Genomic DNA, 56,956 nt, shown 5'->3' with positions numbered 1-56,956 from the left:
TAAATCCAGAAGGACCAAATGGAGAACCTGATCCTTTAAAATCTGCACATGATATTAAGGTTACTTTCAAAAGAATGGCAATGGATGATGAGGAAACTGTTGCTTTGGTAGCTGGTGGACACACATTTGGAAAAGCGCATGGTGCAGCAGATCCAGATAAATATGTAGGTGCAGAACCTCATGGAGCTTCCATAGAAGAAATGAGTACAGGTTGGAAAAACACCTATAAAACGGGCGTTTTAAATGATACAATTACAAGTGGAATCGAAGGTCCTTGGACGCCAAATCCAATACAATGGGATGCTGATTATTTTGATGTATTACTTAATTATGATTGGGAATTGACAAAAAGTCCAGCAGGCGCACATCAATGGACGCCAACAGAAGCGTCAAATGCTCGTATGGCTCCAACAGCTGGTGATGCTAACGAAAAACAAGCATTAATGATGACTACGGCTGATATGGCGTTGAAAATGGATCCTGATTATTTGAAAATTTCAAAACGTTTCCATGAAGATCATGCTGCTTTTGAAGATGCTTTTGCACGCGCATGGTATAAGTTAACACATCGTGATATGGGACCAAAAGATCGTTATTTAGGTCCAGAAGTACCGCAAGAAGAATTAATTTGGCAAGACCCTATTCCAAAAGTAGATTATACATTAAATGGTTCGGATCTTACAGCTTTAAGAAAACTAATTTTAGGTTCAAGCTTAACAACTTCTCAATTGGTTAGAACTGCTTGGTCTTCAGCTTCAACTTTTAGAGGATCTGACATGCGTGGAGGCGCAAATGGAGGACGTTTACGTTTAGAACCACAAAGAAGTTGGGAAGTGAACAATCCTGTAGAATTAGGAAAAATATTAACGGTACTTGAAGGAATTCAAAATGAATTTAGCGGAACTATCTCTATGGCTGATTTAATTGTATTTGCAGGGAATGTTGGAGTAGAAGAAGCTGCTAAAAGTGCGGGTGTATCTGTAGATGTTCCTTTTGCACAAGGTAGAGGTGACGCTTCACAAGAACAAACAGATATAGAATCATTTAATAACTTAAAACCAGCAGCAGACGGATTTAGAAATTATCTAAAGTCTGGATTTAAAACTGCTGCTGAAGATGCATTAGTTGATCGTGCTAACTTATTGACATTATCTATTCCTGAAATGACTGTTTTAGTTGGAGGACTTCGTGTGTTAGGAGCTAATTATAACGGATCAAATCACGGTGTATTTACAGATACTGAAGGAAGTTTAACGAACGATTTCTTTGTCAATATTTTAGATTTTGCATACACTTGGAAAGCAACTTCTGATGACGATCAAGTATTTGAAGGTCGTGATAGACGAACAGGTCAAATAAAATTTGTAGGGACACGTGCAGATCTTATTTTTGGTTCAAATACGGAACTAAGAGCGATTGCAGAAGTATATGCAGCGGAAGATGCTAAAGAAAAGTTTGTACACGATTTTGTAGCAGCTTGGACTAAAGTAATGAATTTAGATAGATTTGATCTCGCTTAAATCATACATTAAATTAGACATATAAAAAAAGTCACTTCATATGAAGTGACTTTTTAGTTTATAAGCTTATAATAAAATTTATTACTTATCAATTGAACCCATAACACGTTGCATAAAACTATTTAAGGCTTGTTTTCTTGGTGTTCCTTCTTTCTCCATCTTATGAACTTCAATAGCTCCATACATATTGGAAATAAGTTCTCCAATAACATCCAATTCCTCATCTTTAAGCGAAGGTACTTCAGTTAACGCTTCTAATGTTTCAATAGTTTCCACAACATAATCCTCATCATTTTCGGCAATAAATTGTGTTAAGTGTTTAATTACTGGTAATTTCATATAAATAATTTTTATTCCCTAGTAAAAGGAAATTTTGTATTCGTATTTATTAATTAAGCTACTTCTTCTACTAACTCTTTTAAAACGTCAAACTTGTTTGTCTGTACTTGACTTACAAATGTTCCATTTTTAAAGGTTGCAAACGTTGGTAAATTGTCAACTGTAGCTAACTGTCTTGATTCAGGAAACTTTTCAGCATCAGCAATTACAAATGTTACGTTTTCTAACTCACGTGCTAATTTCTTCACTTTTGGTTTCATGATACGACAATTACCACACCAAGTTGCAGAGTATTGTACTACAACTGTTTCGTTGCTGTTTACTAACTCTTGTAAATTATCTTGACTTAATTCTTGAACCATGATAACTTAGTTTACGTTTGAAGCTAAGTATTCAGCAGTTCCTTTTGCGTTAGGTTGCATTGCTTCTTTTCCTTCTTCCCAGTTTGCTGGACAAACTTCTCCTTTTTCTTGTACATGCGTGTAAGCATCAACTAAACGGATGTATTCGTTTACGTTTCTTCCTACTGGCATATGGTTAATTCCTTCATGGAAAACAGTACCTTCTTCGTCAATTAAATAGGTAGCTCTGTATGTTACGTTGTCACCTTCTACTTGTACAGTTCCAGTTTCTTCGTCGTATACTTCGTTTGTAATATCTAAAATACCTAAAATACTAGATAAGTTTCTGTTGCTATCAGCTAATAAAGGATATGTTACTCCTTCAATTCCTCCGTTGTCTTTTGCTGTGTTTAACCAAGCAAAGTGTACTTCAGGAGTATCACAAGAAGCTCCAATTACAACTGTATTTCTTTTTTCGAACTCACCTAAAGCAGCTTGAAAAGCGTGTAATTCTGTTGGGCAAACAAAAGTGAAATCTTTTGGGTACCAAAATAATAACACCTTCTTCTTGTTGTTGATTGCTTCTTCTAGGACGTTTAACTTGAAAGTATCGCCCATTTCATTCATTGCGTCTACGTTTAAATCTGGAAATTTTTTCCCTACAAATGCCATAATTATATATTTTAAAAATTGTTGTTTTTCAGCGGCAAATATAGCTAAGTATATACAGGTTTTATGTAAAGAAAATTTTAATTCTTTATTGAACAATAGATATCACTTATACTATGAAAATTAAAATATAAATTTGTCTTATAGTATGTTTTAAATACGTCATCTGACGTATTTTTTAACTAGCTAGTTTCTAGGAGATTTGTGTTGAATAAAACATATGTTGATGTATTACAGTTTTGGAATTCTACCGAAAACCATCTACCTTATCCTAGTATTGAAACTATTTAACCGAACCAGATTTTTATGCGTATGAAATTATTTCAGCAGTTAACATATAAAATTTTGATTATTATTTGTTTGATGTATTGCGGAGTTACTCTTTCCTACGCGCAAGCCAATCAACAAGTAATTGATAGTATTTCCAATGTTTGTAAAACAATGGAGAACGATTCTGTACGGATACAATACTTACACAGAGTGTTTTTTAAATATGCGTATTCAAAACCTGAAATTTCTCGAAAACTCTCAGAAATTGCTTTACAAAAAAGCAAAATAATACAAAATACATTTTTAACCACGCGTTCCTTGCTTCGAAAAGGAGTGTATTATGATATTGTTGGGAAAAAAGATAGTTCGTTGATTTTGTATGATAAAGCATTCGAAATTGCTAAAAAACAAAATGATAAAGATGCAATGGCTTCTGTGTTTAATAATAAAGGTTTGATCTATTGGGGAAAAGAAAAATATAAGGAGGCTATGGATTATTACCTAAGTTCCTATAAAATATTTGAAGAACTTGGGCTAAAAAAAGGACAAGCCAATAGCTTAAATAATATAGGCTTATTACTGTCAAGATTAGATCGACATCAAGAATCGAATGCATATCACAAACGAAGTTTAGCAATTCGTAAAGAAATTGACGACACCTATGGTATTGGCGCGTCATATACGAATATGGTCATGAACTTTTCATCGCTAAAACATTTGGATTCCTGTATATATTATGGACAAAAATCTGTAGTTACTAAAACAAAAATCAATGATGTAAAAGGGCTGGCAACAAGTTATAATAGTTTAGGAAAAACCTATCAACAACTCAAACAACGAGATTCGGCTATTTACTATTTGCAAAAGGCAGATGAAATTTATGCACGCTTTAATGCTCGAAAACACCGCGCAAAAAACATTCAATTATTAGGAATTGCACATTATGATGAAGGAAATTATAAAGCCGCTATTGATGCATATACAATTGCTCTGGATAATTTAAACGATTCTCAGATAATGATAAAAAGTGATGCTGTACGCAGAATGGCAAATGCATATCGTGAATTGGGCAATCATAAAAATGCTTCTGAGTATTACCAGGAAACCATTACTTTATTAGATACAATTCAAAAAGAAAAAGAAAAAATAGCAACCACTGAAATCTTTGAGAAATATCAATCTTCTGAAAAAGAAAAAGAAATTCTTTTACAACGTGCTCAAATTGCAGAACGAAATTCCAAAATAGTAAATAAGAACATTACAATTTATGGGATGTTGGCAGGCATTTTGGTATTGCTGGTAATTGGTTACTTATTATATAATCAACAAAAATTAAAAAACAGACAATTGCAAAAAGAGCATGAATTGAAAGATGCATTAATTAAAGTTGAAACACAAAACAAATTACATGAACAACGTTTGAAAATTTCACGTGACTTACATGATAATATAGGCTCGCAATTAACGTTTATAATTTCTTCTATAGATAATTTAAAGTATGGTTTAAAAGAGACGAATCCTGAGTTTACCGAGCGTTTATCAAATATCAATTTCTTTACCCGAAACACCATCAATCAATTACGTGATACAATTTGGGCAATGAATATGGAAAGAATCAGTTTTGAAGATTTGAAAACACGCATGATAAATCATATTGGTCAAGCCAAAATATTAACGGGTGCTTCTATTGAATTTGCGAATCAAGTTTCTGAAACCACTACATTCTCATCATTGGTCGGAATTAATATTTTCAGAATCATGCAAGAAGCAATAAATAATGCGATCAAACATTCAAAATCAGAAAGCATTACAATTAATTTCATAGAAACCAACGATCAATATACATTGCATGTTGAAGATAATGGAGTGGGCTTTGATAATACTCCTGAAACGGAAGGAAATGGCTTAGAAAACATGCAACTTAGAGCTGAAGAGATATATGGTAAATTCCATATTGTTGCTGCTTCAAACACTGGAACCAAAATAACGCTGACTTTAGATAAAGCAGTTGCGGATAATATCTAAAAAATAGCTATGAATTATAAAATTGCCATTGCGGAAGACAATACATTTTTGGCGAATGCTTTAATAGAAAAACTTTCTTTTTTTAAAGAAACACTTCACTATGCATTTCGTGCGCGTGATGGTAAAGAATTAATTGATAAATTGAAAAATGTTGTTGAAGTCGATTTGATTTTGATGGATATAAAAATGCCAAACATGAATGGTATTGAAGCAACAAAGCATATAAAGAAACAGTATCCAAACATGAAAATTGTCATGATTACAGTGTTTGATGATGATGAAAATATATTTCAATCAATTCAATCTGGAGCAAATGGATATCTGTTAAAAGAAGCAACAGCAGATGAGTTGCACAAAGGAATTATTGATGTTATGGACGGTGGAGCTACTATGACACCAAGTATTGCTATGAAAACCTTGAAAATATTGCAAAACGCCGAGATTACGAAATATGAAGAGAATTCAGATATCAAACTTAGTAAGCGTGAAAAAGAAGTTTTAGAACAATTAAGTAAAGGGTATGGATATCAATTAATAGCCGAAAAGCTATTTGTATCACCAGCTACCATTCGAAAACACATAGAAAACATTTATAGAAAACTTCAAGTACACAATAAAATAGAAGCTGTCGAAAAAGCTAGAAGACATCGTTTATTGTAAGATAATTATCCTTTAAAAAGTATTGAAACGTTATTCTAAATTTTTACAATGAGTAAAGTCGAAGTGTGATTCAGAATCTCATCATAGTAATCTTTAAAATAAAGATGTTGCATTGAACATATTCGAGATGTATTCAAAAACAATAATATTTTCCTGTAAAATTTATGCTGTTTTTGTTTTCAGTTGTTTAATTTTAATCTTGAATGCAGCAAAAAGCAAAGTCATAAAAGGACTCAAAATGCTAAAGAATACATAAGGTATATAAGAAGTAACACCAGCTTGTCCAAATAATACTTTTGAATGATACGCTCCGCAAGTATTCCAAGGAATTAATACCGAAGTAACAGTTCCTGAATCTTCAAGAGTTCTACTTAAGTTTTCTGGCGCTAAACCTTTATCTTCATAAGCTTTTTTAAACATTTTTCCAGGAACTACTAAAGCTAAATATTGATCTGAAGCAGTTAGGTTTAAAGCTAAACAACTTGCTACGGTACTTGCAAATAATCCAAATACGCTTGTAGCCATTTTAAGTAACGCTTGTGTTATTCTTGATAAGGCTCCAATTCCATCCATAACACCACCAAAAACCATGGCGCAAATAATTAGCCAAATTGTACCTAGCATTCCTTTCATTCCACCAGCTGTAAATAAATCATTCAGTTCAGCACTTGTTGTTTCTACAGCGGTATCAACTGTCAAAGCATTCATGATACCTTTGTATGCAGATTGGAACGTTAATGTTTCTGCTCCGGCTATATTTGCTACAATATCTGGTTGTGCAATTAATGCTGAAACTCCTCCTAATAAGGCTCCTGTTAATAAAGCAATTAATGGAGGTGTTTTTCTAACAATCATAATAATGACAAGAACTGGTACGATAAATAACCATGGACTTATGGTAAAAGCGCCATCTATGGCAGCTAATTTATCGTCAATTTGTGGAGTCCCAGTAGTATCTAAATTTAATCCTATAATAGCAAAAATAATCAGTGTGATTACAATTGTCGGTATTGTTGTTAATGACATGTATCTGATGTGACTGAATAGTTCACCACCAGCCATTGCAGGTGCTAAGTTTGTTGTATCACTCAATGGAGACATTTTATCTCCAAAATAGGCTCCGGATAATACGGCTCCTGCCGTCATTCCTGTCGAAATTCCTAAAGTTTCTCCAATTCCAACCAATGCAATACCTACAGTTGCAGATGTAGTCCAGCTACTTCCTGTAGCAATAGAAATAATTGCACAAATCACGACACATGCAGCCAAAAATATAGTAGGATTTAGTATTTGTAAACCATAGTAAATCATTGTAGGGATAATTCCGCTAATCAACCAAGTTCCCGCTAAAGAACCAACCATTAATAAAATTAACAAAGCACCTGTTGTAGACTTAACGTTTTCAGCAACTTCTTCCAGCATTCGTTTGTAGGATACTTTGTTCCAAAATCCAACAATTGCAGCTACAGCAGCTCCTAGTAAAAGCACAAATTGATTGCTACCACTTAAAGCGTCATCTCCGTATACATAAATATTATAAGCAAGCATTCCTACTAATGCAACAACAGGAATCAATGCTTCCCAAATGCTTAATTCTTTATTATTTATGATTTTTTGGTCATTAATCTGAGTTTCAGAAATATTGTCGTTTTCTTGCATAATGATTTGGTTAGTTTCCTAGCGTAATGTTACGATTTTGTAAACTACTATGCAAATCAATTTGGTTGCGTACCTTTGCAAACTTATAATTTATAGTAATTCATGGATTCATTAACGCAAATAGTATTAGGAGCCGCTTGTGGAGAAGCAGCAATGGGGAGAAAGATTGGGAACAAAGCGTTATTGTTTGGTGCAATCGGTGGAACAATTCCTGATTTAGATGTTTTTATAGGTAATTGGATTTACGACAATCAAATAGATGCCATGTTGTTTCATAGAGGGTTTATGCATTCCATAGTCTTTGCAATTTTGGCCGCTTTTTTATTCGGTTGGCTTATGCATAAAGGATACGAAAAAGGTAAAGAAAGTAATAGTATCGAATTTGTATTTTCATTTTTTGGGAAGTTTATTATTAGTAAATTTCTTTTCAATTGGTATTCAAAATATAAAAATGAAGAAAACAGCACCAGAAAAGATTGGACGTGGCTGTTTTTCTTATCTATTTTTACACATCCACTTTTAGATTGCTTTACTGGATATGGAACGCAATTATTTTTACCATTTTCAAATTACCGTGTAGCATTTAGCAATATTTCAGTAGCAGATCCTTCGTATACATTGCCATTTTTATTGTGTTTAATTATCATGATGTTTTTTAATAGAAAAAATCCAATACGAAAACTATGGTTAAAACTTGGCTTAGGAATTAGTTCTGTATACATGTTATTTACGATTGGAAACAAATTCTATATCAATTCAGTATTTGAAAAAACATTAGCAGAGAAAGGAATCAAATACAATAGATATAATACAGAAGCTTCTATTTTAAATAATATATTATGGTTTGGAATTGCCGAAACCGACACAGATTATCATGTTGGCTTTTATTCACTATTTGATACAAAATCTAGCTTTACCGATTGGGAAACGATTCCTAAAAATCATGGAGTTATCTCAAATACGAACCCAGATTTAGCGCAACTCACTTGGTTCAGTAATAATTATTACAATTTAAAAGAGAACGAAGATGGTACGTATATATATAGCGATTTGCGATATCCTTCCATAGATACAGGAAATGGAAAATCGGCTGTTTTTTCATTTATAGTATATAAAGATGGGAACCGACTCAATATGAAGTCTTTTACTCCTGAATTTGATGAAAATGTAACTATTTGGGATATTCTAGGTATTTTTTGGGAGCGTATAAAGGGTAAATGATAGTGTTTCTATTTCTCAAAATCGATTCCATTATTATATAAATAACTAACACATTTACTACAAACTTGTTTTCCAACTTTAGCACATTGTTTTCGGGCACTGTTTTCTGGTTGACAAGAAAAAATAGTTATTGAATCTTCTTCAATATCCATTTTTCCACAAATAGATTTTTGTTGAGAACGACATTCATCTTCTTGAGTTTTTAAGGCTAAAAATAAATGCATTTCTCCTGAGTCTTCATGTGCTCGTAAAATATAAACGTTTTGGCTCATTATTTAGGGTGTCTTATGTAAATCATTGAATTTAGAATTCAATGATAATGATAACTCATTTATGAATTTTACGGAAAACCGTAATGTGCTTATATTTCATAAAAACCAAGTGTAACCACTTAAGTTATTTCTTTTTTACTGTGTAAGTATTTATATAAAAAAAGGGAATGCCGTTTTATATTCCCTTTTTTCTTGTAGTAACTAAAATTGCCTGATTACACCAAAATAGGCTTTAATATATTAAGTTCAAACATGCATTCACGCATGATCGTGTAGGTTCTTTGAATATCATTATCTAAACCTACAGAGAAGCGAATCAAGCCATCTGTTAAGCCCATTGCGGCTTGTTCATCTTCTGGTATTTCTGAAGATGTTGAAGTGCCAGGTGCGCTAAATAAAGTTTTATAAAATCCTAAACTTACAGCCAAGTATCCTAAATTTCTTTTTTGCATTAACTCCATCAATTGATTAGCTTTATCTATACTACCAACATCAATGGTAAGCATGCCTCCAAAACCATATTCATCATTCATCATACTTTTAAATAATTCATGCGAAGGATGCGAAGCCAATCCAGGGTAAACAGTTTTTAAACCATCTTCTTCAAACTTCTGTGCTAAATAAGTAGCATTATGACTGTGTTGCTTCATACGAATATGAAGTGTGCGTAAATTTTTCAATACAGAAGCTGCTCGTAAACTATCCATTGTAGAACCCAATAACATACTTGCACCATCATTTACATTACGCAACTGATCAATAAATTCTTGTGTTCCGCAAACTACACCACCAACAGTATCACTGGATCCATTAATGAATTTTGTTAAACTATGAATCACAATATCGGCGCCTAATTTTGCAGGTGCAATTGATAATGGAGAAAATGTATTATCTACTACTAATTGTAAATTGTATTTCTTGGCAATTCTGGCTAGACCAGCAATATCAGCAACTTCCAATAACGGATTACTGACAGATTCACAGTACAGAACTTTTGTGTTTGATGTAATTGCTGCTTCAACAATATCTAGCTTAGTAATATCTACAAATGAAGTTTCAATATTGAATCGTGGTGTGAAGTTTTTCAAAAAAGCATACGTTCCACCGTAAATCGTTCTGCTCGATACTATATGATCACCACTTTTGCACAATTGTAATAATACAGGAGTAATGGCGCCCATTCCGGAAGCGGAAACATTTGCAGTTTCTGTTCCTTCCATAGCGGCTAAAGCTTCACCTAAATATAAATTACTTGGAGATGTATGTCGCGAATATAAATAACAACCATCGGCATTACCTTCAAAGGTGTCAAACATTGTCTTTGCAGATAGAAATGTATAAGTTGATGAGTCTGAAATTGAAGGGTTTACACCTCCAAATTCGCCAAAATATTGTAAATCTTGAATGGTATTAGCTGGATTAAATTTCATTTTTTTTAAATTAAATATGTATCAAAAATCAATATTAATAGAATTAAAATCAAGTAAATATTATTTATATAGAAAATAAAACTATTAATAAAGTGTAATGATGGAATATTTTTTAAATTTGATTCGTAAATCATAGAATCATAGAAATTTTTCCATGTTAAAACTAGATCAAACAGACCGAACCTTGTTAATGCTATTGCAAAAGGATAGTAAACAGACGACTAAAGAATTGTCGAATAAGTTAAATTTATCTGTAACAGCTGTATATGAACGCGTTAAAAAACTTGAAAAAGAAGGTGTTGTAAAGAATTATGTCGCAATTGTGGATAAAAAACGAATTGCAAAAAGCTTTATGGCGCAATGTCATGTTCGACTCACGCAACATTCGAAAGATTTTGTAATGAAATTTGAACGCGAAATTATCAAACTTGAAGAAGTGTTAGAATGTTATCATGTGAGTGGCGATTATGATTACATTTTAAAAATACTAGTAAAAGATATGGAGGCGTACCGCGATTTTATGGTGACAAAATTAACGGCAATTCCCAATATAGGAAACACGCATAGTATTTTTGTCATTGGAGAAGTAAAGCATACAACGGCAATTTCTGTGTAGAAATACATATCTTTAAGTGCTAAAATACTATTGAATGGACTTTCAACATACAAACTATAAACTAACAGAATTCTTCTTGATATTCATTCTCATGCCTGTGAGTTTAGTATTTGATTATCCAGCATGGTTAAAACTTGGATTAGGACTTTTAGGTTTTATATATATCGTTTGGATGTTGCTCAGAGTAGAAAAACAACGTTTTAAACTCAACAAATATCTCAATTGGAAAGCATTTTGGAAACGAACATTAGTTCTACTGGCTTGTATTTGTGTATTGACAGTTGTATATGTTTATTTTACAGATGCTTCAAAGCTTTTTATAGTTCCGAAAACCAAATTACTTCTTTGGTTGTTTATCCTGTTCTTTTACAGTGTATTTTCGGTATATCCGCAGGAATTAATCTATCGTACGTTTTTCTTTGTACGCTATGAATCGTTATTTCGAAACAAAAATCTATTAATATTTATCAATGCTATAGTATTCTGTTTGGCACATTTCTTCTTTAAAAATACATTGGTATTGGTGTTGACTTTCCTTGGCGGGATTCTATTTGCGCTTACATTTTTGAAAACTAAATCTACTATATTAGTAACAATAGAACATGCTATCTACGGAAGTTGGTTGTTTACCGTTGGAATGGGGTCAATGTTGGGCTTTCCTAGTTAATTTTTAGTATACTGGTTTGATGATTTGTTAATTTCGGAGAAACTTTTTCATATGAATAAAAAAAAGATATCATGTCTTGGGTATTAGTAGTTTCCTCAATAACCTTTAAATAAGTGAATAAACAAAGTTTAGCCGTTTTTTAAATCTAAACTGTATGTCTTTTGAAACAAACATTAAAGTAAACCACCTAACGAACAACTAAAAATAAGCAATAGGAGTAAATTATTCTAGGAGCAGCGTGAGTCTATAAATGTAAGAGTCATGTGTGTGCAATAAGTCTTCATATGATAAATTTATGATGTTTTGTTCTCTTTGTAATATTTCTAACAAACATACTTTGTAGTTGTGTTTTTATAACTTCCTTTTGTTTATAGTGCTTTTTTTAACAGAATCTTTAAGCTAGCATTAATTTTTTTGTTAAAACGATGTAAAAACCTTAAAAAAAGTATGTTTAACTTTTTTCAGTCACTAAAAATTATAGATAATATTGTGCATAACCAAAAATTAAATAACATGAAAAAAAATGTAACACTAATTTACGTATTTCTACTAGTATTCATTTCATCTTGTTCAACGGATGATAGTATTACAACAACTGAGCCTAGCAACTTGTTAGAAAAAAAATCTGATCAAGCGGAAGTTATACCTGATGAGTATATCGTAGTATACAAAAAAAATACGGATTCTGATGATATGAATTATTCTCCAACTAAAAGAGGAGAAACTACTGAGTTAAAAAAAATTCAGGATTACTATAGAGCAAAATCTTTAGCTACTCTTAAGTTAATTGATAAAGGGGAAGATAATTTAGGGTATGTTTACACTGGTGCAATCCAAGGTTTTCATGCTAAAAACTTATCAGGTGAAGATGTGAAAATCTTATTAAATGATGAAAGCATCGATTTTATCGAGCCTAACCGTAAAGTCATAAGTGATTTGCCTAAACCAATAAACCCTCAAGGTTTAAAACTGCCATCTAACTTAAATACAGAAGAGTCTGGCGACAGTGCTCTGCCTAGTGGAGATTTTTTACCATGGGGTGTGCATTACACAGGTAGAGGAAACAATGCAGGTACGAATAGATATGTGTTTGTAATAGATACAGGGATTGACCAACATCCAGACCTAACAATTGATACTGGATTGTCGGCAAGTTTTTATCCTGGAGAAAACTGGGTTGATAGAAATGGTCATGGTACGCATGTTGCAGGAACAATTGGAGCTAAAGCTAATGGTTCAGGAGTTATAGGTGTGGCATACGGATCAACATTAGTAGCTGTAAAAGTACTTGGAGGAACACAAGGAACTGGTTCTGACGCTGGGATTATTGCTGGTGTTGATTATACATATAATAACTCTATAGCAGGAGATGTATTTAATTATTCTGTAGGCTATCTTACAAGACGAACTAGCAACGCAATAGATAATGCATTTACAACATTAGATAATAAAATTTATGGAGCCTTGGCAGCTGGTAATAGTAATGACAATACATTATATTACTCTCCTCAACGTTTGCAAACTAGTCGTACTTGGATGGTGGGTAACTTAACTCGTAACATCACTCCAAATGGTACTTCATGTTTTGGAGCATCAGTAGATAGATGGGCACCAGGAACAAATGTATGGTCAACTTGGTTAAACGGTCAGTATAACAGAATATCGGGAACTTCTATGGCATCTCCACATGTAGCTGGAATACTAGCAGTTCGAGGAAACAATTCAGTTGGTACAAACGGAAATACAAGCAAAGGTGGTTTTACGGCTCCAAATGCTAAAAGATAAATGTATTAGCTTTTATCACTCTGTTTGATACAACTTAAAAAAGCATTACAGTTGTAAATAGATAAAATCTCAGGTAAGACAATTTCTTATCTGAGATTTTTTTATAAATTTTCATCTTATAAATAATTTTCTCTGAGTATGTATTTAGTCTAGGGGTTGATAAGATTAATAGGTCGTTTTTTATTTTGAAAAGGTGATGTCTTATCTCGTAATTGTTATTATTAGAAAAGTCCTGATTTTAGATGTGTAATCAAGGATAAAGCGTTTTTAAATGGTGTAGCTGGTACCAAATACCAAAAGCAATAGACGTTTAACAATCTATAAGCAAAGCCTTGCTGAACCCTAAAATAGTTGTACTTTTGTATTCTTGAAAAACAAAATCGTTCAAAAAATACAAGAAATATGAATTCATACGATGTAGCCGTTATTGGCTCTGGTCCTGGTGGATATGTTGCTGCAATACGTTGTGCGCAACTAGGAATGAAAACTGCAATCATTGAAAAATATAACACTTTAGGTGGAACTTGCTTAAATGTAGGTTGTATTCCATCTAAAGCATTGTTAGATTCTTCTCATCATTACGAAGAAGCAATCAAACATTTTGATACACACGGAATTGAAATTTCAGGAGAAGTAAAAGTGAATCTTGAAAAAATGATCGCTCGTAAAGCTGCTGTTGTAGATCAAACTACGGGAGGAATTGATTTCTTGATGAAGAAAAATAAAATTGATGTATACGAAGGTGTTGGTAGTTTTAAAGATGCTACACATATAAACATCGCTAAGAATGATGGAACTTTTGAAGAAATTGATGCAAAAAACACTATCATTGCCACTGGAAGTAAACCATCGAACTTACCATTTATCACACTTGATAAAGAACGAATTATCACCTCTACGGAAGCATTAAAACTAAAAGAAGTACCAAAACACTTAATCGTAATTGGTGGAGGAGTTATTGGACTTGAATTAGGGCAAGTATACAAGCGTTTAGGAGCAGAAGTTACAGTTGTTGAATATGCTGATAGAATTATTGGAGGAATGGATGCTGGACTTTCTAAGGAGTTAACTAAAGTACTTAAAAAGCAAAAATTCAAAATCAACACATCACATGGAGTAAAATCTGTAGAACGTGTTGGAGATGAAGTAATCGTAAAAGCTGACAATAAAAAAGGAGAAGAAGTAGAGTTTAAAGGAGATTACTGCTTAGTTTCTGTAGGTCGTCGTCCATATACAGACGGATTAAACGCAGAAGCTGCTGGTGTTAAAATTGATGAAAGAGGTAGAGTGGAAGTGAACGGACATTTACAAACATCTGCAGCTAATATTTATGCTATTGGAGATGTTGTAAAAGGAGCAATGTTAGCGCACAAAGCATCTGAAGAAGGTTCTATGGTCGCTGAAATCATTGCAGGACAAAAACCACATATTGATTACAACTTAATTCCAGGTGTTGTATACACGTGGCCAGAAGTTGCAGCTGTTGGAAAAACGGAGCAAGAATTAAAAGAAGCAGGAGTTGCTTACAAATCAGGTCAATTTCCAATGCGTGCATTAGGAAGAAGTAGAGCAAGTATGGATTTAGATGGTTTCATCAAAATCTTAGCAGATGAAACTACAGATGAAATCTTAGGAGTTCACATGATTGGAGCTAGAGCAGCTGATTTAATCGCAGAAGCGGTTGTTGCAATGGAATACAGAGCATCTGCGGAAGATGTTGCACGTATGTCACATGCACATCCAACATTTGCAGAAGCTATCAAAGAAGCAGCCTTAGCAGCTACAGAAGACAGAGCATTACACGTATAAAAACGTTTTACATACAAAACTTAAAAACTCCAGAGGAATCTGGAGTTTTTTTATGTCCAAACTGTAAGTTCTTACTTTTTTTATCGACTTCTGAATTATTAATCTTTATAAAAACCTAAAAAGTAATAACAATACTATGAATTCTGTTTGGTATTTTAATGATGTAAATCTCTTCAATATCTTATGTCCGCATAAATTTAAGAAGTTCAAAAAGAGCCACGAATTTGACGCGTATAAAAAACAAGATTATATCTATTTTGAAGAAGATTCAGCCAATAAACTCTACCTTATTGAGAAAGGAAAAGTTAAGCTTGGTTATTACACAGAAGATGGAGAAGAAGTAGTAAAATCGATTTTATCTAAAGGTGAACTATTTGGAGAGAAAGCTATCTTAGGAGAAGAAAAACGAAATGAATTTGCACAGTCTGTTGACAACTCAACGTCTATTTGTCCTATTGGAGTTGATACCATGCACGATTTAATGAGAGATAATCAAACGTTTACTTTAAAAATATATAAGTTCATCGGTTTCAGAATAAAAAAGTTAGAGCGTAGATTGCAATTATTATTGTTTAAAGATACCAAAACACGCCTGTTAGAATTCTTAAAAGAGCTATGTGATGAATATGGATATGAATGCCCAAAAACGGGTGATCATGTAGTGAAACATCCCTACACTCAAAAAGATATTGCAAGTTTAATAGGAACTTCACGTCCAACATTAAACATCATAATGAACGAATTAAAGGAAGCAAATATTATAGATTTTAATCGAAAAGAAATTCGTTTCATTCATTAAAAAAGTATATATTTAAATCATACAAAACACACACTATTTTTATAGTGAAAAAGCATCCAAAACGAACATGACAGCATGACAGTTTTGGATGCTTTTTGTTTATTTATTTTTACGTTTAAGTAAACGGGATTAATAATTTGATTTTAAGTGGATTGTGGTTGAAAAAACACCTTTTAAATAATGTTGTTGAAATTGATTTTTTTTTGAAAAAAAGTGAATTTTTTTAAGAAGTGTTAGCTAGCTAACATTTTACATGATTTTGCTGCAATACATTTGTATCATAATCATAAAAAAATATTCGCAATGATAAAAAAAATGTTTTTGGGATTAGCGTTAGGATTTTTCGCAGTCTCATGTAGTAGTGATGATGATGCCACAGTTGCATTGTCAAGTTTAGATGTAAACCTAAGTGGTTTAGAAAACTTAGGAGCAGACTTCGTATATGAAGGATGGATTATTGTAGATGGAAGTCCAGTTTCAACAGGAACATTTACAGTAAATGATGCAGGAGCTTTATCAAGAACTTCTTTTACCGTGGATGCAGCTCAGTTAGCTTCAGCAACAACTTTTGTACTTTCAATAGAACCAACAGTTGATCCAGATCCAGCACCAGCGCCAACAAAATTATTAGCAGGAGATTTCTCAGGAACAACAGCAACTGTAGGATTAGATCCTGTAACAAGTAGTGGAGATTTTAACAATGCTTCAGGAGTATTCTTTTTAAGAACTCCAACAGATGAAATGCCAGGATCTATGAATAACGGAAATGACCAATATGGAGTTTGGTTTGGAACTCCAGGAATGCCCCCAACATCTGGATTGAACTTGCCTCCTTTAGCTGACGGATGGAAATACGAAGGTTGGGTTGTAGTAGATGGAGTAGGTCCATTAACAACTGGAACTTTCACAGGATTCACTTCTGTAGATGAATCTAATGATTTCAGCGGAACAGAAAACAATGTTGGACCTCCAATTCCAGGAGAAGACTTTTTCCTTAACGCACCAACTGGTTTTACATTCCCACTAGATGTACGCGGACGTACCGTAGTAATCTCTGTAGAGCCTAGCCCAGATAATAGTCCAGCGCCATTCCTATTAAAGCCCCTAGTAGGAACAGCAGGAACTGCAACAGCGCCAGCTACAAACAACTTTAATCTGAACGCTTCGTCATTCCCTACTGGAACAATAGTGCGATAATCTTTATGATTATTATCGTTAGATTTGAAACACGTTATCAATTTTGATAGCGTGTTTCTTTTTTACTTTGGATCCGCTAAGCACAAACGATTTTTGCATTATTTGGAGTTGATTGTTAGGACTCATGCGCCACTTTGAGCTATTTTTTTTGAGAAAAATTATATTGACAAGTGTTGAGTAATCTTTTGGTAATTTTTAATAAAGAGTTATCTTTTAAATGCTTTTGGGTTTAAACTTCGATTCTGATTTCAATTTCGACTTCATAACAATTCCGTATCTTTCACCTTTATAAAAAGCCATATGAATATCACAAAAAAGCAATGGAGTAATATCTTATTTTTCATTGTAATCGCTTTAATTATTTTTACGCCAGTAGGTACATTTGTTAAAGTAAAATTGAATCAAGCTAAGATGTTATTTTTTAGCCCAGCGAGTATTGAGGAATCTAAAAGAGTTGTTTTAAGCGATTTTAATTGGAATCTTATTGATAATGAAGGGAAAGCTGTAAACTTTCAAGAAATGGAAGGAGAAGTGATTTTAGTTAACTTCTGGGCGACTTGGTGTCCACCATGTGTAGCAGAAATGCCTAGTTTACATGCTTTGCATGAAGATTATAAAGATAAAATCAGATTTGTATTTGTTGCAAATGATGCTGCTGAAAGAGTGAATGCATACTTGAAAAAGAATGCTTATAACCTACCTGTGTACTATACTAAAGATAATGAGCCTGAAGAACTGACTTCATCAAGTATTCCAACAACATATTTAATTGACGATCAAGGTAAAATAGTAATGAAAGAAGTTGGAGCTGAAAATTGGAATAGTACAAATGTACGCAATCAAATAGATGAATTGTTAGCTTTTTCAGTTGCTGAATAATTTTACTTTCGCTTAAAATATTTCATAGGAACCCAAAGCATTCCAAAGCATTCTCCTTTTTCTTTTCCTAAATGTTTGTGATGAATTTTGTGCGCTCTACGAATTCCTTTTGCATACCAATTATCCGCATTTCTAAACATTTTAAAACGTTGATGTATAAAGATATCATGAACAATAAAATAAGCAAGTCCATATGCGAAAATTCCAATTCCAATTGGTAATCCTGCCCAGAAAATATCGAATTTCCATAATAAAAAACAACTAATACTTACAATGGCATAGAATATAAAGAAAGCATCATTGCGTTCAAACCAAGAATCATGATCTTTATGGTGATGATCTTTATGGAGTGACCACAAAAACCCGTGCATTACATACTTATGTGTTGCCCAAGCCATAAATTCCATCATGCAAAAAGTTGCTAAAAATACTGTGATCCAAAGTAGGGTTGTCATTGTTTCCTATTTTTATATAAGATTGAGTTGGTAATTTACATATGATTTTGCTAATAACGCCATTTTCTGATAATTTGGAATGCGAATTCGTGCATTTTTTATCTTCATTGATGGTGTTCTTTTTAGCTTTTTCAATAGTTTGAAATAATATTTATATGCAGTAAATACACCAAATTTAGCTTCCATTGGTAATTTTGCAATTCCTTCTAAGCCTAATTTAAAATCGTGCTCAATTTCTGCAATAATTTTTTGTTTAGATTCTTCATCTAAGTTTTTCAAATCAGCATCAGGGAAGTAAGTACGATCTAAATCTTCAAAATCAGCTTTTAAGTCACGTAAAAAGTTTACTTTCTGAAAAGCAGAACCTAATGACATTGCTGAAGATTTTAATGCTTCATACTTTTCCACATCACCTTTTACAAATACTTTTAAGCACATTAAACCAACAACATCTGCCGAACCATAAATGTATTCATTATATTCTTCTTGTGTTAAATAGACTTTCTTATCTAAATCTTGTCGCATACTTTTCATAAAAGCATCAATCAAATGTTTTGGAATGTCATATTTTAAAACCGTATGTTGAAAAGAATTCAAAATAGGATTCAAACTGATTTTGTTTTTTAACGCACAATCTAAGTCTTCTTGAAATTTATCTAACAGATATTCTTTGTCATAATCATGAAAAGAATCTACGATTTCATCAGCAAAACGCACAAAACCGTAAATATTATAGATGTCTTGACGAATAGATGGTGATAACATTTTTGTTGCAAGTGCAAACGAGGTACTGTACGACTTCGTGACGTGTGTGCTACACTGGTATGAAACAGAATCAAATAGTGCTTTCATGAGTATTTGGTTGATGTTTTGTGATTAATTCGGCTACCAACTTCCCAGAAATCAATGCTGGAGGAACTCCAGGACCAGGAACGGTTAATTGTCCAGTAAAATATAAGTTGGATACTTTTTTACTTTTCAATTTAGGTCGTAAAAATGCAGTTTGAAACAATGTGTTTGCCATTCCGTATGCATTTCCTTTATATGAATTGTATTCTTTTACAAAATCATTTACACAAAAGGATTCTTTAAATATAATATGATTTGAGATATTTTGTTGGGTAATTTCCTGAAATCTACTCATAATAATATCAAAATATTGTTTGCGTAGTTCAGGCGTATCTTCCAATCCTGGTGCAATCGGAATTAAAAAGAAACCAGCTTCTTTTCCTTTAGGAGCCATAGTTGGATCAGTCATCGAAGGAAAGTTTGCATAAAATAAAGGTTCTTTTGGCCAAGCAGCTTTGTCATAAATTACATGTGCATGCGCATCAAAATCTACATCAAAAAATAAAGTATGATGCGAAACATTTTGTATTTTTTTATCAAATCCTACGTAAAATAATAAGGAGGAAGGTGCAAATGTTTTCTTTTCCCAATAATTTTCTGAGTATTGACGGTATTCTGGGGCTAATAGTGTTTCAGAATGATGGTAATCTGCACCAGATAATACAATATCAGCTTTAAATTCACCATTTTGAGTAACTACTTTAGTAGCTTTTGTGTTTTCAACTTTGATTTCTTGTACATTTTGCTCCGTTTTTATAGTAACTCCAAGCTGAGTAGCTAATTTACCCATTGCTTGAATAACACTATACATTCCGCCACTTGGATGCCAAGTTCCCAAACCGAAATCTGCATAATTCATAAAACTATAAAAAGAAGGTGTGTCACTTGGTTTTGCACCTAAAAACAATACAGGAAATTCTAATATTTTGATCAATCGGTCATTTTTGAATTCTTTTCGAACATCACGTTTAATATTACTAAAAAACTGACCTAATTTTTTAACTGTTTTAGCATTAACTAATTCTAAAGGAGAAACGCCAGGTTTGTATACCAAATCTTTAATGGCAACATTATAATTGTCTTCCGCATTAGAAATAAACTTTCTGAGCTTTGTACTACTTCCTTTTTCTTCTTGTTCAAAAGCGGCACAAATTTTCTCTAGCGTATCTTCAATACGAATTGTATCATCTTTTCCAAAATATACTTGGTATGCAGGATTTAGTTTCTCTAATTGATAAAAATCAGAAGGTTTTGTGTCAAAATCATTAAAGAAACGTTCAAAAACATCGGGCATCCAATACCAAGACGGCCCAATATCAAAGGTAAATCCTTCTTTCTTTAATTGTCGAGCACGTCCGCCAACAGTCGTGTTTTTTTCTAGAATAGTGACATCGTAACCAGCTTTCGCTAAATAGCAAGAAGCCGATAGAGAGGAAAATCCAGAACCTATAATTATTATCTTTGATTTCATTGTTTAACAAATGTAGTAAAAAGTTAAACAAAATGGAATATAATTTTAGATTTCTTTAACTAAATTTTCAATGGATTTGAAAATTTTCAGGTGTTTGAAGTTTTTATTGTTCTTCACATTTCTTGCTTGATAACCTAGAAGCCACAGATGATGTGTTTCTAAACCTATTTTGTCATTAAACTCCTCAATATAACTTTCGATTTTATCATCAGATGGTGTTACTGTAAAGTAAGAAATAAAATGTAATTCAGGGAAGAAGTTATGAATATTTGTCAAACTATCAATAGGAATTGTTTGTCCAAGATATATGGTATGATATCCTTTTAGCTGTAATTCGTAGTTTAAATAGAGTAATCCAATTTCGTGAATTTCATTTTCAGGTAAGAATAAAACAAAGGTTTTTGTCTTATTAGATTTCTCTAAAGTTTGTATTCTTTCTGTATTCAGAATTATTTTTTGTTTCACCAAACTAGAGATGAAATGTTCATGCGCAGGATTGATAGTGTTGGTATGCCATAAAACTCCAAGCTCATTTAGTAACGGAATAAAAGTGTCAAAAAAGATTTCTCTAAATGATTGTTCGGCTAAAAGTTTGTTATATGTATTATAAAAAAGACTGTAATCAAAATTAAGCATAGAAAGTTTAAAAGAATTCAATGCTTGATTGTGTAAATTTTTTTCTGTAGCAATTTCTCTGACTAGAATATGAATTTTATCTTCTGGTATCTGAGCAATTTTAGAAATCTTATAACCATTCTTGTATAGTAACGTTATATTGAGTAATTTTTGCAAACTTTTAATATCGTATGTTCTGATATTTGTATCAGTTCTGTCAGGGGCTAATAAGCTATATCGTTTCTCCCAAATACGAATAGTATGCGCTTTGACTCCCGAGAGATTCTCTAAGTCTTTTATACTAAACTTGGTTTTTACACACTCCATCTGTTCAATCTTTTTTTTTGCAACTTGAACAAAAATAATGTTTTTTATTGGTTTTTCAACCTTAGATTTCATTTCTCTGCTAATAAGAATCATTCTTAATAATGTTTTTGGATATAAAAAAAGCTGCCAATATTGACAGCTTTTAGTTAAAAAAAATGGTTAACAGTCTTTCCCTTGTGTCTGACACCAAACCTGAATACTATACTGTACAGTACAATTTCCAAGAGGTCTAGGTAATGTATGGCAAACTTCAGGCTGCACTGTTAATGCAATTGTGCAATTGCCAATTGGTCTAGCACAGGTAACAGTAAATTTTTCATTAGCTGCTCCTCCAGTTATAGAGTTTTGATTCAAAGCAGATACAACTTGTTTCTTTAGTTGTAATCCATTTAACTTTCTTTTTTTCATGGTTTATATATTTAATATTTATATAAATTTATGAAGAGCAGAAACGCTATAAAAACAAAATAGATCGCCATTTATAAATGACGATCTATTTATTAAGAAATACCTTTTTCTATTTATCAGCTTGACAGCCAACTACTGTTAAATTACAGTTGATAATTCTATAAGTGTGTACAGGTGAGTCGCATCCAGTATTACAAATGTTAAGAACTGAAACTAGGCCTTTCGGAGCTTTACCTTCTTTTAATGCTGAAATTGATTCTTGTTTAATCGTAAGTTTTTAAAGTTAGATTGTTTTATGCTTAGGTATAATAAAAAAAGAAATGTATAGTGAAAACCTTAGTCGTTATTTATAAATTTTAACAATGAATTTAAGTGAAAACCGTCTGAAACTTACGTGCGTATTTCTAATTTTAGAAATCATTACACTTGTCGGCACACCAAGAAAAACAACTGTCATTTATCGTTGGAATGTCTATAGTTGGAATTTCAATTGGTTCACAATCTCTTGTAAAATTCGGATCACAGCAAACTCTTCCTGTGTCCGAAGCGCCTCCTATAATTTCTACATTATGAGTTTTAAAATTAGAAATAAGATTTTTGTTAAGTTTCAATGAATTTAGATTTTTTTTCTTCATGATGTAAGTTTAAATGGTTGTTAATTAATAATTTAAATTAATTAATTGTTAGAATAAATGTATACGGGAATACCTTAAACTTAGTACGTTCAGTTGTTAATTTAGATATAGTTTTAGATAAAAATCTACGATTTAGAAATAAATAAAGAAAATAAGAATTCTAGACTACGCATTAATATAAAGAATAGGAATGCACCTATGAGTCCGCTAAAGAAAAAAACAATAATTTCTAGGAAGAAGTCACTTCTATATCGTTGAATAGAATGTGCTGCATATGTATCGATACTATAAAAAGTAATTGCCCAACTAATTCCAAACAAAAGTGAAATAGCAGCAGCTTTTAAAAAAGTTAGTAGATGTTTTATATAGAATCGCATTGTTGTAAAAGTAGAAAAATGAAATCTCTTTTTTGTTTTAAAACGAAAAAAATCATGATCTAAAAAATGAAAGTCTTCAAAATAACCTGTAAAACCTTTCGTCTGTAGAGTTTCTGTTATCTTTGTTATCAAACTTTAACGAATAGAAACTAAATGGGGAAATTTGAAAAAATACTTGGAGGTCTATCTATACTACTAATGTTACTTATACTGGTTTTTCCAGTACCATTTGGATTAGAGTTATTTACACTTTCAATGCTACTATTGTCATTATGCTATTTCTTTGGTGGATTTCTACTTTTCAACTCTATAGGACTAAAAAATATTGGAAATAGAAAGGCGTATGAAGGAGTAAAGTCAATGAGAATTATTGGAAGCGTTTTAACAGGATTTGTGCTTTCAGTATTAGTAATTGGAATACTTTTTGTGTATATGTTATGGCCATTTGGATATGCAAATTTGCAAACAGGCTTAATAATGACGGGTATTGTTTTGATAGTGTCAATCATGAAAAACGGAAGTACTACAAATGATGCTTCATTTTATAAAAGAATGATTCTACGTGTTTGTATTATTGGAGCTGTTGGTATGATACTAAGAATAATACCAGCAGAAACATTTTTTGAAGCAAGATGTTCTAACTGCCCAGAATCATATATAGAAGCACAAAAAGCATCTATAAAAGACCCTACTAATAAGGAGTTAGCAGATAAAGCAGATAAAGAACGTATGAAGATGATTAAAGGGAAAGAGGAAAGTCAAAATGATTAAATATAAATACTTGTAAAGTATACAATTAGCTAAACAATTTATACAAAATAAAAGTCATTTTATAAATTAATACAACTTGTAAAACAATTATATAACTGAAAAGTTAGATATTAGCCATTCGTAATTAAACAAAAAACATCATGAAGCATATTAAAGCACTACTTGTAATTGTAACTATTTTTAGTTTTTTATCTTTTCAAAGCAACGAATCTGTAGTTGGAAAGTGGGAATTATTTAAAATGGAAAACTCAGATGGAGAAGTAAGAGAGACAAGTGGTCGATGGATGGATTTTCAAGCAGATGGAGTGTTAAAAGGTGGAAATACATTTGATACAACTAATAGAACTGGAAACTGGGAATATAATAAAGAGACAAAAGAATTATCGATCAGTTCAGAAAAAAAGAGACCAGGAGAGGGAACATTTAAAATCAATTGGATTGATAATAAAACAATCAGTTTAACAGTTGGACCTGGAAGAAAAGTATATTTAAAAAGAATGGAATAAAGCTAAGTCTTGTATGTATCTTACAATACAAGTATATATATCATAAAAACAATTTTAGTTGTCAATGGAGAAAAGTATTGGAAAGATCTTATGCCAGTTTTAATGTGGTTCAAAAATCGATTCAAGACACTTCATGGATACTTAAAACAGGGAAGTTGTATGTAATTGATATAGATAATGTTGTGTAGCCTGACACAGTTTTATAACGTGTTGGTGTTATAAAGCCATCTGAAATACAACAAACGACATTAAGTTTAATTGCTCTGGTAGATATTCCATGTGTAAATTCTCCAGAAACATTAAAAGATTGGTTACGATCGTCTTTCTATGTTGGCAACCATTAAAAATTTAGGTTTACCTGTCATCGATTTTAATCTTGTAACTAAATCCATGCATTTGAAAAATATAAAAAAAGATTTTCCATTTGTGGTTAAAGTCAGATCATATTAGTAGAAAAAATGATTACTTTTAATTATTAAGCATAAAATATAAGAATTCAAAAGCGAGCCATACAGCTCGCTTTTTTCTTTAAAAATGAAATGATTAACTAGCAGAAGTTAACACATTCTGGTCTGTTTGGAACAGGACAACCAAGACTATCTGTACAATCTGGAAGTAAATAGCATGAACGTCCACAAAGAGGACGTAAAGTTCCTCCATTGATTTTTGTTTGAGTTGCCTTGTCTAGTACTTCGGTACCTTTTACATTTAAAATTTTGTGTAACATAATTTAACTTTTTTCATGGTTAATAATGAATTAAAGTTATTGAAAACAAGATGTATATAAAAGAACGTATGCTCGTATTTTATGAATTTAAAGTATAAATTTATACGTATAACAAATTGATTGTAAGTAGGTTTAATATTTAATTTTAGTGTATTTTTTCTTACTATTTAAATTTTGAATATTCATTTGAATCTATAATTATCAATTAAAAATAAAAATTTATTGTTTATCAATAAAAATATAGCGTTATTTGATGTGTAATTGAAAAACCATATTATGAATTTTAAGACAGAGAAGTTATTAAAACTAATGCGTTTACTTGCTTGGATAGCCTTTTTAGGACTTTTGATAAAAGCTGGAGCAATTCTGATGTCATTTGGTGTAAGTGTCAATAATCCAGAAGCGGCAAAAGATTTATATAAAGGAATGGATTTATCACGCTATGAAAGCTATAGCTTTATTCATTATACCATTATTGTGATGTATTTTGTTTTATTGTATGTGATGCAAGCTTATATTGCTTTATTTGGAGCAAAATTGTTAAGTGAAATTAATGTTGAAAAACCATTTAATAAAAGAGTCGTTGATTTATTACATAAAATAAGTTATACTATTTTTGGCGTAGGAATATTGGCAATAGTGCATAATATTCATGTAGCAATCCTTAATGTTTCAACAGGTATTATTGCTGATCTCATTGCAGGAGAATTTATATTTTTGGCTGGTTTGGTATATGTGTTAGCCAAATTATTCAAAAAAGGAGCTGCAATGCAAGCTGAAAACGAATTAACGGTATAACTATGGGAATTGTAGTAGATTTAGATGTAATGATGGCAAAACGAAAAATGTCATTAAACGAACTCTCTGAAAAAGTAGGCGTTACTTTGTCAAATCTTTCTATATTAAAAAATGGAAAAGCTAAAGCGGTCAGGTTTAGCACATTAGTTGCAATTTGCAAAGCATTAGAATGTCAACCAGGAGATATTTTGAAATATGTTGAATAACTTTTACGTAATTTAGACTGTATGAAGTATATCAATTACAGTAAATGGGCATTTCACTTTATAATTTGGATTATGATTATTAGTGTGTTGCAATTATATTTAACAATAGATTTTAATACATTCACATATAATCAAGTTCGTTTTTTAGAAGTAATGCAATATTTTGAAATTATTGCATTCATACTTTTTTTATTAACTCTGCTTTTTTTAATTCTTAATACTGTATATAAAAAGGATAAAAACTATCAGTTTTGGATAGCGCTAATAGGAGCTTTTGGATATATGTTCAAATTTTTCAGTTCTATACTTTTGTATTCTCAATCATAATTATGTAATACTACTTATTTTTTATAGAACACTTCAACTTGAAAATGTACAATTAGATTCTTTTGGGAAATTATTAAAAGGTTTCTTGTAGAAGTTAAAATACTTTATGAAACAAATAATTTTATCGCATTGGTAAAATGTTTATTTGCATAAGTTAGGAATCCTAACTATATTTGTGTCGCAATAATGCAGAAACTTAAAAATATAAAACATGAGTACATCAATTTTTTATCATGCAGGTTGTCCTGTATGCGTGAGTGCAGAACACGATATCATTAACTTGATAGGAGAACAAAATGTAGAAATAGTAAACATTGGAGAAGACAAAAATAGAATTGCCGAAGCGGAGCAAGTAGGAGTGAAGTCGGTTCCAGCGTTGCTAACACCAACAAAAAACGTACTACATATCAATTTTGGAGCTTCTATTGAAGATGTAAAAGCTTAATTTAACCCTATAAAATTAGGAGTCCTAATTTAAAATAGAAATCATGAAATCAATTATCATATCAATTACCACAATATTATTTTTGGCAATTAGCACAAGTTCATGTGCGCAAGAAAGTACTTATAAGAATGAAGACTTTGCAATTAAGAATGTTAAAATACGTCATAATAAAGATTTAGGCGTAACCATTTGGGAAATCAATGTATCTGGAAAAGCAGGAAATACAACACCTGTAAAAGTTGGTCAATTAGATGGAGCGCCAGTCTTAGGGTACGTGTTTCCTACAACATTGAAACCTACCGATGTTGGATTTAACGAAACGGACGGAATTGTTGCATTAGCATTAACTTCACATCCAGATTTTGATGATACGCCATTATGGGATGAAAATGCTGATAATAAGTTCGATAATGACGGAATTGTATGGCATCCGCATTGGGTTGTTTTACATAAAGATGAACGAGTTGCTGGAGGACTTTCTGTAAAGCAAATTCGTAAAGATGATAAAACAGTTGTACTTCCGCCAACAAATCCAGGAATGCCAATGTATATGGATTCTCCAGGATATCCAGTAATTACTAAAAGTAACACTATAAAAGTAATTGTTCCTGATTACAGAATTAACAATCAAACAAATTTCAAGTATGATGGTGTGACTGCATTTATGAAAGTAAATACAAGTAATAAAAATCTACCAATGTTAGGTGTATATGAAGTGTTTAGTGTTGCTAGTGGAAATTTATCATTACCATATAAAGTACAATAATTATGAAAGTTTCAGTTTGGGATACGTATGTAAAACGTAATAATAGTAAAGTAATGCATTTTGATATTTTAGTACCAAGTAGTCTTACAGACGAAGATAAAATCTTTTCGTATGGTGCAGATTACTTACAATCAAAAGCAGTAGAAGGAAAAAAAATAACGACGAAAGAATGTAGATTTTGTCATATAGCAAACGCTTCAGATGAAATAATAGCATCAATTGAAGAAAAAGGATATTTCATTATAGAAATGGAAAATTGTAATTAATTTAATTAGGATTACTAACTTTGCCTGTCGAACACTAACTTCGGCAGGTTTTTTTATGGAAGATCAAAATATATTCAATCCAAATGTACCACAAGATATTTCAGGCAAAATAGTTATTGGGCTTGAACGCATTTCGGAAGTTTTCAAGCTATTGCTGTGGAAAAAAGCAAAACACATAGGCTTGAGTCCTATTCAAATTCAAATCGTATTGTTTGTAGCATTTCATAAGTCTGAATTATGTAATGTAAGTCATCTTGCAAAAGAATTTAATATTACAAAGCCTACAATTAGTGATGCAATAAAGGTTTTAGATAAAAAAGGAATTATTTTTAAAGATTTTTCTCCAACTGATCAACGCAGTTATACAATTCAGTTAACTGAAATAGGAAAACAAACGTTAGTAGAAACCAATGATTTTGCAACACCTTTAAAAACACAACTAGATACGTTTGATGAAGCTGAATTAAACAGTATTTTTAAAACAATAAGCGAGTTGATATATAAGCTCAATCAAACAGATGTATTAAGTGTACAGCGAACTTGTTTTGGTTGTAGATTTTATGAAAAAAATGGAAATACTAGTTACTGTAAACTTTTAGAAAAAGTATTAAAAACGAATGACATCCGATTGGATTGCCCTGAGTTTGAAGAAAGATAAAAATGCGAACCGAAGTTCGCATTGTAAATTTAGTTAACTGGTGCGTCCAATTCATTTTTACATAGTGCAGGATCACAAGATAAACCACATTGTGAATCATTTTGTGAGCCACTACATCCTTGTGGAGTTGACATGCGTCCACCAACAATAGCTTCATGTCTTAAGTTTGAAATTGATTTCTTGTTTAATCTTAATGATTTTAAATCTCTTTTTTTCATAATATTACTATTTAATTGTTTGATAATAAAAATGGTACTTCTTTTTAATTTTAGTCATACATATTTGCATGATTAAAATGGTTTAAAATATAAAAGTAAACTTAGATTTACCTTATATGAATGGTCTTAGCATAATGCCGGAGTACAAGAATACCCACATTTTGAATCATGTTGAGATCCTTGATTAGAATCTAAAGGAGCTCTTAATCCTCCAATAAAATTCTCTAATGTTGAGATTGACTTTTTGTTCAACTTCAATGATTTTAAATTTTTTCTTTTCATGATATAAAAGTTTTAATTGTCCATTCAAGTTAGGTATTAAAAAAGCTACAGAAAAAGACTGCTTATCCTGATTTATAAATTGTAATAGGTTAACCTACAGTTATCTATACAACAATACTACAACAAGGAACTATTGTATTGTAGCTGCTTTTTGTTAAGTCACTGAAAAATAGTGGTTTATGTTGTTTTTGTGTTGATGTAGACTTGTAATTTGATATAAATGAGATTTAATCTTAAATTTCTGTAAATCAGTTGTTTATTATTGTGTAAAAGCAAGTAGAGTTTTGTTATTATTAGCTATCTAAAAACCATTAACTGAAATGAATTATATTTGAATAAACATCAGTTATAGTATCTATATTTCAAGAATTCCGTGAATTGTCAGATATGTAACTTTTACTAAACGACTGTTTCGCTTATATTTAGGCTTAATTAATTTCGATCTAAAAAACAATTGTACAAAATTTAAATACTCACGTTCTTATGAAAGTAAAAATTTTTGTTTCTATCATTACATTCATTGTCAGTCAATACGCGTTTTCTCAGGATTTTTATTCAGATATTAACGATAAAACTAAATATAACGTTACAATTCATTTTAAAGATAGTACTCAGCAACAATACAATGCTGTTCGGATTTCTTCCTTATCTACAGGATTGAAGCAAAAGTATACTATGATGCCTTCTTTTAAACCTTTAAGCTTGAAAAGATTAAAGAAGCAAAAGGTTATTATAAAACCGAATAAATCCAAAAAAATAGAGATTCCAAATAATTCTATCCAAACATTAATTATTGAAAATGTGAAAAATGGAAGTACGTTTAAATTCAAAAGTTTAACAATAAAAGAGTTTGACAAAAATTTGAATTTAGTTACCATAGCAGAAAATATATTGTTACCACTTCGCTACAGCGATAGTCTCAATATTTATGGATTTAAATTAATTACGGTAGATTCGTATACGGAACATAAGAACGGTTTTAGTTCTCAAAGAACAATGCCGCCAACGTTATCAGGTATTTATTATTATCTAAATCATCCTGATGATAATGTTGTTATAAATCCGATAGATTTTTCAGGTGGTATGTTTAACACAAAATTGATTTCAGATAAGTTTGTTGCTACGCTTAAAGAAATAGGGAAGGACTGCGATGCTTTCGTTACACAGTATGAAAATTACAACTATGCTAAAGTGTCCAAGGAGCAGTCAAAAGAGTTCATGAAAACCTATAGGAAAAAAATAAAAGCAATAAAGAAGGAATCTAAAAAACTTCCTAAAAAAGAAAGAGAAGCCTTTATGGAGCGTGAATATGAACGAATATTTATGCTAGATAATTTTATTAAAATTATTGACAATTATAAATCGAAATGTGGAAAGTAACAACTTGAAATACTGTTTGTGAAAATTTGAAACTAAAATAGTTAGTTAAGGAAGCTTGTGTAAAGAAGTATTCTTAAATATCTAGTTCTGTATCTTCTCCAGACTTAATTTTTTCAATATCCAAATCGTCTAATTTTCTATTTTCTTTTATGTGTATTTTGGTAGTCTTTCCACTACTAATATCTGATATTCTTATTCGACTATTACTTCTTGACTTTTCTTTGATTGTGTTTTCTTCTATAATTTCTGGGATGATTACATCTGAACTTGTGTTGTAACTAAGATCAAAATCAAGTAAAATGTTTAGTAAAGGTCTAATTCCAGGAGTATCTGGATTTGTAGATATTCCATTAAAAAAATTCTGAACTACTCTATATGCACTAGCACCTTCTAATCTAACAAGCTCAGAAATATCTCCTTTGGTTTTTAGAAAATACGCTAATATTGCTTTTTCTTGCACTTTACTAACTTCTGTAAGTGTAATAAAATCATTTAAACACTTAAACACATTTGACGGTGTTGGATTCATTAAATACTTTAAAGACTCTTCTTTTTTAGCTTTTTCATAATCCCTTTTTAACTCTTCAAAACTTCGATTTTTCATTTATGCATTAACTTTTTTAACATTTACTAACATACATTAACATATACTCACAGACTCTCACAGAGTTTCCTTTTAACTCTTTTATATAGTTGACATTTGTTTTGTATTTCGAGGGGAATACTCTTGTACAAGACGTGAAGTCAAACCCAAAAAGACTGTTTGCGGCAACAGTCTACCTGATCAGGGCACTTTAAAACGTGTCCAAATGGAAAAGTATTTAATTTTCGTTATGGTGTTGTTCTTTTTTATAATTACAACAGCATGCACGCCAGAAAGTATTCTTGATGATAAAGAAGAACTCTCTGTAGATCCGCCTCCGTCACAAGAGGAGGAAAAAGAAGTTGATCCATTCTCAGTAACTAAATAATTAAGTAGTGCTGATTAAAATTGTAGAGTAGTATCTTTGTGGAGGTACTACTCTCTCTTATATTTGTTGAAAAGGAGGTGTACAACTATCTACATCTTCATCATTAGAATTTTTATAAGCTACATATTTAGCAACTAATTCTGCTGTGTTTTTCACTTCAAATTTTCGTAATAAATTCATCACATGCCTACCAACAGTTTTTTCTGCAATAAACAAGATACGGGAAATTTTTGATTGCGTAAACCCTTTTACTAACAATTTTACGACTTCTTTTTCTCGTTTTGTAAGAATCATCCATTTTTCGATCTCTTTTAATTTTTCAATTGATGCACATAGATAAATTTCATTATTCATAAGCGAACGAACTCCTTCAAACAGTTCGCTTTCATCGCATTGCTTGTCTATATAAGCTTTCACACTTGTATTCTCAAAAAGGCGATAATAATAATCAGTTTGTACATAATCAGATAAAATCATAATTTTTACAAAAGGAAAATTAACAGAAAGCTTTTCTGCTATTGTAAATCCGTCATAAGTAGCAACTCTAAAATGAAGATCTAAAATCGCAATAGAAATATTTTCGGACTTTAAACATTGCATAGCATCTTCATAGTTCAACGCTATAAAAATGGAATCAATTGCTTTTAACGGACTTAATAACATTGATAATCCTTTAGCAAAAACTCTAGAATCTTCTATAATTAATAGATTAGTTTTCTTCATCTATATTTTCTCTTACAGGAAAGTTTAAGCATATTTTAAACTCTTCTTTTGTTGTTGTAATTGTTAATTCGCCTTTCAATAGTTTGGCTCTGCTTTTCATATTGCCAATACCGATTCCTTCGTAAACTATAATTGTATCTCTTTTTCCATTGTCTGATATGGAAACTTCAGTAATATCATTGTCTTTAATTTTATGCGCTATAATTACTTCGGAAGCATTAGAATGATCTCGAATGTTATTAATTGCTTCAAGAAAAATTCCATATACATGATTTTTGGCATCAAGATTCATTTGATTCCATATTATTGGGAATTCAGTAGGTGTAGTAACTTCTATATTAGTATATAATTGTAATTTATTTAATTCTGCTTTGATAATTTGAGATAGTGTAGAATGTCTTATACGTTGATCTAAAGGAGAAAGTCGGTGCGACAACATTCGCACTTGCTCATTTGCAGCTATAATTTCTTGAGTGATATCTTTAACATTATTCTTTAAATCGGTGCTTCTATATAAAGAAATAATCATTAAACGAATGCCTTCATATCTAGATTTTACAATGTCATGTAAATCACGCCCTATTTTATTTCTTATTAAATCTTGACTTTTAAACAACTTTTTTAAATTATTAATATCTTCTTCTTGTATTCTTAACTTTTGTCGTTGTCTGGTAATGAAATATAAAATCAATAGGGTAATGAATAAGATAGAAATACTAATTAAAAATTTATTTGTTTTGTCAAGTGTTTTAACTGTAATTTCATTCTCAGTTTGTAAATTTTCTATCTTTTTAATTTTATTTGCAGTATCAAACTTTTCCTGATTATCAATTATAGCTTTGGTCTTTTTAGTGTCGAATAAATATTTATATGCTTCTATATACGCTTTTTGATATTCATATGCCTTTATATAATTTTTTTCAGTATAATTTAACTCTGTCTGTATTTCATACCATCGTAAAGTTGCTTCGTTAATCTCTTCAATATATTGTTTAGATGAGTCTAAATAACGTTTTGCAACTGCATACTCAGCTTCCTTTAAAGCTATTAATGCAAGTTCATTATATGTATAAATTGTTGTTATTGAGTCTTTTTGTGATTTTTTAGCCTTTAAAGCTTTTTGGTAATATTTCTTTGAGTTGTTTAAATCATTTCTCATATACAAAACAGTGCCAATGTTGTGTAGTGTAAATCCTTTATTTCTTAACGCTCTCTCTTCTTTTATTTTAATAGATTTTTGATAATAATGTAAAGCAGAGTCTAATTTTTTTAATGATTTATGTGCATTTCCAATATTATTATAAACTAAAGCAATTCCTGTGTAATTGTTTAACTTCTCTTCTAAAACGAGCCCTTTATGATAGTAAGTTAATGAGGTATTAGTATTTCCTAAAATACGTTGAATATGAGCTATATTATTACATATATTGGCAAGTTTTTTTTCATTATTCATACTCAGAAATCCATCGTAGGCAGATAATAAAAGTGATAAGGCAGTATCATGCATATCATAGCTCTTAAAAATTAAACCTAGTTTATATTGAGAATCATACTTAGTACGTGAAGGAGAAATTCGTTTTTGAATATTCAATAATTTAGAGGCAAAAAAGAGAGCGCTATCACGATTTGTTAGTTTTCTGTAGGAATAGGATAAATTTAAATAATTCCTTGCTACTATGGTGATTGAACTATCTATACTAATTGCCTTTTTATAAAAGAGACATGACTGTTTGTACTGTTTTAGTCTATAGTGTATATCTCCTATTTCAGATAATAATAGAACATGATCAGTCGATTTTTGATTTTGAAATAAATTATTGTTGTAAAGTGTTAATGTCTTTTTATAATCCTTCTGTTTTATGTATTCTTTTCCTAAAGACAGAATACTATCAAGCTGCAATTTTTCTTGACTTTGACTAGTATAAACATAAAATAGAAATACTAAAAAAGTAAGGTTTTTATTTTTAATAATATATAATAAAAGTTGTGTCATGGAGATAGCTAAAATACTCTAAATACTTAATAATATATCGATTACACTAAAATTGGGGGAATTCCTGTATTGTTTTGCCCTAAAACATTAATTAATATTGAATAATGTATAAAGACGAATACAGTTGTAAAATACAAACTACAAATAAGTCATATTCTGATTTGTAAAACGATATTCTAAAAATAGACCTGTAAGATGAAAGCTATAACACTTGATGTAGATAATAATGTAAAGTATACCATTATAATTAATTTACCAACGAAGGAAACGGAAAAGAAAAGTATAGAAATAGTAATAGGAGATGAAGAAAATCCAATATTAAATATAGTATAAACTTCAAGTATATGTAAAAGAGAATTTATATTCTTTTTTCAATTTTCATGTTGATTTAAAAATTATTGGCGCTTATAAATAAATCTTGTGAGATTTGAAATACGATTCTTTAATAGATACTTCTCCAAGAGTTACTTCAAAATATGTCTTTAGTGATTGTGTATTAAGGAATGAAATTTTCGAAAATATAATTATCATAAGAATCTTTTAAAGTATAGATTTCGTTTATTTCATTCAATGTCCATAGTAACACAGGAATGTTTTTTTTAGATAAGTTTTTAAAGTATTTAGAGCTTACAAATCGTTTATCTACAGAGAGAAAATCAATAGGATTTTTCATTTCCATCAAAAAATAATTAAAGAAATGTAAATAATTATACTTTGAAACTAAATAACCGGTAGCATAACTTGTGTGTGTCTTTAACCAATTTACTGTAAAAGGGTTGAATGACTGAAGCATGATAAATCCTTTGTAGTTTTCCAATTCAACTAGCAGTGTTTTCTCTAATCTTTTTTGAATGGTGTAGTTTTTTATGTCTATCAAGATAGGGACACTTCCATCTACCAATTTTAAAACTTCTTTTAATGTAGGAATCGTATACTTACTGTTAAAAATGGTAAATCCTTTTAACGCTGTATAGGTTAAATTTTCTATCCTAATTCTTCGTTTACAACAGCGAATTAAATTGGTGTCGTGAAAAATAATTAGAGTTCCATCTTTTATAATTTGTACATCTAATTCTATTGGTAATTTCTTTTCGATAGCTTTTTCAAAAGCTAGTAAAGTATTTTCAGGAATAGATAGGTTTCCATCATGTAATCCACGATGTGCAATAGGTTTCTTTAGGATGACTTGATTTTTAATGTTCATTTTAGAAAAGTTAGCTAACTATGGTAACTATTAAAAAATCATAAAGAACCCTCAATGTAATAAAAGGCAATACATTGAGGGTTTTAACCAGTTGAAATAAATTAAGCAACTCTAACTACTTTAAAAAAGTTCAAATGATTTCAATATCTGTAAAACTTTTTCTAAAAACTATATCAATAGATGTATACAATTATGATTTAAACTAAAAATAAAACACTTAAAATAAAAATAATCAATAAGTCAACAAACGGCTTGTTTTATACGTTAATTGGTATTTCCCTAAAATGAGTCTAATCTACAGTAAAAAGTAGATTTATGGACAAAAAAACAAGAATTTAAGAGGTATTCAGAAGTTTTAAAATCCAATTTGAAAGTAATAGAATAAGAAATCAAAAAAACGAGTTTAGAAAAATCGAACTTTGATAATTACATTGAAAAATCGTTGCAATCATCACATAACTTGGACAATATGTGGGGTTTAGGTAGTTATTCGGAAAAACAGAAATTACAAAACTTGTTATTTCCTCATGGAATCCTATATAATAAAGAAAGTGATCGTTGTCGAACCACAAACCCCAATAGTGTTTTGGAATTAATTAGTTCATTATCAGTAGTTTTTGATAGAAATAAAAAGGGACAAAAAAACAAAAATGTTCGTTTGTCCCATTCAGTACCGAAGATGGGAGTCGAACCCACACGCTCTAATGAACACATGGCCCTCAACCATGCCTGTCTACCAATTCCAGCACTTCGGTAAGTACTATATAAGTTTTACAATAGTAGTAAATATAAAACAAAAAAGTTAAGCGATTGCTTAACTTTTGTGACCTGGCTGGGGCTCGAACCCAGGACCCTCTCCTTAAAAGGGAGATGCTCTACCAACTGAGCTACCAGGTCATAGACCTTGATAATTTTATTATTTGTGACAATTTTAAACTTTTTAGCTTTTATCACTTAGTGACCTGGCTGGGGCTCGAACCCAGGACCCTCTCCTTAAAAGGGAGATGCTCTACCAACTGAGCTACCAGGTCATTCACAAAAAGAACTATAAATAATTCCCTGAATGCGGGTGCAAATATAACATCATAATTTTATTTTTCAAGTCTTTTTTAATATAATTTTATCTTTTTTTTTCTGATTTTTGTAAGCACTTAAAAATAAATTAATTATAATTGAAAAAATGACAATCGTACTTTTAGGATATATGGCAAGTGGAAAGAGTTCTGTTTCTAAATTATTAGGACAAGAATTAAAACTTCCAGTGATCGATTTAGATATTTATATAGAAAAAAAAGAAAAACTTTCTATCCGTGAAATTTTTGTATCTAAAGGGGAAATCTATTTTCGAATGAAAGAGCATCAGTATTTAAAAGAAATTTTAGAAACCAAAGAAGCTACTATTATTTCATTAGGAGGTGGAACACCTTGTTACGCTAATAATATGAAACTAATTCATGAATACACGGAACATACGTTCTATTTGCAAACGTCTATTCCAGAAATTATCAATAGAGTAAAAGATGAAAAATCGCAGCGTCCGCTCATTAGCGCTATTACAGATGAAGATTTGCCAGAATTTATAGGAAAGCATCTATTTGAACGTAATACGTTCTATCAAGAAGCGACACATACCGTGTTTACAGATAAAAAAGAAATAAAGGAATTGGTTGAGGAAATAAAAGCAATCTTAAATTAAAAAAGCTTTGCTCTGATTGTCTTCAAAAACAACATCAATATGTTCTTGAATAGATGTAGATAAGGAAATTCCTTTAAAATCGGCTTTTATAGGGTATTTTTTATGATTTCTATTAACAAGTACCGCTGTTTTAAAATTCTTCAAAGGAACTTCTAAAAAGTGCTTTACACCGTAAATTAAAGTTGTACCTGAATTCAATACATCATCAATTAATACCAATGGCTTATTGATGTATTGTTCTTGGGTTAATGAAGTTGTTACGGCTTGAAGTGGTTCATTTTTGTTAATCATCACTTCACATAAGGTAATAGTAGCAGTCGTAATTTTTTCTAATTCAGCTTTGATTTTTTTTGCAAAAACAAATCCATTTTTGGAAATTCCGGCTACAATGATTTCTTCTTCATTGACATTAGATTCCAGAATTTGATATGCTATTCTACGTGTTTTATGTTGAATTTGCTGATGATTGAGTATAATATTTCCCGTAACGGTCATAACTTCAAAAATTTAAATAAATTACTTCAGAGTAAACTCATGAAGCATTTATAAGGAATTTGTATTTAATACAGAGGCAAGCTCTAAATCTTTTTAAATGCTCGATTATTGAGTAAAATTAGTAATTACTTTGGTCTTCATCAAGATTATCCTCTAGATAATCATCAATTTCTCGTCTATCTTTTTTGGTAGGTCTTCCAGTTCCTTGTTTGCGATAATGATCTTTTGCATGTTTCAACAATTCTAAATGATCAAAATTTTCTTTCGGAGTAGTATCAACTCTGTAAATATCAACCAATTTTGCACCTACACGATTTGGCGGAATATCTAACACTGTTAAATGATGTTGAACTTGATTTTTTCGAACAATAATCTTATCTGACGGATATACATCTCTTGACGGTTTTACAACCGCATCATTAATCCGTACGTGCCCTTTCTTACAGGCAGTTGTGGCTATGTTTCGTGTCTTGAAATAACGGACACACCAAAGGTATTTATCTATCCTCATATAAAATCTCTAAAAACTACGTTAAAGAATATACAAAAGTAGGATAAAATTGTATCTTGCAACCCAAAATTTAAAAAACAATGATGAAGTTTATAAAATTTACATTTCTAATGATAATCGTGAGTACGGTTATTTTTTCGTGTAAAAATGATGATGATAATGCTGTTATTCAAGTACGAGATAGAGCAGAGCAACAAATTGAAGATGATGCCGAGTTGGTTGAGTTTTTAAATACACATTTTTATAACTATGATGAATTCGATTTTACGAATCCTGACGGCGCTGTAAATGATACATTTCAGATGACTTTTGGTAAAATTGAAGGTGCAAACGCTGGTAGAACACCTTTAAGTTCTCAAGTTGAAACAAGAACAATTACATATTTTGATGTTGAATATACTTACTACGTATTAAAACTGCGTCAAGGTGGAGGAAAATCATATTCTAATGCAGATGCTGTAAGCTTAACGTATAGAGGACAAATATTAGACTTGTCAACTTTTGATATTAGATTAACACAACAAGCACTAGGTTTAGTGTCTACAGTAAAAGGATTTCAAGTTGGAGTTGCAGAATTTAATGCTGCAGAAGACATTGTAGAAGGTACAGGAGGTTTTTTAAATGCTAGAAATGGTGGAATAGGCGCTGTATTCTTTCCTTCAGGATTAGGGTATTTTGGAACATTTCAAACAGGAATTCCAACATATTCTCAGTTAATTTTCTCTTTCAACATATTTGATGTGCAATTTAGAGACGATGATGCAGATGGAATTTTATCTTCTATGGAAGATTTAGACGGAGATGATGAGGTAACAAATGATGATACTGACGGGGATGGAGTACCAAACTTCCTTGATCCAGATGATGATGCAGATGGAACACCAACAGTAAATGAAATAGTTCAAAATACATATGTATTAAATCCTGGTGATATGGAGCCTGTATTAGCTGCTAACGAAGTTGAAAAAACAAGAGATACGGATGATGCAGGAGTAACAACTATTACAACAGTTGTATTTACTGATACTGATGGAGATGGAACTCCAGATTATTTAGATGCAAATTAATTTGAAGCAACAGTAGTCAACATAAAAAAAGCACTTCTATTAAGTTAGAAGTGCTTTTTTATTATATGACTTTTTCTTCCTATAGTTTTAAAGAAAGACTAAAAATAATTTGACTAGGTCTTGAATCTAATGTTCCTATTTGAACATTATTACTATCCAAAATACTGGCTTCATTTTCAGAGAAACCACGTTCATAACGAACATCTAGTCCAACATTTCCAATCTTTACCATAGCACCAAAGTTGAAACCTACGGTAATATCATTTTTAACATCAGAAATCGTAGCATTCTCAAAATCGTTATCTAAAGTATATTGAAAAGCTGGTCCAGCAAAAACACTCAAAGGGCCAATGACGTCTAATCCTAATAATACAGGAACGTCAATTTTAGACATGTCATATGCATTAGATTGGTACTCACTTTTTGTTTTGGTATACACAAGCTCTGGACGTAAGTATAATTTACCTAAATCAATATTATAATACGCTCCAACATGATATCCAACTTTTGCATCACCGCTGTCTTCAATAATATTTTCTCCCACGGTTACAACTTCTTTTAGTTCTCCGTTAGAGTTGAAATTTAATCCTGCTTTCACACCAAATTGCGCAAAGCAACTAGCTGAAGCAAATAGGAGTATTAAACATAATAGGTTGTTTTTCATTGTTTTAATGTTTTAAGATTAATGTTGTGTCAATATAAACGTTTTTTTTTAACTTCTATTATTTTAGGGAAACTCAATGTTGAAATGTCTGTGAAACGTATACAATATTGTAAGTTGAACTAATCCCGCTATAGATCGGGATCTTCTGCATGATTTGTTTCAGTGATTAAACTTAATGTCACAAAATTCAAAACATATGCTAAAGTTCTATAGTATAAAAAAAGCTCCACAATAGTGCAGAGCTTTTTTAATATATAAATATCTTCTTATTTACGCTTTACTACTTTTTGAGAAGCTTTCACAATAGAAGCAGCATTTAAACCATACTTTTCCATTAATTGTGCAGGTGTACCAGACTCTCCAAATGTATCTTGAGTTGCTACAAATTCTTGTGGAGCAGGAGTGTTTAAGGCCAATGTACGAGCAACACTTTCTCCTAAACCTCCTAAGAAGTTATGTTCTTCAGCAGTAACTACACAACCAGTTTTAGCAACTGAAGCCAAAATTGCTTCTTCATCTAAAGGTTTAATGGTGTGAATATTAATTACTTCAGCAGAAATTCCTTCTGCTTCAAGTGTTTCGGCTGCTTGTAATGCTTCCCAAACCAAATGCCCAGTTGCAACAATAGTTACATCAGTTCCTTCTGTTAGTTGTACAGCTTTCCCAATTTCAAACTTTTGATCAACAGGAGTGAAGTTAGCTACTTTTGGACGTCCAAAACGTAAGTATACAGGTCCGTGAAATTCAGCAATTGCTAACGTAGCTGCTTTTGTTTGGTTGTAATCACACGTGTTAATTACAGTCATTCCAGGTAACATCTTCATCAAACCAATATCTTCTAAAATTTGGTGTGTTGCACCATCTTCTCCTAATGTAATTCCTGCATGCGAAGCACAAATTTTCACATTCTTGTCTGAATACGCAACTGATTGACGAATTTGATCGTACACACGTCCTGTAGAAAAGTTAGCGAAGGTTCCTGTAAAAGGAATCTTTCCACCAATAGTCATTCCTGCAGCAATTCCAATCATGTTAGCTTCCGCAATTCCAATTTGAAAAAAACGTTCAGGATGATTATTTTTAAAATCACCCATTTTTAATGATCCAGTTAAATCTGCACAAAGTGCTACAACATTTTCATTTGTCTTTCCAAGCTCTGTCAATCCATCTCCAAAACCTGAACGTGTATCTTTATTTCCTGTGTTAGTATATTTTTTCATCTGTGTGCCCGAGAAATCGGGTATCTTTTTAGTTGTTGTTCTACTTAAAATTAAAAACTTAGCTTTTAATAATCTCCTAAAGTTTCAGGGTTTTGCGCTAAAGCACTTTCTAACTGCTCATCGCTAGGCGCTTTTCCGTGCCAAGCGTGTGTATTCATCATAAAATCCACACCATTTCCCATTTCTGTATGTAATAAAACACAAACAGGTTTTCCTTTTCCAGTTTTAGCCTTTGCTTCTGCTAATCCGTCTTTAATAGCTTGTATGTTGTTTCCGTCTTTAATATCTAAAACATCCCAACCAAAAGCTTCAAATTTTGCACGCAGTGAACCTAATGGCAATACATCATCCGTTGCACCATCAATTTGTTTCTTATTATAATCAACTGTTGCGATATAGTTGTCAACATTATTCCCTGCAGCATACATAGCAGCTTCCCAAATTTGACCTTCTTGTAGTTCTCCATCACCATGTAAAGAATATACCAAATGGTTATCGCCGTTTAACTTCTTCGTTAAAGCGGTTCCGATAGCAACTGACATTCCTTGTCCTAAAGAACCAGAAGCAATACGAATTCCTGGCAAACCTTCATGTGTTGTTGGATGTCCTTGTAGGCGAGAATCTAACAAACGAAACGTGTTCAACTCTTCCACAGGAAAATAACCACGATGTGCTAATACGCTATAAATTACAGGAGAAATATGACCGTTAGACAAAAAGAAAACATCTTCTTCTTTTCCATCCATTGCGAAACCGTCATTCAGTTTCATGGTATCATTGTATAAAGTGACTAAAAATTCAGCACAACCTAAAGAACCTCCTGGATGACCAGAATTTACTTTGTGTACCATTCTCAAGATATCTCTTCGCACTTGAGTGACTAAATTTTCTAATGAATTGTTATCAGACATTGTGTATTTGTTAGTAGTTTTTGAAAGCATCAAAAGTAAGTCATAAAATACCGTAAACAAAAGAACTTTGCAGGCATTTATTAACGAAACAATGTGAATAATGTAAAAAGTGAATGTTTATACGTAAATATTTGATAATGAATTTGTAATGATGGATTTGTATGTAGAAAAAATCTATCTAAAAGAAGAATCAAACAGTGAAAGCTAAATTTTAATTTTTTATTAGTAAAATGATCAAGCAATCTTACCTATATTTGCCAACTGATCATGCCACTATGTTGAGTGTAAAAATAATTATCTGGCTGTAGCCGAAATAAATATTGCTAACTCAAACGACACATAGTAGACAATAGTATATACATGAAATTTGATTTAAAAGGAAAAGACGCTGCAAGCAAGGCGAGAGCAGGAGTGATTACTACAGATCACGGAGAGATTGAAACGCCTATTTTTATGCCTGTAGGAACGGTTGGAACCGTAAAAGGAGTACACCAACGAGAGTTGAAGGAAGATATTAATCCTGATATTATTTTAGGAAATACGTATCATTTATACTTACGACCAAAAACAGAAATTCTTGAAAAAGCTGGTGGATTACACAAATTTATGAACTGGGATCGTAATATTTTGACAGATTCTGGAGGTTATCAAGTGTATTCATTATCTGCCAACAGAAAAATAAAAGAAGAAGGAGTAAAGTTTAAATCACATATTGATGGTTCATACCATTTCTTTACACCTGAAAATGTAATGGAAATTCAACGTACTATCGGAGCTGATATTATTATGGCTTTTGATGAGTGTACACCATATCCATGTGATTATAAATATGCAAAACGCTCGATGCACATGACGCACCGTTGGTTGGATCGTTGTATCAATCACTTAGAAAAAGTACCATTCAAATATGATTACAGTCAAGCATTTTTTCCAATAGTACAAGGAAGTACATACAAAGATTTACGTAAACAATCGGCAGAATTTATTGCTTCGCGTGAAGCAGTAGGGAATGCTATTGGTGGGTTGTCTGTAGGTGAACCAGCAGAAGAAATGTATGCAATGACAGATGTTGTTTGTGAAATTCTTCCAGAAGATAAACCTCGTTATTTAATGGGCGTTGGAACACCTATAAATATTCTAGAAAATATTGCTTTGGGTGTGGATATGTTCGATTGTGTAATGCCAACACGTAATGCACGAAACGGAATGTTATTTACCGCGCACGGAACTATTAATATCAAAAATAAAAAGTGGGAAGACGATTTTTCTCCTATTGATGAAATGGGGATTACGTTTGTAGATACAGAATATTCGAAAGCGTATTTGCGTCACTTATTCTCTGTAAATGAATTACTTGGAAAACAAATTGCAACCATTCACAATTTAGGATTCTATCTTTGGTTGACACGAGAAGCTAGAAAACATATCTTAGCAGGAGATTTTAGAACTTGGAAAGATATGATGGTTAAACAAATGGATAAACGTCTATAATAACGTATGAAGATATTAGATTGGTACATCATTAAAAAATACCTAGCAACATTCTCTGTAATGTTATTGCTTTTTGTTCCTATTGGAATTATGGTAGATATTTCTGAAAACATTGACAAAATGTTAGCTTCAAAAGCGCCAGCAGGTGCTATTGTAGTGTATTACATCAATTTTGTTATTTACTTTGCCAATCTATTATTTCCTATATTTTTATTCTTATCGGTAATTTGGTTTACCTCCAAAATGGCAAACGACACAGAAATTATTGCCATTCTTAGTTCAGGAGTTTCATACTTACGTTTCTTACGCCCGTTTCTTGTAGCGGCTTCTATAGTAGCAATCACTGCATTTGTGATGGGAATGTTTATTGTTCCGAATGCGAGTAAAGGTTTCAATGAATTTAGATTTGAATACATTAAAAAGAATCGTAAAAAAGTAAGAGACAATACCGAAATATATAAGCAAGTATCCGACAATGATTTTGTGTATCTAAAAGGTTTTAATTTTGAGCAGAAAAACGGAAGCTATTTTACATTAGAACATTTTGAAGACAATGTGTTACAGTATAAAATACAAGCACGTTCTCTAAAATACAATGAAGATGATAGTACATATACGTTACGTGGATTTAAAAAGCGACACATAGGTGCTATGAATGATAGTATTATTACACAAAGACGATTTGACACTATCTTCCCTTTTGAAGTAGAAGACTTAACGCCTGTAACATATATGGCTGAAACATTAAACTATAAAGAACTCGATAAATTTATTGTAAAAGAACGCTTAGCGGGTTCGCCAAATGTAAGTAAGCATTTATTAGTAAAGTACAAGCGTTGGAGTTTGCCAATTACTGCTTTTATTCTAACTATTATAGCCGTTGCGGTATCATCTATGAAACGTAGAGGAGGAATGGGAATAAACTTAGCTTTTGGTATTTCGATAGCTTTCATATACATATTCTTTGATAAAATATTTGGAACAATGGCTGAGAAATCTGGATTCTCTCCAATGATGGCTGTTTGGGTTCCTAATATTGTTTTTGGAGTTTTAGCGCTATATTTGTTGTATAATGCTAGGCGATAAACTTAAAAACTATCTACATCTACATTTGCTGGTTTTTATTGCAGGATTTACTGCAATTCTAGGAAAGTTGATAACAATTCAAGCAATTCCACTAGTATGGTATCGTATGCTTATTGCTGGTGTTATTATGTTTGGATTTATTAAAATTTCAAAGATCAACTTAAAAATATCGCTAAAAACATTCTTTAAATTTGCCATTGCCGGAATTGTAGTAGCATTGCATTGGATTACATTTTTTGCTGCAATTGATGTTTCAAATATATCGATCACTTTAGTAATGTTTTCTACAGGAGCATTTTTTGCATCATTCATAGAACCTATTATTTATAAGCGTAAAATAATTTGGTATGAAATTATTTTTGGAGTTATTGTAATCATTGGTGTTTCTATCATCATGAATAGCGAATTTAAATACATTAACGGAATCATATTAGGTGTAATATCTGCATTTTTATCCTCACTATTTGCCGTATTAAATGGTAAATTTGTAGAAGAACACAATGCTACAACCATTTCTTTTTATGAGTTCATATGTGGAGTACTATTTATATCTATCTATCTTGTCTTTGCAGCAGACGGTTTTGGAAATGAAGAATTTTTCTTTCTGAGTACTAACGATTGGATTTATATCATAATATTGGCATCAGTCTGTACAGCATATGCTTTTATTGCATCAACACATATAATGTTATATATTAGCCCTTACACAGTAGTGTTAACTTATAACCTAGAAATAATATATGGAGTTTTATTAGCCTTGCTATTATTTCCAATAGATGAAAAAATGACGCCAGAATTTTACTACGGAAGCTTACTTGTAGTGGCAACTGTACTAGCAAATGGTATCATAAAAAACAAAAGGAAAAGAAAATCCGATGTTGGCATTGATGTTTCCTAAATTAAAGTTTTATATTTGTAAACTGAAACAACTAAACATATCCTCAAAAGCATGGAATATTTAGATTTTGAGCTGCCTATAAAAGAATTAGAAGAGCAACTGACAAAATGTGTCGCTATTGGACATGAAAGTGATATTGATGTTACTGAAACATGTCAGCAAATCGAGAAAAAATTAGAAAGTACCAAGAAAGATATCTATAAAAATCTATCAGCTTGGCAACGTGTACAACTATCACGTCATCCAAACAGACCGTATACATTAGATTATATCAACGCATTATGTGGAGATACATTTTTAGAATTACATGGTGATAGAAATGTAAAAGATGACAAAGCAATGATTGGTGGACTTGGTAAAATTGGAGATCAATCATACATGTTTATTGGTCAACAAAAAGGATACAACACTAAAACTCGTCAATATAGAAACTTTGGAATGGCAAACCCTGAAGGATATCGTAAAGCATTACGCTTAATGAAATCAGCAGAGAAATTTGGAATTCCTGTAGTTACGTTAATTGATACACCAGGTGCATATCCAGGATTAGAAGCTGAAGAGCGTGGACAAGGAGAAGCTATTGCGCGTAACATTCTTGAAATGACACGTTTAAAAGTCCCTATCATTACAGTCATTATTGGTGAAGGAGCTTCTGGTGGGGCTTTAGGAATAGGTGTTGGAGACAGTGTATTAATGTTAGAAAATTCATGGTACTCTGTAATATCTCCTGAAAACTGTTCGTCAATTTTATGGCGTAGTTGGGAACACAAAGAAAAAGCAGCTGAAGCGTTAAAACTTACAGCTACAGACGCAATGAAAATAAAAGTGATTGACGCTATTATAAAAGAACCACTTGGTGGAGCACATACAGATAGAGAAGGAACTTTTATTGCTGTCAGAGATGCTATTATTGCAAATTATGACAAATTAAAAAACTTATCACAAGCGGATTTAGTGAGTTCACGAATGGACAAATATTCAAAAATGGGTGAATTTAAAGGATAAACCCATACAACATAAGGAAATATAAAAATCCGAAGTTAACGCTTCGGATTTTTTTTCCGCTTATGAACAAAATTTAGTAACTTATCAACAATGTGTCGTTAAGATTCGACCTAAAATTAAAACCTCTAAAGTAAATCAATTGTTTACTTTCGCAGTCATGGAAAATGTAAACCCTAAGAAAACATATAAAGCTGATAAAAGTAATTTAATAAGTCTTGAGAAAGGAAAATTACCTCCGCAAGCCGTCGATCTAGAAGAAGTTGTACTTGGTGCAATGATGATTGACAAAAAAGGTGTGGATGAAGTAATTGATATTCTAAGTCCAGAAGCATTCTATAAAGAAGCAAATCGATTTGTTTTTGAAGCAATTTTTCAATTATTTGAAAATTCTGAACCAATTGACTTATTAACGGTTTCTTCTCAATTGCGTAAAAATTCAAAGTTAGATTTGGTAGGTGGTGATTTCTATTTGATTTCACTTACGCAAAAAGTATCTTCATCTGCGCATATTGAATTTCACGCACGTATCATTTTGCAGAAATTTATTCAACGTAGTTTGATAAAAATATCGAACGAAATTATTGAAGATGCCTATGATGAAACTACGGATGTATTTAGTTTGTTGGACAAAGCAGAATCACGTTTGTATGAGGTAACACAGGGAAACATTAAAAAATCTTCGGAAACGGCGCAGAGTTTAGTAATTCAGGCAAAGAAAAAGATTGAAGAAATTTCCAATAAAGAAGGGTTAAGTGGTGTTCCAACTGGTTTTACAGAGTTAGATAAACTAACTTCCGGATGGCAACCGAGTGATTTAATTATTATTGCAGCACGTCCTGGTATGGGTAAAACAGCCTTGACATTATCGATGGCACGAAACATTGCTGTAGATCAAAATATTCCTGTAGCTTTCTTCTCGCTGGAGATGGCATCTGTACAGTTAATTACACGTCTAATTTCTTCGGAAACGGGACTTTCGTCAGAAAAATTACGTACAGGTAAATTAGCGAAACACGAATGGGAACAATTAAACGTAAAAGTAAAAGGACTTGAAAAGGCACCTTTATTTATTGATGATACACCTTCACTTTCCATCTTTGATTTACGTGCAAAAGCACGACGTTTAGCGTCGCAACACGGAATCAAAATGATTATGATTGATTACTTGCAGTTAATGACGGCTGGAGGAAGTCAAAAAGGAGGAAACCGTGAACAGGAAATCTCAACCATTTCACGTAACTTAAAAGCATTAGCAAAAGAATTAAATGTTCCTGTAATTGCCTTATCTCAGTTATCACGTGCGGTAGAAACGCGTGGAGGAACAAAAAGACCATTACTTTCAGATTTACGTGAATCAGGAGCGATTGAGCAGGATGCCGATATTGTATCGTTTATTTATCGTCCTGAATACTACAAAATTGAAGAATGGGATGATGATGAACGTTCACCAACGGAAGGGCAAGGAGAATTTATCGTTGCAAAACACAGGAATGGTGGTTTGGATAACATTCGATTGAAATTCTTAGGACACTTAGGTAAGTTTGATAACTTGGAAACATTCGATTCTCCGTTTGAATTCCATTCAAAAATGAACGAAGCAGCAAATGATGATACGTTCAAAACGGATAATTTGCCAAGTGCTGACGAAGCTTTTGGGAGTTCTATGAATAACGATTTTAATCCAGACGATAACGAAGTTCCCTTCTAAGAAATTCCTATAGATGAAATATGATTATATAATTGCAGGATCAGGATGTGCAGGACTCAGTTTGCTGTACAGAATTTTAAAAGATCCGCAGTTGTGTAAAAAGCAAATCTTAGTTATAGACAAAGAGCAAAAAAATAAAAATGATCGTACTTGGTGTTTCTGGGAAAAAGGAAATGGATTATTTGAATCTATTGTGACACATCAATGGGAAACCTTAGAGTTTTTATCGAACGATTTTCAGCATAAATTTGACATGACAAATTATCGTTATAAAATGATTCAAGGAATTGATTTTTATAACTATGTGATCAATTTTGCAAAGCAATTTGAAAATATAACTTTTACTTCTGAAAATATTACGGGAATTACTTCTGTAGATGATTTTGCAGAAGTTACTACCAAAAATGCTACGTATCAAGCAGCGTATGTGTTCAATTCTACGAATCTTTTTTATCCAAAAATGGACACAGCCAACTCGTTATTACAACATTTTGAAGGTTGGGTAATTAAAACTAAAACTCCAGTTTTTGATGCAACTGTCGGTCGGTTGATGGATTTTCGATTATCGCAAGAGCATGGCGCAACTTTCATGTATGTATTGCCAACAAGTGAAACGGAAGCTTTGGTGGAATATACTTTATTCACTGAAAAAATTCTGAAAAAAGAACAATACAAAAAAACACTAGAAGGTTACATTAAAGACTATTTAAGTATTGATAATTATGAAATTTTGCATACTGAATTTGGTATTATTCCAATGTCATTAGCTAAATTTTCGAGGAGCGTTTCAAACGGAAAACATATTATCAACCTAGGAACGGCAGGTGGATTTACAAAAGCGAGTAGTGGTTATACGTTTCAATTTGTGCAAAAACACACTGAAAATATCATTGAATTACTTAAAAAAGGAAAACATCCAAATCCAAAAGTAACATTTAGAGAAAAAATGTATCAATGGTACGATAGAACTTTGCTAGAAGTCATTCTATCTGAAAAATTAGAAGGAAAAGAAATCTTCACTACGATATTTAAAAATCGAAAAATTGAAACTATTTTGGCATTTTTAGGGAATGAAAGTTCCATTCTAGAAGATATCAAAGTGATGAGTTGCCTGCCAATTATGCCATTTTTAGTTTCAGGATTGAAGCAGCTGAAGTAATTTTGTGGGTATTATTCAACAACTTGTTCCGTATGAAAGAGTGTCTGATCTATTTTTACAAACAATGTAGAGTCAGTTTCGAGTGCATTTAATCAAAAAGAATTTCAAAAAAAATAAAAAGCGATAACCTGTAAAGCATTGGCACAATTGGGTATTCTGTTATAGAAACGATAAATTCTTTTGCATAGGTGTAATTTTGCGTATCTTTCCCTTGTATAAAAGAAAATGCAATTGAAAAGTAAAAATCTCATCACTCTTATCGTTCTCTTATTGTTTTCAGTAAGTAGTTACGCGTCATATATTCTCATTCCAATGGATGTAGAATCTCAAAAAGATCATTTAAAAGCATACGGAATTACCTATTGGTCTTTGGAAAAAAGGATCAAAGTAAAATGGTTGCTCAATTATCGAGGTGGCTCATTTTTATTGCCAGCAATTGATGCGGTTGAAAAAGAATGTAAAATTAGAGGTGTTTCATATGAAATCCTTTCTGATTCAAAAACGGCTACAATGTTAGCAGAAATAGCAAGTCCAAGTAAAAATCAAGAAGCTGTTATTTTAGAAAAAGCACCAAAAGTTGCAGTATATTCTCCAAAAGGAAATGTTCCTTGGGATGATGCGGTAACGATGGTATTGACATATGCGGAGATTCCGTATGATGTAGTTTACGATGAAGAAGTTTTGGCAGATGGTTTGGTTCAGTATGATTGGTTGCACTTGCACCATGAAGATTTTACAGGTCAATATGGTAAGTTTTATGGGATTTACAGATCAGCGCCTTGGTACATTCGTGAAAAGAAAGAAGCTGAAGCATTGGCTAAAAAACTAGGATACGATAAAGTATCAGAGGAAAAACGTGATGTTGCTCTAAAAATAAGAGATTATGTTATTGGTGGTGGATTTATGTTTGCCATGTGTAGCGCAACAGATAGTTTTGATATTGCATTAGCGGCTGAAGGTGTAGATATTTGTGAACCAATGTTTGATGGAGATGTGTCTGATAGAAACTACCAAAACAAAATAGATTATAATAAAACATTTGCATTTACAGACTTTGAACTTGAAAGAAGTTCTACAAAATATGAATTTTCATCTATTGATATGACTGCTAAAAGGCGAATTGCAAAAGATGCAGATTATTTCACGTTGATGGATTTTTCAGCCAAATGGGATCCAATTCCAACCATGTTATGTCAAAATCATACAGCTTTGGTGAAAGGCTTTATGGGGCAAACGACAAGTTTTGATCGCTCTCAAATAAAACCATCAGTACTAATATTGGGAGAAAATAGAACTAATGGAGAAGGGCGTTACATTCATGGAATCAAAGGAAAAGGTTTTTTTACATTCTATGGTGGGCATGATCCTGAGGATTATCAGCATAGAGTAGGAGATCCTAAAACGGAATTAGAACTACATCCAAATTCTCCAGGTTATCGATTAATCTTAAATAATATTCTTTTTCCAGCTGCAAAGAAGAAAAAGCAGAAAACGTGAAAAAACACCTTTTTTTTGTTATTGTAAATATAGTTTTTATTCAGATCGGACTTGCTCAAAAAGGAGGCTTGGTAGTGGATAGCGCTTATGGAGAAGAATTATATATACGAACAGATTCGACAATGATCATGTCATATAGTAAGGTGTATTCAAATCATGAATTAAAAAAAGATAGTATAAAGATCGTAGATGATATTAAGGTCTACTTGTCAGATGTTGCTATGTATAAAGAGAGTAAAAAATATACATATTAGATTGTAGGCATTAATGAAATATCATACAATAGAAATGTAGCTCCTGAAAATTTTGTTTCTGAGTCATATATTATTAAAAAGGTTGCCTTGGGAAAAGAGTGGAGGAAAGTAGTATTTTCTAGTTTAGATAAGATAAAAAATCAAGATGTTACTTCAGTTGATACTTTGGACTGTATTAAATTTGATGAAAATGGTTATAGAATAGTTTTTGAAAAGTTACTTCCTATAGCTAATACTTTTGTTTTAATTCGTGAAAATACTAGTGAACAAAAAGTGTGACTAGATGAATATACATCGCTTGATTATTCTTTTTTTACAAAGCACGAACCGCAGAAAGTAAAAAGTATTCAATACGCAATTGCAAAAGAACTTGTGATTTTTCACTACATAGATGCAGATTTCTTTAGTCTGTATTATCAATGGAAAAAGTAATATATATATATATATATATATATATTAGTATTCTGATATATCCATAAATCATCTAATTCACGCTAACTATGGTTTTCATTTTCATACTTAATAAGTAGCTTTAAATCACTTATTAATTTAAAACCATGTATTATGTTAGAAAAATTTGAACAGTTTAAAGTTGAAAAGCCAAACTCTATTACTGGAGGTTATACAGCTACAGATGATTTATGGAAATGGCGAAAGTAGTTACTTGTAAATAAGTAGTACCTATTAACTTAAAGCGAGCTGTAGCTCGCTTTTTTCATTTAAAAATTTGTAGAATTAGAGTTGCATAAATCATTCAATTTAGGGTAGCTTGTGTTTTTAATTCCAGAATTTATAGGTTGTTTTGTTTCATTATTAATTAAAATCAAATTATATGAAAAAAAGCAAATTGAGACAATTGTCACTAAACAAAAAGGTGATATCAAAGCTAGATCTTTTAAACAAGAAAGGAGGAAATATTGATAATTCATTTAAAGAGTGTATTCGTACACTTGACGTGAATGGAATTAATATTTGCTTTGAGACGAAAGAAAAAACATGTGGCGTTAGCGTTATAGGAACCTGTATTACACAAACAGAACTTCCTACCTGCAGAGATTGTGTGTAAAAAAGAAGTTTGTAAGTGTCAGCAGAAATAAAAATCCTGACTTATTTTTGATGTATTACTTACGAAGCTTTAAGTAAATTAAAAATTATATTGATTGATGTATATAAAAAAAGCCAACTCATTTGAGTTGGCTTTTATAAGCGAAATATATATTATTATTTGACGATTTACTTTACTTTATCAACGATTGCTTTGAAAGCTTCTGGGTGATTCATTGCTAAATCGGCCAAAACCTTACGGTTTAATTCGATGTCATTAGCTTTAACTTTCCCCATAAACTTAGAATAAGACATTCCATTTAAACGAGCACCCGCATTAATACGAGTAATCCATAATGCACGGAATGTTCTTTTCTTGTTTCTACGGTCTCTGTATGAGTAACTCATAGCTTTGTCAACCGCATTCTTTGCAACTGTCCAAACGTTTTTACGTCTTCCAAAGTAACCTTTGGCTTGTTTTAATACCTTTTTTCTTCGGGCTCTACGAGCAACCGCGTTTACTGATCTTGGCATACTTTTAAATGTGTTTTTGTAGTAGGCGATTCAAAATTGAATTCTTTTATTGAGCCTAACTCCAGGGTTTATAATTTGATTTAACCGAAAGAACGGATTACTTTAAACGTAATTGTTCTTTAATACTATTAACATCACTATCATGTACTAATGTACTGTGAGTTAATGCTAGCTTACGCTTCTTAGACTTCTTTGTTAAGATGTGGCTTTTGAAAGCGTGCTTTCTTTTAATTTTACCAGTTCCAGTAAGCTTAAAACGCTTCTTAGTGCTGGATTTTGTTTTCATTTTAGGCATAATTCCTAAGTTGTTTAAATACTTCGCTTATTATTTTTATTTCTTTTTTGGTGCGATGAACATAATCATACGCTTACCTTCTAATTTTGGCATTTGCTCCACTTTCCCTAGTTCTTCTAGTTCTTGCGCTAATCTTAACAATAAGATTTGACCTTGATCTTTATAGATAATAGAACGTCCTTTAAAGAAAACATATGCTTTTAATTTGGCTCCTTCTCGTAGGAACTTTTCAGCATGCTTCTTTTTGAACTCATAATCGTGATCATCAGTTTGTGGACCAAAACGAATCTCCTTAACAGTTACTTTCGTTGCCTTGGCTTTTAATGATTTTTCACGTTTTTTCTGTTCATAAAGGAATTTCTTGTAATCCATTATTTTACAAACAGGTGGATTAGCTTTAGGTGAAATTTCAACTAAATCTAATTCTTGTTCTTCTGCTATGGCAAGCGCTTTTCTTGTTGGGTAAACACCAATTTCTACATTGTCTCCTACAAGTCGTACTTCAGGAGCATTGATTTTTCTGTTAATTCTGTGTGGATCTTCCTTGATTTCTCGTCTAGGAGCTCTACTTCTTTTTCTTCGTATTGCTATGGTTCTAAAATTTTAAGTTAAACATTAAATGGTTTCAAGCTATTATTTATTTCTTCTTTGACCATGTCAGCAAAAGCTTCCATCGTTAAAGTTCCAATATCGCCAACTCCATGTCTTCGTACAGAAACTGTGCCATCTTTCTCTTCTTGCTCTCCAATGATAAGCATAAATGGGACTTTGCTCATTTCTGCCTCTCTAATCTTCTTTCCTACAGTTTCGTTTCTGTTATCTATTTGGGCGCGAATTTCGTGATTTTCTAACAAATTTAAAACTTTTTTCCCGTAATTCTCATATTTTTCACTGACAGGTAATAGAATAGCCTGTTCAGTCATGAGCCATAATGGGAAATTTCCGCCTGTATGTTCTAGTAAAATTGCAATGAATCGTTCCATACTTCCAAACGGTGCACGGTGAATCATAACTGGTCTGTGTAACTCGTTGTCGCTTCCTTTATATGTTAAGTCGAAACGTTCCGGTAAATTATAATCAACCTGAATTGTTCCTAATTGCCAGCTTCTTCCTAGCGCATCCTTTACCATAAAGTCTAACTTCGGTCCGTAGAAAGCGGCTTCACCATATTCAATAACATAATTAAGTTCTTTTTCTTTAGCGGCATTAATAATAGCGCTTTCTGCTTTTTCCCAATTCTCATCAGAACCAATATACTTTTCTGGCTTCTCAGGATCACGTAAAGAAACTTGAGCTGTAAAATCTTCAAACCCTAACGATCCAAAAACATACATAACCAAGTCAATTACATTTTTGAACTCTTGATCTAATTGATCTGGTGTACAAAAAATATGTGCATCATCTTGTGTAAATCCTCTAACGCGAGTCAATCCATGTAATTCACCACTTTGTTCGTAGCGATATACAGTTCCAAATTCTGCGAAACGTTTTGGTAAATCTTTGTAACTAAAAGGTTTTGCATTGTAAATTTCACAGTGATGTGGGCAATTCATAGGTTTTAACAAAAACTCTTCATCTGCTTTTGGAGTCGTAATTGCTTGAAAACTATCTTCACCATATTTAGCATAATGACCAGAAGTTACATATAAATCTTTCTGTCCAATATGTGGAGAAATCACCATTTCGTAACCAGCTTTTTGCTGAGCTTTCTTTAAAAAGCTTTCTAGCTGACCTCGCAATGCTGCACCTTTAGGGAGCCATAATGGTAAACCTTGTCCAACTTTTTGTGAAAAAGTGAATAATTCTAACTCTTTCCCAAGTTTTCTATGATCACGTTTTTTAGCTTCTTCTAAAAGTGCTAAATATTCTTTCAATTCTTTCTGTTTAGGGAAAGAAGTCCCGTAAATACGTGTAAGTTGCTTGTTGTTTTCATCTCCTTTATAATAAGCACCTGCAACACTCATGATTTTAACAGCTTTTATAATTCCAGTATTTGGAATATGTCCACCGCGACACAAATCTGTAAATGTATCATGATCACAAAAAGTAATAGTTCCGTCTTCTAAACCTTCAACAAGTTCAACTTTATAATCATTTCTATCTTTATAATAAGTCAATGCTTCTTCTTTAGTTGCAGAGCGCATTTTAAAATCATGCTTTCCTCTTGCAATTTCAAGCATCTTATCTTCAATAGCTTTAAAATCTTTATCGGTAATGGTGTCATCTCCCATATCCACATCATAATAGAACCCGTTGTCAACAGCTGGACCAACCCATAGCTTAGCATTTGGGTACAATTCCAAAATAGCTTGCGCTAAAATATGTGCAGAAGAATGCCAAAAAGCTTTCTTTCCTTCATCGTTTTTCCAGGTGTATAATGTAAGGTCTCCATCTTCTGTAAGTGGAGTGGTGGTTTCTAAGGTTGTACCATTAAACTTTGCCGAAATAACATTTCGAGCAAAACCTTCACTAATATTCTTGGCAACATCCATTGGAGTGGCACCCGAATCAAATTCTCTAACTGAGCCGTCTGGCAATGTAATTTTTATCATACAAAAATAAATATTAAGCCAACAAAGATAATACGAACCAAAATCCTGTACAATATATATAGGTATAATATCAAAAAAATATTACACAGCTTAAAAGAGGTTAATATATATAGTATAGTCAAACAAAACATGTTCATGTTTATACAGTTTAACAAAGTTTGATAACAGGGGCTCTTGAAGAGGAGTATGATCGAAATAGGTGAAACAAAATATAAAACATTATTTGCTGTTTTTTCAACTCTTTTTTTTCACTTTCACCTCTAGTATATTCACGTTCGCAAACATTTATGCTAGTGAAATAGTATGTAATACTTTGATTTGTGGAAAATTAAACAAATACAAATTAAAATGATGAAAAAAACAATCAAAGAAACAGCGTACTTATTAATGGCATTTATATTTTCATTACAAAGTTGTAGTAATGATGACGGTGAAGCTTTAGTGGATTCGGAAACAAATGCAAGTGTGGTTCAATTATCAAATGATTCTACTTTAGGAAGTATTTTAACAGATGCTAGTGGTAAAACTCTTTATTTCTTTTCTAAAGATACTAAAGACACTTCAAAATGTTTAGATGGTTGTATTGATGTTTGGCCAATTTTTTATTCTCCAAATGTCGTGGTAGGTACGGGATTAAGTACTTCAGATTTTGAAACAATTACACGTTCCGATGGTGAATTACAGACGACTTACAAGGGTTGGCCTTTATATTATTTCGCTAGTGATAATGCGGCGGGAGATACGAATGGAGAAGATATAAATAATGTATGGTATGTTGCTAAGCCAGATTATTCGTTAATGTATGCAAAATCTCAATTGGTAGGACATGATGGTAATAATTACACAAGTAATTATACCTTAGGTGATGGTGAAACAAGTTACATTGTAAATGTTAACGGTAAAACATTGTATACGTTTGCTAATGATACCAATAACAATAATAACTTCACAAACTCAGACTTTTCAAATAATAGTGTATGGCCAATTGTAGAAATAACATTGGATCAAATACCAAGTATATTAGAAAATAGTGATTTTGGTACAATCGATGTTCATGGAAGAAATCAATTAACTTACAAAGGATGGCCATTGTATTATTTTGGGCAAGATGTTGCACGTGGAGATAATAAAGGGATTAGTTTTCCGGCGCCAGGAGTTTGGCCAATTGCAAATGTAAATATTGCAATAGCTCCAAATTAGATTCATGGAAACTATGGCTTCTTTTCGTAAAGCATAGTTGAATCATATTTATATAGTTTACTGAATTTGGGTTTTCCGTTTTTTTCTTTTGATAATTAAAAGAAAAAAACGGTCACGCTTTCGTCAGTCGCTC

At 31.8% G+C, this 56,956-nt stretch carries 64 protein-coding genes and 3 tRNA genes (1 of these 67 cut by a window edge); 35 read left to right on the top strand and 32 right to left on the bottom strand.

All coding sequences use genetic code 11. The features are described 5' to 3' along the window. Positions 1-1,520 carry the 3' portion of a catalase/peroxidase HPI gene (gene katG / locus Q0828_RS15790; protein ID WP_298423155.1) on the top strand. 658 nt of this gene lie to the left of the window's left edge, so only the last 1,520 of its 2,178 coding nucleotides appear in the window; its start codon lies off the left edge, out of view; the stop codon is at positions 1,518-1,520. Between the two features lie 81 nt (positions 1,521-1,601). Here the strand turns inward: katG and Q0828_RS15785 are convergent, their stop codons facing one another. From Q0828_RS15785 to Q0828_RS15775, 3 genes are read right to left on the bottom strand one after another with little or no spacing between them, the layout of a single operon-like run. Continuing rightward, positions 1,602-1,859, bottom strand: a complete 258-nt coding sequence (locus Q0828_RS15785) for a hypothetical protein (protein ID WP_298423152.1) — start codon at positions 1,857-1,859, stop codon at positions 1,602-1,604. A gap of 53 nt (positions 1,860-1,912) precedes the next feature. Next, positions 1,913-2,221: a thioredoxin family protein gene (locus Q0828_RS15780; RefSeq protein WP_298423149.1), complete on the bottom strand. Its 309-nt coding sequence runs from the start codon at positions 2,219-2,221 to the stop codon at positions 1,913-1,915. Between the two features lie 6 nt (positions 2,222-2,227). Then, the gene (locus Q0828_RS15775) at positions 2,228-2,872 is read right to left on the bottom strand and encodes a peroxiredoxin (RefSeq protein WP_298423146.1); all 645 of its coding nucleotides are present in this window, start codon (positions 2,870-2,872) and stop codon (positions 2,228-2,230) included. A 309-nt stretch (positions 2,873-3,181) separates the two neighbouring features. Here Q0828_RS15775 and Q0828_RS15770 point away from each other — a divergent pair, with 309 nt between their 5' ends. Both Q0828_RS15770 and Q0828_RS15765 read left to right on the top strand, forming a co-directional pair. Then, positions 3,182-5,164, top strand: coding sequence for a sensor histidine kinase (locus Q0828_RS15770; protein WP_298423143.1), 1,983 nt, complete (start codon positions 3,182-3,184; stop codon positions 5,162-5,164). A 9-nt stretch (positions 5,165-5,173) separates the two neighbouring features. Further along, positions 5,174-5,824 (top strand): response regulator transcription factor, encoded by a 651-nt coding sequence (locus Q0828_RS15765; RefSeq protein ID WP_298423140.1) that lies wholly within the window; start codon positions 5,174-5,176, stop codon positions 5,822-5,824. Positions 5,825-5,986: 162 nt separating this feature from the next. Here the strand turns inward: Q0828_RS15765 and nhaC are convergent, their stop codons facing one another. Further along, complete coding sequence (gene nhaC / locus Q0828_RS15760) at positions 5,987-7,483, bottom strand: Na+/H+ antiporter NhaC (RefSeq protein WP_298423137.1); 1,497 nt, start codon at positions 7,481-7,483, stop codon at positions 5,987-5,989. Between the two features lie 102 nt (positions 7,484-7,585). Between nhaC and Q0828_RS15755 the strand changes: the two genes are divergently transcribed. Continuing rightward, complete coding sequence (locus Q0828_RS15755; RefSeq protein ID WP_298423134.1) at positions 7,586-8,704, top strand: metal-dependent hydrolase; 1,119 nt, start codon at positions 7,586-7,588, stop codon at positions 8,702-8,704. 8 nt (positions 8,705-8,712) lie between these two features. Here Q0828_RS15755 and Q0828_RS15750 read toward each other — a convergent pair whose 3' ends face one another. Beyond that, positions 8,713-8,976 (bottom strand): hypothetical protein, encoded by a 264-nt coding sequence (locus tag Q0828_RS15750; RefSeq protein WP_298423131.1) that lies wholly within the window; start codon positions 8,974-8,976, stop codon positions 8,713-8,715. A gap of 215 nt (positions 8,977-9,191) precedes the next feature. Further along, complete coding sequence (locus Q0828_RS15745; protein ID WP_298423128.1) at positions 9,192-10,406, bottom strand: aminotransferase class I/II-fold pyridoxal phosphate-dependent enzyme; 1,215 nt, start codon at positions 10,404-10,406, stop codon at positions 9,192-9,194. 154 nt (positions 10,407-10,560) lie between these two features. Here Q0828_RS15745 and Q0828_RS15740 point away from each other — a divergent pair, with 154 nt between their 5' ends. The 7 genes from Q0828_RS15740 to Q0828_RS15710 all read left to right on the top strand — a co-directional run bounded on the left by Q0828_RS15740 (position 10,561) and on the right by Q0828_RS15710 (position 18,158). Next, a complete protein-coding gene (locus Q0828_RS15740; protein WP_298423125.1) occupies positions 10,561-11,022 on the top strand; it encodes an Lrp/AsnC family transcriptional regulator in 462 nt (153 codons plus the stop codon). Between the two features lie 34 nt (positions 11,023-11,056). Then, entirely contained in the window at positions 11,057-11,689 is a 633-nt protein-coding gene (locus Q0828_RS15735; RefSeq protein ID WP_298423122.1) for a CPBP family intramembrane glutamic endopeptidase, read from the top strand. 513 nt (positions 11,690-12,202) lie between these two features. Further along, a complete protein-coding gene (locus Q0828_RS15730; protein ID WP_298423119.1) occupies positions 12,203-13,474 on the top strand; it encodes a S8 family serine peptidase in 1,272 nt (423 codons plus the stop codon). A gap of 402 nt (positions 13,475-13,876) precedes the next feature. After that, the gene (gene lpdA, locus Q0828_RS15725; RefSeq protein WP_298423114.1) at positions 13,877-15,283 is read left to right on the top strand and encodes a dihydrolipoyl dehydrogenase; all 1,407 of its coding nucleotides are present in this window, start codon (positions 13,877-13,879) and stop codon (positions 15,281-15,283) included. A 136-nt stretch (positions 15,284-15,419) separates the two neighbouring features. Then, complete coding sequence (locus tag Q0828_RS15720; RefSeq protein WP_298423112.1) at positions 15,420-16,082, top strand: Crp/Fnr family transcriptional regulator; 663 nt, start codon at positions 15,420-15,422, stop codon at positions 16,080-16,082. Between the two features lie 303 nt (positions 16,083-16,385). After that, positions 16,386-17,279, top strand: coding sequence for an anti-sigma factor (locus tag Q0828_RS15715; RefSeq protein ID WP_298423109.1), 894 nt, complete (start codon positions 16,386-16,388; stop codon positions 17,277-17,279). A gap of 300 nt (positions 17,280-17,579) precedes the next feature. Continuing rightward, entirely contained in the window at positions 17,580-18,158 is a 579-nt protein-coding gene (locus Q0828_RS15710) for a TlpA disulfide reductase family protein (protein ID WP_298423106.1), read from the top strand. Positions 18,159-18,160: 2 nt separating this feature from the next. On the opposite strand, the gene Q0828_RS15705 is transcribed toward Q0828_RS15710, so the two are convergent. The 7 genes from Q0828_RS15705 to Q0828_RS15675 form a co-directional block, all read right to left on the bottom strand. Next, the gene (locus Q0828_RS15705) at positions 18,161-18,613 is read right to left on the bottom strand and encodes a sterol desaturase family protein (RefSeq protein WP_298423103.1); all 453 of its coding nucleotides are present in this window, start codon (positions 18,611-18,613) and stop codon (positions 18,161-18,163) included. A 12-nt stretch (positions 18,614-18,625) separates the two neighbouring features. Further along, on the bottom strand, positions 18,626-19,465 hold the full coding sequence (locus Q0828_RS15700; protein ID WP_298423100.1) for a phytoene/squalene synthase family protein: 840 nt from the start codon (positions 19,463-19,465) through the stop codon (positions 18,626-18,628). Further along, on the bottom strand, positions 19,449-20,933 hold the full coding sequence (gene crtI, locus Q0828_RS15695; protein WP_298423097.1) for a phytoene desaturase family protein: 1,485 nt from the start codon (positions 20,931-20,933) through the stop codon (positions 19,449-19,451). Before crtI ends, Q0828_RS15700 begins: the two co-directional genes overlap by 17 nt. Positions 20,934-20,978: 45 nt before the next feature. Continuing rightward, the gene (locus Q0828_RS15690) at positions 20,979-21,875 is read right to left on the bottom strand and encodes a MerR family transcriptional regulator (protein ID WP_298423095.1); all 897 of its coding nucleotides are present in this window, start codon (positions 21,873-21,875) and stop codon (positions 20,979-20,981) included. A 159-nt stretch (positions 21,876-22,034) separates the two neighbouring features. Continuing rightward, positions 22,035-22,283 carry a hypothetical protein gene (locus Q0828_RS15685; protein WP_298423092.1) on the bottom strand — a complete coding sequence of 83 codons (249 nt, stop codon included), beginning with the start codon at positions 22,281-22,283 and terminating at the stop codon, positions 22,035-22,037. Positions 22,284-22,693: 410 nt separating this feature from the next. Further along, positions 22,694-22,918 (bottom strand): hypothetical protein, encoded by a 225-nt coding sequence (locus Q0828_RS15680; protein WP_298423090.1) that lies wholly within the window; start codon positions 22,916-22,918, stop codon positions 22,694-22,696. A gap of 125 nt (positions 22,919-23,043) precedes the next feature. After that, complete coding sequence (locus Q0828_RS15675) at positions 23,044-23,295, bottom strand: hypothetical protein (protein WP_298423087.1); 252 nt, start codon at positions 23,293-23,295, stop codon at positions 23,044-23,046. A gap of 198 nt (positions 23,296-23,493) precedes the next feature. Here Q0828_RS15675 and Q0828_RS15670 point away from each other — a divergent pair, with 198 nt between their 5' ends. Next, on the top strand, positions 23,494-24,066 hold the full coding sequence (locus Q0828_RS15670) for a hypothetical protein (protein ID WP_298423084.1): 573 nt from the start codon (positions 23,494-23,496) through the stop codon (positions 24,064-24,066). Positions 24,067-24,206: 140 nt separating this feature from the next. Continuing rightward, entirely contained in the window at positions 24,207-24,572 is a 366-nt protein-coding gene (locus tag Q0828_RS15665) for a glycoside hydrolase family 43 C-terminal domain-containing protein (protein WP_298423081.1), read from the top strand. Positions 24,573-25,119: 547 nt separating this feature from the next. Here the strand turns inward: Q0828_RS15665 and Q0828_RS15660 are convergent. Continuing rightward, complete coding sequence (locus tag Q0828_RS15660; RefSeq protein WP_298423078.1) at positions 25,120-25,299, bottom strand: hypothetical protein; 180 nt, start codon at positions 25,297-25,299, stop codon at positions 25,120-25,122. Positions 25,300-25,575: 276 nt separating this feature from the next. Between Q0828_RS15660 and Q0828_RS15655 the strand changes: the two genes are divergently transcribed. From Q0828_RS15655 to Q0828_RS15630, 6 genes are all read left to right on the top strand, one after another. After that, positions 25,576-26,097, top strand: a complete 522-nt coding sequence (locus Q0828_RS15655; RefSeq protein ID WP_298423075.1) for a DUF2975 domain-containing protein — start codon at positions 25,576-25,578, stop codon at positions 26,095-26,097. Positions 26,098-26,099: 2 nt separating this feature from the next. Then, the gene (locus Q0828_RS15650; protein ID WP_298423072.1) at positions 26,100-26,303 is read left to right on the top strand and encodes a helix-turn-helix transcriptional regulator; all 204 of its coding nucleotides are present in this window, start codon (positions 26,100-26,102) and stop codon (positions 26,301-26,303) included. 538 nt (positions 26,304-26,841) lie between these two features. Beyond that, positions 26,842-27,075 carry a thioredoxin family protein gene (locus Q0828_RS15645; protein ID WP_298423069.1) on the top strand — a complete coding sequence of 78 codons (234 nt, stop codon included), beginning with the start codon at positions 26,842-26,844 and terminating at the stop codon, positions 27,073-27,075. 43 nt (positions 27,076-27,118) lie between these two features. Next, positions 27,119-27,841 carry a hypothetical protein gene (locus Q0828_RS15640; RefSeq protein WP_298423066.1) on the top strand — a complete coding sequence of 241 codons (723 nt, stop codon included), beginning with the start codon at positions 27,119-27,121 and terminating at the stop codon, positions 27,839-27,841. 2 nt (positions 27,842-27,843) lie between these two features. Beyond that, the gene (locus Q0828_RS15635) at positions 27,844-28,107 is read left to right on the top strand and encodes a DUF2024 family protein (RefSeq protein WP_298423063.1); all 264 of its coding nucleotides are present in this window, start codon (positions 27,844-27,846) and stop codon (positions 28,105-28,107) included. A gap of 55 nt (positions 28,108-28,162) precedes the next feature. Next, positions 28,163-28,765 carry a MarR family winged helix-turn-helix transcriptional regulator gene (locus Q0828_RS15630; protein ID WP_298423060.1) on the top strand — a complete coding sequence of 201 codons (603 nt, stop codon included), beginning with the start codon at positions 28,163-28,165 and terminating at the stop codon, positions 28,763-28,765. A 29-nt stretch (positions 28,766-28,794) separates the two neighbouring features. Here Q0828_RS15630 and Q0828_RS15625 read toward each other — a convergent pair whose 3' ends face one another. Further along, positions 28,795-28,983, bottom strand: coding sequence for a hypothetical protein (locus tag Q0828_RS15625; protein WP_298423057.1), 189 nt, complete (start codon positions 28,981-28,983; stop codon positions 28,795-28,797). Between the two features lie 126 nt (positions 28,984-29,109). Then, positions 29,110-29,265, bottom strand: coding sequence for a hypothetical protein (locus Q0828_RS15620; RefSeq protein ID WP_298423054.1), 156 nt, complete (start codon positions 29,263-29,265; stop codon positions 29,110-29,112). Between the two features lie 483 nt (positions 29,266-29,748). On the opposite strand from Q0828_RS15620, the gene Q0828_RS15615 reads away from it, so the two are divergent. Continuing rightward, entirely contained in the window at positions 29,749-30,645 is an 897-nt protein-coding gene (locus Q0828_RS15615; RefSeq protein ID WP_298423051.1) for a hypothetical protein, read from the top strand. A 73-nt stretch (positions 30,646-30,718) separates the two neighbouring features. Here Q0828_RS15615 and Q0828_RS15610 read toward each other — a convergent pair whose 3' ends face one another. Further along, complete coding sequence (locus Q0828_RS15610) at positions 30,719-31,249, bottom strand: hypothetical protein (protein WP_298423049.1); 531 nt, start codon at positions 31,247-31,249, stop codon at positions 30,719-30,721. 205 nt (positions 31,250-31,454) lie between these two features. On the opposite strand from Q0828_RS15610, the gene Q0828_RS15605 reads away from it, so the two are divergent. Beyond that, positions 31,455-31,616, top strand: a complete 162-nt coding sequence (locus Q0828_RS15605) for a hypothetical protein (protein WP_298423046.1) — start codon at positions 31,455-31,457, stop codon at positions 31,614-31,616. Between the two features lie 57 nt (positions 31,617-31,673). On the opposite strand, the gene Q0828_RS15600 is transcribed toward Q0828_RS15605, so the two are convergent. Then, entirely contained in the window at positions 31,674-32,339 is a 666-nt protein-coding gene (locus Q0828_RS15600) for a response regulator transcription factor (RefSeq protein ID WP_298423044.1), read from the bottom strand. After that, positions 32,326-34,332 (bottom strand): tetratricopeptide repeat-containing sensor histidine kinase, encoded by a 2,007-nt coding sequence (locus Q0828_RS15595; RefSeq protein WP_298423040.1) that lies wholly within the window; start codon positions 34,330-34,332, stop codon positions 32,326-32,328. Before Q0828_RS15595 ends, Q0828_RS15600 begins: the two co-directional genes overlap by 14 nt. A 195-nt stretch (positions 34,333-34,527) precedes the next feature. Here Q0828_RS15595 and Q0828_RS15590 point away from each other — a divergent pair, with 195 nt between their 5' ends. Next, entirely contained in the window at positions 34,528-34,665 is a 138-nt protein-coding gene (locus Q0828_RS15590) for a hypothetical protein (RefSeq protein ID WP_298423037.1), read from the top strand. A gap of 163 nt (positions 34,666-34,828) precedes the next feature. Here Q0828_RS15590 and Q0828_RS15585 read toward each other — a convergent pair whose 3' ends face one another. The 4 genes from Q0828_RS15585 to Q0828_RS15570 all read right to left on the bottom strand — a co-directional run bounded on the left by Q0828_RS15585 (position 34,829) and on the right by Q0828_RS15570 (position 36,567). Continuing rightward, positions 34,829-35,536 carry a glycerophosphodiester phosphodiesterase family protein gene (locus Q0828_RS15585; protein ID WP_298423034.1) on the bottom strand — a complete coding sequence of 236 codons (708 nt, stop codon included), beginning with the start codon at positions 35,534-35,536 and terminating at the stop codon, positions 34,829-34,831. A 671-nt stretch (positions 35,537-36,207) separates the two neighbouring features. After that, positions 36,208-36,291: transfer RNA gene (locus Q0828_RS15580), tRNA-Leu, on the bottom strand. 69 nt (positions 36,292-36,360) lie between these two features. Further along, positions 36,361-36,433 (bottom strand) — tRNA-Lys (locus Q0828_RS15575). Between the two features lie 61 nt (positions 36,434-36,494). Then, positions 36,495-36,567: transfer RNA gene (locus tag Q0828_RS15570), tRNA-Lys, on the bottom strand. 149 nt (positions 36,568-36,716) lie between these two features. Between Q0828_RS15570 and Q0828_RS15565 the strand changes: the two genes are divergently transcribed. Continuing rightward, the gene (locus Q0828_RS15565; RefSeq protein WP_298423031.1) at positions 36,717-37,232 is read left to right on the top strand and encodes a shikimate kinase; all 516 of its coding nucleotides are present in this window, start codon (positions 36,717-36,719) and stop codon (positions 37,230-37,232) included. Here Q0828_RS15565 and Q0828_RS15560 read toward each other — a convergent pair. Both Q0828_RS15560 and Q0828_RS15555 read right to left on the bottom strand, forming a co-directional pair. After that, positions 37,224-37,727: a phosphoribosyltransferase family protein gene (locus tag Q0828_RS15560; protein ID WP_298423028.1), complete on the bottom strand. Its 504-nt coding sequence runs from the start codon at positions 37,725-37,727 to the stop codon at positions 37,224-37,226. The two genes, Q0828_RS15565 and Q0828_RS15560, sit on opposite strands and share 9 nt — an antisense overlap. A gap of 118 nt (positions 37,728-37,845) precedes the next feature. Next, positions 37,846-38,238 (bottom strand): RNA-binding S4 domain-containing protein, encoded by a 393-nt coding sequence (locus tag Q0828_RS15555; RefSeq protein ID WP_298423023.1) that lies wholly within the window; start codon positions 38,236-38,238, stop codon positions 37,846-37,848. Positions 38,239-38,318: 80 nt separating this feature from the next. Here Q0828_RS15555 and Q0828_RS15550 point away from each other — a divergent pair, with 80 nt between their 5' ends. Then, positions 38,319-39,305: a hypothetical protein gene (locus Q0828_RS15550; protein ID WP_298423020.1), complete on the top strand. Its 987-nt coding sequence runs from the start codon at positions 38,319-38,321 to the stop codon at positions 39,303-39,305. Positions 39,306-39,384: 79 nt separating this feature from the next. Here Q0828_RS15550 and Q0828_RS15545 read toward each other — a convergent pair whose 3' ends face one another. The 3 genes from Q0828_RS15545 to Q0828_RS15535 form a co-directional block, all read right to left on the bottom strand. Further along, positions 39,385-39,969, bottom strand: a complete 585-nt coding sequence (locus tag Q0828_RS15545; protein ID WP_298423017.1) for an outer membrane beta-barrel protein — start codon at positions 39,967-39,969, stop codon at positions 39,385-39,387. A gap of 266 nt (positions 39,970-40,235) precedes the next feature. Then, positions 40,236-41,189 (bottom strand): transketolase C-terminal domain-containing protein, encoded by a 954-nt coding sequence (locus Q0828_RS15540; RefSeq protein ID WP_298423014.1) that lies wholly within the window; start codon positions 41,187-41,189, stop codon positions 40,236-40,238. A gap of 65 nt (positions 41,190-41,254) precedes the next feature. Next, positions 41,255-42,100, bottom strand: a complete 846-nt coding sequence (locus Q0828_RS15535; protein ID WP_298423012.1) for a transketolase — start codon at positions 42,098-42,100, stop codon at positions 41,255-41,257. A gap of 360 nt (positions 42,101-42,460) precedes the next feature. Here Q0828_RS15535 and tgt point away from each other — a divergent pair, with 360 nt between their 5' ends. The 10 genes from tgt to Q0828_RS15485 all read left to right on the top strand — a co-directional run bounded on the left by tgt (position 42,461) and on the right by Q0828_RS15485 (position 52,264). Then, a complete protein-coding gene (gene tgt, locus Q0828_RS15530) occupies positions 42,461-43,591 on the top strand; it encodes a tRNA guanosine(34) transglycosylase Tgt (RefSeq protein WP_298423009.1) in 1,131 nt (376 codons plus the stop codon). A 6-nt stretch (positions 43,592-43,597) separates the two neighbouring features. Beyond that, positions 43,598-44,677, top strand: a complete 1,080-nt coding sequence (locus tag Q0828_RS15525) for an LptF/LptG family permease (protein ID WP_298423006.1) — start codon at positions 43,598-43,600, stop codon at positions 44,675-44,677. Then, on the top strand, positions 44,664-45,575 hold the full coding sequence (locus Q0828_RS15520; RefSeq protein WP_298423003.1) for a DMT family transporter: 912 nt from the start codon (positions 44,664-44,666) through the stop codon (positions 45,573-45,575). Before Q0828_RS15525 ends, Q0828_RS15520 begins: the two co-directional genes overlap by 14 nt. Before the next feature lie 51 nt (positions 45,576-45,626). After that, positions 45,627-46,580, top strand: a complete 954-nt coding sequence (locus Q0828_RS15515; RefSeq protein WP_298423000.1) for an acetyl-CoA carboxylase carboxyltransferase subunit alpha — start codon at positions 45,627-45,629, stop codon at positions 46,578-46,580. Positions 46,581-46,737: 157 nt separating this feature from the next. After that, positions 46,738-48,288 carry a replicative DNA helicase gene (gene dnaB / locus Q0828_RS15510; RefSeq protein ID WP_298422997.1) on the top strand — a complete coding sequence of 517 codons (1,551 nt, stop codon included), beginning with the start codon at positions 46,738-46,740 and terminating at the stop codon, positions 48,286-48,288. A 13-nt stretch (positions 48,289-48,301) separates the two neighbouring features. After that, a complete protein-coding gene (locus Q0828_RS15505) occupies positions 48,302-49,447 on the top strand; it encodes a lycopene cyclase family protein (protein ID WP_298422994.1) in 1,146 nt (381 codons plus the stop codon). A 225-nt stretch (positions 49,448-49,672) separates the two neighbouring features. Then, a complete protein-coding gene (locus Q0828_RS15500; protein ID WP_298422991.1) occupies positions 49,673-50,944 on the top strand; it encodes an asparagine synthetase B in 1,272 nt (423 codons plus the stop codon). Next, positions 50,941-51,198 carry a hypothetical protein gene (locus Q0828_RS15495; RefSeq protein ID WP_298422988.1) on the top strand — a complete coding sequence of 86 codons (258 nt, stop codon included), beginning with the start codon at positions 50,941-50,943 and terminating at the stop codon, positions 51,196-51,198. Before Q0828_RS15500 ends, Q0828_RS15495 begins: the two co-directional genes overlap by 4 nt. Before the next feature lie 87 nt (positions 51,199-51,285). After that, positions 51,286-51,477 carry a hypothetical protein gene (locus tag Q0828_RS15490; protein ID WP_298422985.1) on the top strand — a complete coding sequence of 64 codons (192 nt, stop codon included), beginning with the start codon at positions 51,286-51,288 and terminating at the stop codon, positions 51,475-51,477. Positions 51,478-52,030: 553 nt separating this feature from the next. Further along, the gene (locus Q0828_RS15485) at positions 52,031-52,264 is read left to right on the top strand and encodes a hypothetical protein (protein WP_298422982.1); all 234 of its coding nucleotides are present in this window, start codon (positions 52,031-52,033) and stop codon (positions 52,262-52,264) included. 167 nt (positions 52,265-52,431) lie between these two features. Here Q0828_RS15485 and rplT read toward each other — a convergent pair whose 3' ends face one another. From rplT to thrS, 4 genes are all read right to left on the bottom strand, one after another. Further along, positions 52,432-52,776: a 50S ribosomal protein L20 gene (gene rplT, locus Q0828_RS15480; protein WP_298422979.1), complete on the bottom strand. Its 345-nt coding sequence runs from the start codon at positions 52,774-52,776 to the stop codon at positions 52,432-52,434. Between the two features lie 97 nt (positions 52,777-52,873). Continuing rightward, positions 52,874-53,071, bottom strand: coding sequence for a 50S ribosomal protein L35 (gene rpmI / locus Q0828_RS15475; RefSeq protein ID WP_298422976.1), 198 nt, complete (start codon positions 53,069-53,071; stop codon positions 52,874-52,876). Between the two features lie 36 nt (positions 53,072-53,107). After that, on the bottom strand, positions 53,108-53,620 hold the full coding sequence (gene infC / locus Q0828_RS15470) for a translation initiation factor IF-3 (RefSeq protein ID WP_298423751.1): 513 nt from the start codon (positions 53,618-53,620) through the stop codon (positions 53,108-53,110). A gap of 59 nt (positions 53,621-53,679) precedes the next feature. Further along, complete coding sequence (gene thrS, locus Q0828_RS15465) at positions 53,680-55,623, bottom strand: threonine--tRNA ligase (protein WP_298422973.1); 1,944 nt, start codon at positions 55,621-55,623, stop codon at positions 53,680-53,682. A 348-nt stretch (positions 55,624-55,971) separates the two neighbouring features. Here thrS and Q0828_RS15460 point away from each other — a divergent pair, with 348 nt between their 5' ends. Beyond that, positions 55,972-56,823: a hypothetical protein gene (locus tag Q0828_RS15460; RefSeq protein WP_298422970.1), complete on the top strand. Its 852-nt coding sequence runs from the start codon at positions 55,972-55,974 to the stop codon at positions 56,821-56,823. Positions 56,824-56,956: the final 133 nt, after the last annotated feature.

The sequence above is a fragment of the uncultured Kordia sp. genome, assembly GCF_947496985.1.
GTDB lineage: Bacteria > Bacteroidota > Bacteroidia > Flavobacteriales > Flavobacteriaceae > Kordia.
The sequence above is the reverse complement of the archived record's forward strand: the minus strand, read 5'-3'. Positions and strand labels throughout refer to the sequence as shown.

Excerpts from the sequence above, each read along its gene's own strand:
- Q0828_RS15685 (WP_298423092.1), bottom strand. The coding sequence starts at position 22,283 with ATGAAAAAAAGAAAGTTAAATGGATTACAACTAAAGAAACAAGTTGTA.
- Q0828_RS15625 (WP_298423057.1), bottom strand. The coding sequence starts at position 28,983 with ATGAAAAAAAGAGATTTAAAATCATTAAGATTAAACAAGAAATCAATT.
- Q0828_RS15770 (WP_298423143.1), top strand. The coding sequence starts at position 3,182 with ATGAAATTATTTCAGCAGTTAACATATAAAATTTTGATTATTATTTGT.
- thrS (WP_298422973.1), bottom strand. The coding sequence starts at position 55,623 with ATGATAAAAATTACATTGCCAGACGGCTCAGTTAGAGAATTTGATTCG.
- Q0828_RS15545 (WP_298423017.1), bottom strand. The coding sequence starts at position 39,969 with ATGAAAAACAACCTATTATGTTTAATACTCCTATTTGCTTCAGCTAGT.
- Q0828_RS15705 (WP_298423103.1), bottom strand. The coding sequence starts at position 18,613 with ATGACAACCCTACTTTGGATCACAGTATTTTTAGCAACTTTTTGCATG.
- Q0828_RS15605 (WP_298423046.1), top strand. The coding sequence starts at position 31,455 with ATGGAAAAGTATTTAATTTTCGTTATGGTGTTGTTCTTTTTTATAATT.
- Q0828_RS15610 (WP_298423049.1), bottom strand. The coding sequence starts at position 31,249 with ATGAAAAATCGAAGTTTTGAAGAGTTAAAAAGGGATTATGAAAAAGCT.
- Q0828_RS15700 (WP_298423100.1), bottom strand. The coding sequence starts at position 19,465 with ATGAAAGCACTATTTGATTCTGTTTCATACCAGTGTAGCACACACGTC.
- Q0828_RS15525 (WP_298423006.1), top strand. The coding sequence starts at position 43,598 with ATGAAGATATTAGATTGGTACATCATTAAAAAATACCTAGCAACATTC.
- rpmI (WP_298422976.1), bottom strand. The coding sequence starts at position 53,071 with ATGCCTAAAATGAAAACAAAATCCAGCACTAAGAAGCGTTTTAAGCTT.
- Q0828_RS15765 (WP_298423140.1), top strand. The coding sequence starts at position 5,174 with ATGAATTATAAAATTGCCATTGCGGAAGACAATACATTTTTGGCGAAT.
- Q0828_RS15540 (WP_298423014.1), bottom strand. The coding sequence starts at position 41,189 with ATGAAAAAATATACTAACACAGGAAATAAAGATACACGTTCAGGTTTT.
- Q0828_RS15630 (WP_298423060.1), top strand. The coding sequence starts at position 28,163 with ATGGAAGATCAAAATATATTCAATCCAAATGTACCACAAGATATTTCA.
- Q0828_RS15715 (WP_298423109.1), top strand. The coding sequence starts at position 16,386 with ATGATAAAAAAAATGTTTTTGGGATTAGCGTTAGGATTTTTCGCAGTC.
- Q0828_RS15750 (WP_298423131.1), bottom strand. The coding sequence starts at position 8,976 with ATGAGCCAAAACGTTTATATTTTACGAGCACATGAAGACTCAGGAGAA.
- Q0828_RS15745 (WP_298423128.1), bottom strand. The coding sequence starts at position 10,406 with ATGAAATTTAATCCAGCTAATACCATTCAAGATTTACAATATTTTGGC.
- Q0828_RS15710 (WP_298423106.1), top strand. The coding sequence starts at position 17,580 with ATGAATATCACAAAAAAGCAATGGAGTAATATCTTATTTTTCATTGTA.
- nhaC (WP_298423137.1), bottom strand. The coding sequence starts at position 7,483 with ATGCAAGAAAACGACAATATTTCTGAAACTCAGATTAATGACCAAAAA.
- Q0828_RS15735 (WP_298423122.1), top strand. The coding sequence starts at position 11,057 with ATGGACTTTCAACATACAAACTATAAACTAACAGAATTCTTCTTGATA.
- Q0828_RS15740 (WP_298423125.1), top strand. The coding sequence starts at position 10,561 with ATGTTAAAACTAGATCAAACAGACCGAACCTTGTTAATGCTATTGCAA.
- Q0828_RS15615 (WP_298423051.1), top strand. The coding sequence starts at position 29,749 with ATGAAAGTAAAAATTTTTGTTTCTATCATTACATTCATTGTCAGTCAA.
- Q0828_RS15565 (WP_298423031.1), top strand. The coding sequence starts at position 36,717 with ATGACAATCGTACTTTTAGGATATATGGCAAGTGGAAAGAGTTCTGTT.
- Q0828_RS15785 (WP_298423152.1), bottom strand. The coding sequence starts at position 1,859 with ATGAAATTACCAGTAATTAAACACTTAACACAATTTATTGCCGAAAAT.
- Q0828_RS15595 (WP_298423040.1), bottom strand. The coding sequence starts at position 34,332 with ATGACACAACTTTTATTATATATTATTAAAAATAAAAACCTTACTTTT.
- Q0828_RS15680 (WP_298423090.1), bottom strand. The coding sequence starts at position 22,918 with ATGAAGAAAAAAAATCTAAATTCATTGAAACTTAACAAAAATCTTATT.
- tgt (WP_298423009.1), top strand. The coding sequence starts at position 42,461 with ATGAAATTTGATTTAAAAGGAAAAGACGCTGCAAGCAAGGCGAGAGCA.
- rplT (WP_298422979.1), bottom strand. The coding sequence starts at position 52,776 with ATGCCAAGATCAGTAAACGCGGTTGCTCGTAGAGCCCGAAGAAAAAAG.
- Q0828_RS15655 (WP_298423075.1), top strand. The coding sequence starts at position 25,576 with ATGAATTTTAAGACAGAGAAGTTATTAAAACTAATGCGTTTACTTGCT.
- dnaB (WP_298422997.1), top strand. The coding sequence starts at position 46,738 with ATGGAAAATGTAAACCCTAAGAAAACATATAAAGCTGATAAAAGTAAT.
- Q0828_RS15590 (WP_298423037.1), top strand. The coding sequence starts at position 34,528 with ATGAAAGCTATAACACTTGATGTAGATAATAATGTAAAGTATACCATT.
- Q0828_RS15535 (WP_298423012.1), bottom strand. The coding sequence starts at position 42,100 with ATGTCTGATAACAATTCATTAGAAAATTTAGTCACTCAAGTGCGAAGA.
- Q0828_RS15585 (WP_298423034.1), bottom strand. The coding sequence starts at position 35,536 with ATGAACATTAAAAATCAAGTCATCCTAAAGAAACCTATTGCACATCGT.
- Q0828_RS15775 (WP_298423146.1), bottom strand. The coding sequence starts at position 2,872 with ATGGCATTTGTAGGGAAAAAATTTCCAGATTTAAACGTAGACGCAATG.
- Q0828_RS15460 (WP_298422970.1), top strand. The coding sequence starts at position 55,972 with ATGATGAAAAAAACAATCAAAGAAACAGCGTACTTATTAATGGCATTT.
- Q0828_RS15505 (WP_298422994.1), top strand. The coding sequence starts at position 48,302 with ATGAAATATGATTATATAATTGCAGGATCAGGATGTGCAGGACTCAGT.
- Q0828_RS15500 (WP_298422991.1), top strand. The coding sequence starts at position 49,673 with ATGCAATTGAAAAGTAAAAATCTCATCACTCTTATCGTTCTCTTATTG.
- Q0828_RS15555 (WP_298423023.1), bottom strand. The coding sequence starts at position 38,238 with ATGAGGATAGATAAATACCTTTGGTGTGTCCGTTATTTCAAGACACGA.
- Q0828_RS15755 (WP_298423134.1), top strand. The coding sequence starts at position 7,586 with ATGGATTCATTAACGCAAATAGTATTAGGAGCCGCTTGTGGAGAAGCA.
- Q0828_RS15660 (WP_298423078.1), bottom strand. The coding sequence starts at position 25,299 with ATGTTACACAAAATTTTAAATGTAAAAGGTACCGAAGTACTAGACAAG.
- Q0828_RS15515 (WP_298423000.1), top strand. The coding sequence starts at position 45,627 with ATGGAATATTTAGATTTTGAGCTGCCTATAAAAGAATTAGAAGAGCAA.
- Q0828_RS15560 (WP_298423028.1), bottom strand. The coding sequence starts at position 37,727 with ATGACCGTTACGGGAAATATTATACTCAATCATCAGCAAATTCAACAT.
- Q0828_RS15520 (WP_298423003.1), top strand. The coding sequence starts at position 44,664 with ATGCTAGGCGATAAACTTAAAAACTATCTACATCTACATTTGCTGGTT.
- Q0828_RS15620 (WP_298423054.1), bottom strand. The coding sequence starts at position 29,265 with ATGAAAAGAAAAAATTTAAAATCATTGAAGTTGAACAAAAAGTCAATC.
- Q0828_RS15720 (WP_298423112.1), top strand. The coding sequence starts at position 15,420 with ATGAATTCTGTTTGGTATTTTAATGATGTAAATCTCTTCAATATCTTA.
- Q0828_RS15780 (WP_298423149.1), bottom strand. The coding sequence starts at position 2,221 with ATGGTTCAAGAATTAAGTCAAGATAATTTACAAGAGTTAGTAAACAGC.
- Q0828_RS15670 (WP_298423084.1), top strand. The coding sequence starts at position 23,494 with ATGTTACTTATACTGGTTTTTCCAGTACCATTTGGATTAGAGTTATTT.
- Q0828_RS15645 (WP_298423069.1), top strand. The coding sequence starts at position 26,842 with ATGAGTACATCAATTTTTTATCATGCAGGTTGTCCTGTATGCGTGAGT.
- Q0828_RS15675 (WP_298423087.1), bottom strand. The coding sequence starts at position 23,295 with ATGCGATTCTATATAAAACATCTACTAACTTTTTTAAAAGCTGCTGCT.
- Q0828_RS15730 (WP_298423119.1), top strand. The coding sequence starts at position 12,203 with ATGAAAAAAAATGTAACACTAATTTACGTATTTCTACTAGTATTCATT.
- Q0828_RS15665 (WP_298423081.1), top strand. The coding sequence starts at position 24,207 with ATGAAGCATATTAAAGCACTACTTGTAATTGTAACTATTTTTAGTTTT.
- Q0828_RS15690 (WP_298423095.1), bottom strand. The coding sequence starts at position 21,875 with ATGGAGTGTGTAAAAACCAAGTTTAGTATAAAAGACTTAGAGAATCTC.
- Q0828_RS15650 (WP_298423072.1), top strand. The coding sequence starts at position 26,100 with ATGGGAATTGTAGTAGATTTAGATGTAATGATGGCAAAACGAAAAATG.
- Q0828_RS15635 (WP_298423063.1), top strand. The coding sequence starts at position 27,844 with ATGAAAGTTTCAGTTTGGGATACGTATGTAAAACGTAATAATAGTAAA.
- Q0828_RS15485 (WP_298422982.1), top strand. The coding sequence starts at position 52,031 with ATGAAAAAAAGCAAATTGAGACAATTGTCACTAAACAAAAAGGTGATA.
- Q0828_RS15550 (WP_298423020.1), top strand. The coding sequence starts at position 38,319 with ATGATGAAGTTTATAAAATTTACATTTCTAATGATAATCGTGAGTACG.
- crtI (WP_298423097.1), bottom strand. The coding sequence starts at position 20,933 with ATGAAATCAAAGATAATAATTATAGGTTCTGGATTTTCCTCTCTATCG.
- Q0828_RS15640 (WP_298423066.1), top strand. The coding sequence starts at position 27,119 with ATGAAATCAATTATCATATCAATTACCACAATATTATTTTTGGCAATT.
- lpdA (WP_298423114.1), top strand. The coding sequence starts at position 13,877 with ATGAATTCATACGATGTAGCCGTTATTGGCTCTGGTCCTGGTGGATAT.
- Q0828_RS15600 (WP_298423044.1), bottom strand. The coding sequence starts at position 32,339 with ATGAAGAAAACTAATCTATTAATTATAGAAGATTCTAGAGTTTTTGCT.